This window comes from Fluviicola sp. (assembly GCF_039596355.1).
In the GTDB taxonomy this organism is placed as follows: Bacteria; Bacteroidota; Bacteroidia; order Flavobacteriales_D; family Crocinitomicaceae; genus Fluviicola.
On record NZ_JBCNJW010000005.1, the window covers coordinates 173,015 to 230,685 of the forward strand.

Sequence of the window (57,671 nt, forward strand, 5' to 3'; positions counted from 1 at the left end):
TTAAATCGGAGGAAAAAATAGCTACCAACATCTTAGCCTCCAGGCTTGAAACGTTGGATGAAACGGGTATTATCAGCAAATCCGAACATCCGGATAGCAAATCGAAAGTGCTTTACAAACTCACTCAAAAAGGAATAGATCTGCTGCCTGTTTTAATGGAAATCTATCTTTGGGGTGAGAAATACTTCCAGCTTTCCGAGCAACATAAAGCCTTTTTGGAAGAAGTAAAAAAAGACAAAGAAGGGTTTATAAAAGCGACAAGGGCTAAATTGCTCAGTAGTATTTGAGGGATTCGCTTTGATTAATCCTTGTAACAGGTTGATTTTTAGGCTCGTCCCAATATTGGGAAATTGGGTTTTTGGGAATTCCCCAAGGCCGTAAAAACGAGTTTTGAATTAAAAGAAAATCTAAAGCGGAGGTTAAATTGTCCTCAAAACCCAATTTCCTCCAACACCCCCAGCAATTTTTCCGAACCGAATTCTTTTTCCAATTCTTCCAGGCGTGAATGAGTGTCTGCAGAAGCGATTTTTCCAATAGCATCCGCCAAAGGCAAAACAGGATTCCAAATGATGCAGTGTTTTTCAAACACCACATTTCCTAGCATTTCCTGCGTCGCAATACACGGCTTTCTGCTGAGCAATGCGCGGATTACTTTCAATTTGATACCTGAAGATTTGAAACCGATTAGTAAATGAACCGAACAACTGCGTAGCAAATCGTTCAACTCCGAATCGGTTGGATTTGCGATGCATTCCCATCCTTCCTTCCGGATTTTTTCCAGCACCAGTTTCCCCGGATTTTTCCCTGCAATCACCACCGGAATATCCAGTTTATTTCTGCGATTTTCGGAGATCAGGGCATCAATGGCTTCCAGGTTTTCGGCTACCGACAGATTTCCATGAAACAAGGCAAAACGCTTTCCTTCCTGTGGTTCCAGGATGAGGTCGGAATGAATGGTAACAGGCAGATTCAGCGCTGTGAATCCCCATTTTTCATAGTAGTTCCGGTCGTTTTCGGAAATGCACAGAACCGGGATGTTACGCAATGATCGTTCCTGTTTTTTGAGCTTTCGTGCTTCCAGGGTAAAAAACAAGCGTTCCGAACTGGTCTTTGCGCTTTTGGCTAAATCACGGTAATACTGCCATTCTACATTGTGCATCCGGATGGCAACCGGGCGTTTGTGTTTCGCCAGTTCGTTTGCCCAATAACTGGTATGTTGACCCTCGAGCAACACAGGGGCATCATCCGCAAGCAGTTTGTTCAACAGTTCTTCGGAACTTCGGCTTTTTACAATATAGGGCAATGTCGACAACAGCGATTTGATACCGGTTTTGCGATCGTAGTAATGAATCTCATCTGCAATTTCAGAGAAATCGTGCGTTCTGCCGCGACCGTATTCATAGCAATGGAGAACCACTGAATACCCGGCCTGCTTCAGTGCTTTTGCACGCAGGTAAACGTCCAGCACGCCGCCGTAATCCGGGGGAAACGGAACATCAAAAGAAACGATATGAATGCGTTTACTCATGCACTTTGGGGTAAAAAGATGCTAGCTGCCCGACTTCTGCTTCCCAGTTTTCCTTTTCGGCTGCAAGGGTGCAGTTTGCTTTCCATTCAGCAATCAGTGCCGGATTCTCCAACACTTGTTGAACCTGTTTAGCCAAAGCTAACGGATCAAAATCAGTAATGACTTCACCGATGCGGTATTTCCGCACCAGTTTTGAAACTTCCACCACATTCGAACACAAAATCGGGGTGGAGGTATGGATGTAATCAAACACTTTGTTGGGTAGCGAGAACAGGTAATTGGGGTTCGTAGGCTGGTCGAAACTCAGACCCAGATCTGCCTGTTGCGTAAACTGCAGCAGTTCCTGATACGGTCTTTTTCCGTAGAAGAACACCCGGTCGTCCCATTTCTCTGTGCTGACCAATGTCTTCATGTCCGGAATGATATCACCGTCACCGACAATAATCAGGGCACAATTTTGAAGATGCGGCATCATCCGGATAGCTTCTTCGACCCCGCGGTCTACGTTTAGTCCGGCTCCCTGCATGATCAGGATGTGCTTTCCTTCCGGAATTCCGAGTTCGGCTTTACTTTTCACCGTAGATGGTTTCCAAAGGGGGGAAACGTTCCGGATAACCTTCAGCGTGATTCCGTATTTCTCGAAATACTTTTGAGCAATGGAATCATTGACCGTACTCACGAACTGGAGTTTCGGGAAAACAAACCGTTCGATCCGTTCCCAAACCGCTTTCACTTTCGGCCGGCTGATGAGCTCGGGAACCTCGGTGAAATACTCATGAGAATCGTAAATCAACTTCCTGCGCCGAATGCGTGAAACCAGGTAATTGGGAAGCAACGTGTCGAGGTCGTTCGAAACAAGGATATCCGCTCTTCGGAACAGCAGGAACCAAAACAGGCGGAAATTGAACCAGGCATAAAAGAGCGGGCCTTTCTCGAAAAACATCCGGAAACGTTTGGTGCGGTAACTGCGCGCTTCCATTTTCTGACTGGATTTGAGCACACGCCCGATCAGGAACACCTCGTATCCCTGATTTTCGATAAACGTACAAATCTTGTGAACACGCTGATCCGTGTTCAAATCGTTGATAACGCTGACTATAACCCGCTGTTTCTTCAACCTACAACTTTACGATTCGCTCAACGCGCTGAACAACTCCATCTGTGATGCGGAGCTGGTAGCTTCCTTTCGCTAACCCTGTGAGGTTGAATGTTCCTTCCTGATCCATGATCTTGTTTTGAACCTGCAGTACTTTACCGGTCATATCCAGTAATTCAACAGAGATAGTACCGCTTTCCAATCCTGAAAGATCCACTTTCACCTGGTCTGTTGCCGGGTTCGGGTAGATAGCGATCGACTGCAGCACGTTTTGATCCAAGCCCAGTGAATTCATGATGAGGATGTTGTAGTCTTCGACCTCACCGTAATTGGTTGTTCCGCAAGGCTCAATCGGCCCTTCACCACCTTGTGCGGCATTAAACGCGATCCGAACACGCATTTTAACAGTTCCGATCACAGCTGATGACGGAACGGTGAAGTTAAACACTAACGAATTTCCTCCGGTGATGGAAACAAACGCAATTTGTTCTCCTGAATCGTCGAAATCAAAATCACCGTTGAAATCAATCCATGCAGCAATTTCGTCACCGGAATAAGCTGTTCCCGGACTCTGACCGTTGATCTGAGGAATAATGGTGATGTTGTATTGATTCCCTTTGGTCAGGGTAGCCGTCATGTTGTAATTGGTATAATTTGTACAACCGGTCTCGTTGCTGATTGATTCCAGCACCACTTTCTGGATGAATTCATCGCAGTAAGTCGATGTTGCCGCACACGGAGAAGTCACCGTTGTTACCACAATGTAGTTTGTTTTTAACTCGGTATCCGAACCGCTGGAATTAGACGCTGTTAATTGCACGCTGTAAGTTCCGGCAACGGTAAAAGTCACTTGTGGGTTCTGAGACGTAGCCGAAGTTCCCCCGGCGAATGACCAGCCGGTAGAAGGAGTGATCACCCAGCTCCAGCTCGTAGGACTTCCCGTGGATAAATCCGTAATTTGAGACGTTCCGCCCACAGTCACGGTCGTTGGATTGGCTACAAAATTTGCTACCGGAGGGGTAGATGTTACCGAACACGGAGCCGAAGTTCCCGCAAGAGAAGTCACCCCGGTGTTATTCGGATCCAGCCACGGCTTTAATTGTGCAGTAGTAGTTGTTCCATTCTGATCCCAGTCCGAATAGATTTTTCCGTACAAGTCGTTTTTGTCCGGACCTGTTCCCGATCCCGCTCCGTTTGCCGTACATGCAGATGCTCCTCCGGAAAGCTGTCCCACGATCAACCCGTTCGAATTGAAAATAGGAGAACCGGACGAACCGCCTTCTGTTACTCCGTGACCGTTTGTTGTAGTTGCCCAGAAAACTCTCCAGTGCGCATTGGATGCACCGCCGTTATAAGTTGCTCCGGCCAGCGCCTGCGTATAGGTTGAAATTTTCTTCGCACTTCCTGCCGGGTGATGAATTCCCACACCACTTGCCGAACCGTTATTTGTTCTGTCCCAACCCGCATAATAGACGTTGTAGGACGATGGCGGCTGTGCATTTAATTCCACGAGGTAAAAATCCGATCCCGCCACTTCATACTGTCCCGGAGGGTTGTTCAGTGTTCCGTTTCCAGCAGAAGCGCGTACCGTTCCACCGGTCATGGTTTTACTTCCTTTCGAAGGGTCGGAGGCATTTGCACTACCGGTTGCACAGCTTGTTTTCTGGTAATTCCAGTACCAAACCCAGGTAGAAATGGATTGTCCTGCAACGCGCTCGCCACAATGCCAGGCTGTCAGGATATAGGGTTTACAGTCATTTGCAGTGTTGTTGATCGTTGAAGCGGAACACACATAAGTTCCGGTTCCGTCATTGAACGTATAGTGAACAACCGATCGGATCTGGTTTGCCCAGTTGTTTCCTTCCGAACAAGCCACGTCTACTTCACAGCTGGAAGCTTTTTCCTGGGAAGCTGCATCTGCAAAAACAGACACGTGATCTTCCACGCCTCGGTAGAAATAAACCACTTCGTTGATATGGAAAACCGGAAGTTCCTGCACCCACGCCGGAGCACTGTATTCCAGGTACAACTGATCTCCCTGAACCATTTCCATGGCCTGGAAATCATCACTTGCAGAAGTATAAGCACCTAAAATCTGCCGACCGTTTGCGTTGTAGGCAAACAACGTTCCCCCTGCAGGAATCTGAACTTCTTCTGAAAAATACAGACCCAATGCACGTGCATCTTTACTGGAAATGATTAACCTCCAAACTTTGGTTCCGTCAGGAAGCAGCGTCCAGGAACCGGAATTTGACATATTTACCGAAACCGGAATATTCAGACCTACGCGGTAAGGTCCTTTGGAATCGTTTGCGAGGTCTTCGCTTTTCGCCGCCGCGATGTTGGGTTTTGCCAGTAGAAGCGATGTTGGTGCATATTGGAAAGGAGAGCTGCCCGAAACCGGGATTTTCTTTAAACCAAGGGGTCTTCCTCCTTCGCTGATCTGAGCATTTAATGCTTTGGAAAGAGACAAGAACATGCCCAGCATTAAAAGATATTTTAGCATGGTGCTTATTTTATTTGTAGTTTTCTCAAAATTACACTCTTTTAACAGAAGAATCCAAACTAGAAAACACATTTTTATAGAAGTTTGCCACATGAACAAGGTATTGGTTGTCGAAGACGAACAAAGTTTACTGGAGATTATCCAGTTTAACCTCGAGTTGGAAGGTTATTCGGTGACAACAGTCAGCAACGGAAGAGAAGCTCTGAAAATGAAAAATCAGCTGGATCAGTATAACCTGGTGATCCTGGATGTGATGTTGCCGGAGGTCAGCGGACTGGATATTTGCCGCGCCTACCGGGAAGAATCTGCTGTACCGATCATTTTTGTGTCGGCAAAGGGAAATACGATCGACCGCATTGCCGGATTGAAGCTCGGAGCGAATGATTATCTGCCCAAACCCTTCGACCTTGAAGAATTCATCCTGCGTTGTTCCGTTTTGGCTCAACCCATCAAGAAGCAAGTGGTCGTTCCTTCGGAAATCCGCATCGGGAACCACCGGGTGATGCCGGTATCTTTTGAAGTGGAGAACCTGATTTCGGGAGAAAAGCAAGAACTGAGCAAGCGTGAAATGGAGTTGATCCAATTGTTCTTCACCCGGAAAGATGAGGTGGTTTCGCGGGACGAGATTTTGAATACGCTGTGGACAAATGACCAGTTTCCGACCGGTCGCACGATCGATAATTACATTCTGAGCTTCCGGAAGATCTTCGAAGAGGATCCGAAGAATCCGCAGTTTTTTCATTCGATCAGAGGCGTTGGATATAAATTCACCTTACCTGATTAAATTTTATCTTTGCAGCATGTTTGCAGAACAAGAACAAGAAATTACGGAAGAAAAGCGATTGCGTTATGACAAGGCCTATTTGAGGATGGCTCAAACCTGGGCGGAGTTGTCGCATTGCGAACGAAAAAAAGTGGGAGCACTGATTGTGCGCGACGGAAGAATTATCTCCGACGGGTATAACGGAACGCCGGCCGGATTTTCGAATTGTTGTGAAAACGATCAGGGCGAAACGCATTGGTATGTCCTGCATGCCGAAGCAAATGCCATTCTGAAAGTGGCGCGCTCAACCAATGATTGCAGCGGTGCAACACTTTTTATTACACTATCACCCTGCAAAGATTGCAGTAAACTGGTTCTTCAGGCAGGAATCAGACGTGTTGTTTACATGATGGAATACAAAGACACCACCGGCGTTGATTTTTTGAAAAGCGCGGGTGTTGAAGTGGTTCACATCCCAGATCCAAATTAAATGAACAGAAAATACGCCTTTATTTATCCGACTTTGCTGATGGTTTTTTTGGCCATCGGGTTGTTGATCGGATCCAGGTTGAACCGGACCGGAACCGACCAGAAACAGCAGTCGGGAAATTATTCCAAAATGCAGGAAATCATCGACCTGCTGGATCGCGAGTATGTGGACACCATTGAAAGCAAGAAATTGTTTGAGAAGACGATTTCCGACATGCTCCACGAGCTGGATCCGCATTCGAATTACATTCCTTCTGAAGATTTACAGGCCGTGAATGAACAGATTGACGGAAAATTCGGGGGAGTTGGAATCCGTTTTGCTATTATCCGCGATACTTTGTGTGTTACGAACGTGGTTCCGAATTCACCTTCGGCACGAGTTGGTGTTCAGGCAGGAGATAAAATCCTGATGATCGACGGGAAAAGTGTTGCCAGCAAAAAAATCAAGAACGACGATGTACTGGGGAAACTGAAAGGCGATCCGAACACACAGGTAAACGTGCAGATTTACCGCAATTCCAAAAAAATCGATCAAACGATCACCCGCGGAATCATCCCGATTCCGTCTATCGTCTGTGCACAAATGCTGAATGAAAATACCGGCTACATCCGTTTGGAAAGTTTCTCCGTTTCCAGTGCGGAAGAGTTTCATTTTGCCGCGCAGCAACTGAAGAGCAAAGGAATGAAAAAACTCATTTTCGACCTGCGTGACAACGGTGGCGGTGTCTTGGAAGGGGCGGCAAAAATCGCCGATGAATTCTTACCAGCCGGACAAAAAATTGTGATCATCAAAGGGAAAAAATATGCGAGCACTACCCGTTACGCAAAAGGCGGCGGTTTGCTCGAAAATACTCCGCTGGTGGTTTTGATCAACGAAAATTCAGCTTCTGCGTCAGAGATTTTGGCAGGGGCTATCCAGGACAATGACCGCGGAACCATCATCGGGCGCCGTTCTTTCGGAAAAGGATTGGTGCAGCAGGATTTCTCCCTGTCTGACAAGAGTGATGTGCGTTTGACCATTGCACGTTATTACACACCATCCGGTCGTTGTATTCAAAAACCGTTCGGAGAGAGTTACGAAGATTACTACCACAGCAACGAGAAAAGAAGAGACAGCGGAGAATATTTCGCACCGGATTCTTCCGTTTTCAAAAATGCGCACCCTTTTAAAACACTGAAAGGAAGAACGGTTTATGACGGAGGAGGAATCATGCCGGATATCTTTGTTCCGCTCGATACATCCAACTCGACCTTGTATTATTTATCCTTGCGTTATTCCGGGGCATTCCAGCAGGCAGCTTTTGATTTTGTAGCAAACAAACGCACCTTGTGGCCGACGATCCAGCAGTTCAACAGTACGTTTACTCCGCCGGTAACATTGACCCAAGCCCTGATCAAAGACGGACAGAAACTGGGAGTTCCATATATGGCTGCAGATTACAAGCGAAGTGAAGAACTGATCAAACATGTACTGAAAGCAGAAATTGCCCGCCAGTTATTCATCGAAGAAGGCTATTTCTTCGTGATTGCTTCATACGACAAGGAAGTTCAAAAAGCGCTCCAGCAGCTGAAGCGCTGATTCGAAGTGTTTATCGAAATCAAAGAGTTGAAGAGTTCAAATGGAACTCTTCAACTCTTTGAACCATTTCCCGTTAGTTCTTAATAATCGGGTGTGAGCTTGCTGTGCCGTTGCAGATCATGGAAATAAAATATGTTCCTGGCCTTACTCCGGTGCCGGTATCGGATAATCCGTCCCATTCAAACCCGCCGAACGAACTTTGAATGAGTTGTTTCTCACAAATGGTGCGGACTAATCGTCCCTGGTAATCGTAAATACTCATCGAAACAACATCTCCGTTTTTCAACTGGTTGGGTTTGATGGAAACACTTTCGGAAAACGGAACAGGATATATTTTCCATTCGTCATCCGAAACCAATTCCTGCATTCCCAAAGTGAGCAATGATTCCAGGTCGATGAGTTCATCTCCGGGTTGATACTGCAGGAAGTGGAAATACACCAGGAACATTTCGTCCGTAGTACTTTCCCCGGCAGTCACCAAAACCGGTGGATTGCTCGGATTGTGTATGTTATTCACCGTATTGTCATACGTTGCTTCTCCTCGCATGACCGATCCGGTCGGAACTTTCTGAAGATTTTTGAAGAAATAGAAATCCTGCCAGTGAAAATCCCAGTGTGAAATATGGGCAAATTTGACGGTATCGCTGGTAGGTGTTACGGCATAAGCCCGGATGTCTTTTCCGAGCAGGTGCATGTGTGGGAAAACACTCAAAACACTGTAATTCGTAGGCACACCTCCGGATGAGGGATAATGTGCAGTAAAGGACGAAACCTGGTTGGGAGGAATCACCAGCGACCAGTTTTGAAGCACCGGAGCTGCATATACTTCCCGGATTCCGGTTTCACCCGGTGGATAAAAATGAATAATGACTTTCGTGCTGTCGTATTGCCCGTAACTTCCTTCCGGATAGTGCATAGCAAAGACCAGGTTGCTGTTTGCCGGAATAGACATGCCGAGTTTGAACCCGGTTGCGGAAGGAAAAATCAATGGGGAAGATCCGGGAGTGTAACCGCCGATTAATGTAGAAGTTTGCGGAGGTCCGCCACAATTTCCACCAACGGTATCGCCCTGGTAATTTCCGGTCGGGTCGATGTAAATCAATGCGTGATGGACAATGGCGCGGTTTCCGGGAACAATTTCCATCGCACGCACGAAGCGGTTTTGAGTCAGCCCGGTGGGAAGGCTGAAACACACATAATCGTCCTGTCCTCCCGTAGCCTTGCTCTGATACAAAGGAATCTGGAGCATTAAGTCGCCGTTCCCCAAAATGCTTCCGGTGTTGAAAACAGGCGGAGCAGGTGCATTTGCCGGGTTTCCTTCCGGTGTTCCGGTTGAAAGCCAGGATAGAAAAGTGGCTTTGTCGGAAGCGCTCAAAGCACGGGAATGGCTGTACTGCTGGTAGTTTTCATCGGGCGGCCAGGGCGGCATTTCGTTCTGTGCCACGGCGTCGTATACCAAACTGGCCATCGAACTGACTTCCGTGTAGTTCATCAGGGAAAAGGGTGCAATTCCTCCGGGATGGTGGCAGGAAGAACACTTGTTGTAGACAATGCTTGCCACATCATTACTCCATGTTTGTCCAAAAACAGAGTGGCTGATAAGGAATACGAGAAGAGCCAGTTGTTTCATAGTCATAGTTTTATGGTAAATCTAAGCGAATACTTCTTGATTTACAACTGTTTGTACAAGTTTCGAAAACGGCACCCGGCATTTCCGGATGGGATCCATAAAAAACGCGCAGGGCATTGCTCAAAAAGTAGTATTTTCAAGCCATCAATCACGTATCATGAAGTATCTCCGCTTAAGCACACTTAAAAAAGAACATCCGAATCTACATTTTCCGCTTTCGGAAGATCAGCGCTGGGCCTTTTCCGAGGGGTGCAATAAGTCGTTTCCGGGTGTTTCCGAACAGGAGAAAGCTGCTTTTTTTGACTGGTATTCCGATCCGAAAAAACTCATTTTCGCGTCCTGGACAGAAGAAAACCGGAGTCTGGATAAAACACTGCAGCAACGCGATTTTACGGAATTGTTCAACGATACTTCCCGGGTTCGGGAGCATGCGCTTTTTGAAGAATACAAAGGATTTATCGAGCCCTTTCTCTATTCGGTTTTCACGGAGAAATTCAACGCGGTTTCTGATCGGAATATTCATTTTTTTATGAGTTATTCCGTTTTGCTTCCGGCATACCAGCAGAACCTGGTTCAGGATTCCCTTTCGGAGTGGATTTTCCGTCAGAAGGATGAGCTGTCCCGGACATTGAAAAAAGTGAAGAAGGATACGGAGTTGCACAGACAAACGGAGAAATTCCTGACGGATAACCTGATCGCCGCATTGAATTTACTGAATGTGAATCATTACCGGGTGAAAACACAGCTACTGGAATTTTTCATGAGCCTGGCTTATCACCCAAAAAGTTCGTCCCGTTTTTTGATTTACTTGAGTGGTAAATTACTGCAGGTTAATTTTACGGAAGAACATAAGCGGCAGCTCAGTCAGTTCGGAACGGACGTGCGGAAGGGAAAAGTGGTGGTAGAATCAAAACGGATTTCCTGGCTGCGCCTGAGTGTTATTATCCTGTTGCTGCTTGTGTGCGCCGGCGGAATTGTTTCCCTGTTTTTCATCGAAGCGAATCCGGAAGAGGATCAGATGCAGGAACAAACAGCTTATATGTCTTTCAGCAAAGAGGAACGCGCAAAACTTGACTCGTTAATTACGGAAGCAAAAAGCGAATACCAGATGACGGAAGATGTGCCTTTGGATTCCGACATGCCTTTTGTGGGGGTTGATCTGACGCAGAAACGAAGTTGGGAGAATCAGCTTTTTCAAACATTGGTTCAGCATTGGGGAAACAATGATTCGGTTCCATTCACCAAATTTTTCTCCAAATCGGATCAGAATCCGCGGGTGAAAACCTATACCGGGACAAAGAACCTGGACCAGAAAAAGGGACAAATTGGGGTAGAATTCCACAATGAAACGGATCTTTCAGTGTTGGTTCTCGTTTTTCAAAACAGTAAAAATGAACCGGTTTACACCAAATACATCCCTTCAAAAACGTTGGGAGAGTGGAAAATCAATAATGGGGAATACCTGGTTGTTTTGCCGGGAGGCAAGATTCCGTCCAATCCGAAATTCGGGAATCTTCCTTTTAAGGAATTGGATCAGCATTTTTATGAGAACCTGGGCGTTTCCTACTTTGCAGATGAATTCAAGGGGAACCGGATGAAACTGGTTTGGGAGAACCTGGGGAACAATAATTCGTACCTGGTAGATTTGTCGAACGCTTTGACGAAGGTATAAAAAAAGAAGAGAGACTGGAAATAATGTCTCTCTTCACACGCTACCTAACTAAACCTAACTACTACTACTTATTTCTTCTTTAACGGGAAATTGTGTGTTTTGGTACGCAGTGAAGCGGGAATTAACGTCTTTTAACGAGCCGGGGGTGAGAGCAGCCAGGAAGATTGGCTGGTATAGCGGTCTGGAACACCAGTAAAACCGGACATTCTACATCCCGATAGCTATTGGGGTTATAAATTTATAAAATTGTTGTTGGGGAAATACAATAAGGGGATTTTTCAATTGACGGAGAGTAATCATCCAAAACAAAAGGTTCTAAAAACAACAAGAGAGAAGCGGGCGCTCCTCTCTTGTTCCAACCTAAACTACTACTACTTATGAAAACTAACCTCTAAATCATTAGCAAATAACGTACCAAAGTATTTTAAGTGCTTTTGATATTAGCGTATACAAAGATAACGGACACTTTTTGATTTTGTTTCATAACGAAGTTCTTTTTAACATTATTTGCGAAACAGGCGTTTTTATTGGAACAATAGGTGCCGGAATTTGGGTGATTTGAAGAGTTACCCGCTGTGAAACCGGCTCAAAGTGTTCAACAATTGAAAAGGTTCAACCGGCGAGTTGTTCACTGAAATCTATTTTGGACCCTCTAAACTTTTTTATCCTTTTGAACGTTCTCTATTCTTTTAATCAAAGCGGAAGTTTTCATCCGATTCGGAAAATATCCGGGATATTTTAGGAGAACACCTGCTGAAAAAGGCATGCAACATAAGATTTGGTGTTATCTTTGATTCCAATTTATAATATATCCTCTCTGAAGGCATGAAAGTTATCGATCATTTAAACACGGCGAAAGACACGCTATTTTCCTTTGAAATTCTACCTCCGCTGAAAGGAGCGAATATTCAATCTATTTACGACGGAATTGACCCACTGATGGAATTCAACCCGAAGTATATCAATGTCACCTACCACCGCGAAGAATTCATCTATAAGGAACGCGAAAAGGGATTACTCGAAAAAATCGCCATCCGCAAAAGACCCGGAACAGTAGGAATTTGTGCGGCGATTATGAACAAATACCATGTAGATGCAGTACCGCATTTGATCTGCGGGGGATTCTCCCGGGAAGAAACCGAAAATGCACTCATTGACTTGCAGTTCCTTGGAATTGACAATGTGCTTGCGTTGCGGGGTGATTCGATCAAAACAGAATCAACATTCAAACCGGATCCGGAAGGGCACAAATACGCAGTCGAATTGATTAATCAGATTACCGATATGAACCAGGGACGCTACCTGGTGGATGACATCAAACTGGCTCCGACAGATTTCTGCATCGGTGCGGCAGGTTACCCTGAAAAGCATTTCGAAGCAATGAACCTGAGTACAGACCTGCATTTCCTGAAAGCAAAAGTAGATGCCGGTGCTGAATACATTGTGACACAGATGTTCTTCAACAATCAGAAATATTTTGATTTTGTGGATGCCTGCAGAGCCATCGGGATCACCGTTCCGATTATTCCGGGATTGAAACCGATTACGACCCTGAACCATATTTCCTTCCTGCCGAAGGTCTTCCACATTGATTTTCCGGAAGAATTGAGCAAGGATTTGCTGAAATGCAAAAACAATAAAGACGTATTTGAAGTAGGTGTAGCATGGGGAATTCATCAGTCGCAGGAGCTGAAAAAAGCAAAAGTGCCCGGAATTCACTATTACACGATGTCTACTTCCGAAAGCGTAAAAACCATAGCTGAAAAAATATTTTAATTATGAAAAAATCACTGTTGAGTTTCCTGTTTTTGGGTATTTGTCTGATCGGTTTCGGACAAACGAAGTTTCCTCCGTTAAAGTTGAGAAATGCGCTGGTTGTGAGTCACCTGGATAAGCAAGCCGATCAGTTTTCGCTGGAAATTGCCGTTTCTGACGTGCTTTCCGGGGTGAAGATCAAAAACATGGTTTCGCTGAATGTGTTGAAAGCCGGTGGTGATCCGCAGGTTTTGATGACGGATTCGGTAGCACAAATACTTGCCGCTAAAGGAATCAACACAATGATGCTGGTTTCCGTACGCGGGTTCGACAACCGTTTCAAGCCGTCTTCCGGAAACATGACGCTGGCAGAAGACCTGGCGGCAGATAACCTGTTCCCGATCTATAAAGACGATATCGTTTCGGTAACTTTTGAGTTTCATTTCTACCGCGATGGAAAACTGGTTTACACGGATTTGCTGAAAATTGGAGGAATCAACTCACGGGATAAAGTGTTGAGAAAACTGCGCAAAAAACTGGCAAAGAAAGTCTTGAAGGACTGGGTTTAATGAATTGAAAAGTGAGAATTGAAAAGCACTTTTTAACTTTTCAATTCTCCATGATACATTTTCAATTAGTTAATTTTTGTTTTGCCAGGTTCATTGCTCCCTGGATCAGTTCATTTCCCGGATCGTGGATCAGGTAATAATCGAAATCTGCCAGGGCATTGGAGTATTGAGCCAGTTTCAGATAACACAAACCGCGCTTTTCATAAATCTCCATATCGTATTTGGAATAAGGTGCTGCCAGCGAAAACAAGCGGACAGCCTCTTCATATTTTTCCTGTTTGAAAGCCTCCAAAGCTTCTTTTTTCAAGCTTAGAAATTCGACTTCCCGGGCACTTTTTCCCGCTTTGATTCGTAAGAATTGGGCAATTTCCTTCAGTTGGGTCTCCGTAATTTCTTTTCTTCCGATCACCTCAAAATCGTGTTCTTCTTCCTCCAGTTCTGAGCAGGCACTTTTGATGTCGAACTGATGTAATTTTTCCATCGACGGAACATTCGTGCTCGACCAAAAGCGCTCGACCAATATCTGGTTCTCATTAACTTCCAGGAGCTGGAACAGGTAATAGAGGGAGTCGATGCGGAAGTAAAAATAACTTCCCGGAGGCACGAACGCTATTACTGATCTCATGATAGAAAGATACGAACTAATTGAAATAATTGAAAATGGAGAAGGTAAAATTGAAAAGGCATAAGCAGGATAGAAATACTTTTCAATTCTCCATTGTCAATTCTTAATTTTGCATGATTCGATCCAACGCATTGATAAACAGCTGTGCAGCTTTTGCCAGCAACTCATCTGTATGCGCATTGGAAATAAACCCGACCTCGTATCCGCTTGGTCCCATGTAAACACCTTCTTCGAGCAGTGCACGGTGCAGGTTCTTGAAATGGGTCATATCCGGGTTGATCTCTTCCGCCGCACGGATGTGTTTGGAATTGTCGAATGAAATCCAGAAAATAGAACCGATAGTTACCAGTTCGAATGCGTATTGTTTCGCTTTTGCGTGATTGTTAATGGTATCGGTGAATAATTTGGTTCTGCGTTCCTGGTCTTCGTAAAAACCGGGTTTACTCAGTTCGGTCAATTGTGCCAGTCCTGCCGCCATTGCCACCGGGTTTCCCGACAAAGTTCCTGCCTGGTAAACCGGCCCGTCGGGTGCAACGCAGCTCATGATTTCTTTTTTCGCACCGTAAGCTCCAACCGGCAAACCGCCTCCGATAATCTTTCCGTAGGTAACCAAATCCGGTGCGATTCCATACAATTCTGCAGCACCCGAAAATGCCACGCGGAATCCGGAGATTACTTCGTCGAAGAACAACAAAGCACCGTATTTTGTACACGTTTCACGCAATTCTTTCAGGAAGCTCAGTTCCTGGAGCAATAATCCGTTATTTGCCGGAATCGGCTCAATGATCACACAGGCAATTTCCTTTCCGAATTGCTCGAAACAACTTTGCAGTGCTTCAGAATCATTCAAGGGCAAAACCAATGTTTCGTTTGCAAAAGCTTCCGGAACACCGGCACTGGAAGTATTTCCGAATGTCACGAGTCCGGATCCCGCTTTTACCAGCAGCGAATCACTGTGGCCGTGGTAGCAGCCTTCAAACTTCACGATTTTGTTTCGGTTGGTATATCCGCGCGCCAGTCGGATTGCCGACATCACGGCTTCCGTGCCGGAGCTTGTGAAGCGGATTTTATCAATAAACGGATTTTTGGAAAGAATCAGCTCGGCCAATTCATTTTCCAGCCGGGTTGGAGCGCCGAAGCTTGCACCGTTTCCAAGCGCCGCTACGATTCCTTCGTATACTTTCGGGTGGTTGTGTCCCAAAATAAGCGGTCCCCAGCTTCCGCAGAAATCAATAAACTCATTGTCGTCTTCGTCCCAGATAAATGCCCCGTTCCCTTTTTTGATGAACAAGGGGGAACCCTCAACAGATTTGAATGCTCTTACCGGAGAATTTACTCCGCCGGGGAAATAGTTTTTCGCTGTTTCGTAAAGTGCTTCGGAAGTTGATCTTTTGAGTGTATTTGCTGCCATAGACGACGAATTTTGATTTGGTGCAAAAGTACGAATTCGAATTGCAGGGGCAATGGAAAGGCGGGTGGAATTTATGTCATCGGAGATCAGAACGTTCAATAAAAAGAAATTGTCCGGTTCAAATCCCTGTTTGCAAATTCGCCCATTTGCCAAATGGCGAATCAGAGAGAGAATGCTTGGAGTCTCAGGATTGGCCTATTTGTTTAAAATTTCACATCCATCACCTGAAAAAGAGTTGATGTAGCTACTGAATCCAACTATTTATCTGCCTTTTGAAAAGTGAAATTGCCATATCGCCATATGGCGATTGGCTATAACCGCTATTGAAATCCTAAATGTAATTCAAACGTGAAGATCATTGAATCGATCTAAAATTCACAAAATGGAAAAACCAAAAGCGACATACGAATAGTTGCTCGTTCTTGCTGCTGCACTAATTCGCGGCGGCGAATCGCAATTCAGTCTTTTCGCCGAGGCGAACTACGCTTTTCCCTCATTGCTTTCGCACTAACGTTTGTCGCAATTCAGTCTTCAAAAGCTACGCTTTTTCTTATATTTGATGCATAATTTTTAAGAGTTCCTCACAGAACAATCAATTTGTCAGATGAAATACGAATTTACCCCTGAGTTTGCGGCTCAAATGGATGCGGCAGACCCATTAAAATCATACCGAGACCGCTTTCTTTTTCCAACATTCACCAAAAATCCGGTGAGATATTTCACAGGAAACTCATTGGGCTTACAACCGAAAACGGTTCGGGAAAAAGTGAATCTGGAATTGGACGATTGGGCAAAATGGGGTGTAGAAGGGCACTTTCTGGGAACCAATCCGTGGTACAAATACCATGAGTTCCTGACAGATGCTTCCGCAAAAATTGTCGGTGCATTGCCAAAAGAAGTGGTGGTGACTCACTCATTGACGACAAACCTGCACTTATTGATGGTTTCATTTTACCAACCGAAAGGAACGAGAACCAAAATTTTGTGCGAAGCGAAAGCATTTCCAAGCGATTTGTATGCATTGGAATCACAGGTTCGTTTTCACGGACTGAACCCGGAAACGGATTTGGTAGGAATGAGTCCGCGCGAAGGAGAGCACACGTTAAGAGACGAAGATATTCTTGCGAAAATCCAGGAATTGGGAGATTCTCTTGCGTTGGTGATGTTTGGCGGAGTGAACTATTATACCGGGCAATTGCTCGATATGGAAGCAATCACAAAAGCGGGAAAAGAAGCCGGAGCGATGGTTGGTTTTGACCTGGCGCATGCTGCGGGGAATATCCCGGTAAAACTGCACGATTGGGGAGTGGATTTCGCAGCGTGGTGTTCATATAAATACCTGAACTCAAGTCCGGGTGGCGTGTCCGGAATGTTTGTGCACGAGAGACATGCAAAAAATGCATCACTGCCACGTTTTGCAGGATGGTGGGGCTACGATAAAAGCACGCGTTTCCAGATGGAGCCGGGATTCGTTCCGATGGAAGGGGCAGAAGGCTGGCAGTTGAGTAATGCACCTGTTTTGGGAATGGCTGCGCACTGGGCTTCACTGGAAATCTTCGATGAAGTTGGGATGGAGCGTCTGAAAGCAAAAAGCGACGTACTGACCGGATACCTGGAATTCATTTTGGACGGTCTTTCGGAAAAATACGCGGAGAAATGCCGCTTCGAGATCATCACACCGAAAGAACCGAAACGCAGAGGCGCTCAGTTGTCGATCCTGGTTCACGGAAAAGGAAAACAACTATTCGATACAATCTCTGAAAAAGGAGTCGTAGCCGACTGGAGAGAACCGAACGTGATCCGTGTAGCACCGGTTCCGTTATACAACTCATTCGAAGACGTGTATTTCCTCGGGAAGTATTTGGAGGAAGCAATTATAGAGAGTTAGAAAAATGATAATTTAACCGCAAAGGCACAAAGACGCGACGGGATAGTTTCCAGATGAAAGTGATTGATTTTCACTGGTAATATTTGATGTTTTTTCTTAAATTAAATAGAACTAACGTTAAATAACTATTCAAATGACTGAAAATGAAATTGCAGAAATTGTCTTTAAATGTGGGTTAAAAGTGCACCGATCACTTGGCCCAGGATTATTGGAATCGGCATACGAGGCCTGCTTGGTGTATGAACTGGAACAATATGATATAGATGTTGTGAGACAAAAATCACTACCATTATATTATGAAGGAGTTCAGCTGGATGTAGGTTATCGACTGGACATAATAATTAATAACAAAGTAGTTGTGGAAGTAAAGGCAGTTAATGAACTTGCCGGAGTTTTTAAAGCACAGGTACTGACATATTTAAAATTGACGGATTGCAAGTTAGGTTTATTGATTAACTTCAATTCAGAGCTGTTTAAGACCGGATTCAAAAGGGTTGCAAATGGAAGTCTGGAATGAATTCATCTTTGCGCCCTTGCGCCTTCGTGGTAAGACTAAAATAAGATGGAAAAAATTGCAGTAGTAGGAGCAGGTTTGGTGGGAAGTTTACAAGCCATTTTACTTGCACAAAAAGGATACAATGTTTCAGTGTTTGAACGCCGGCCCGATTTGCGGAAAGCAGCATTGGTAGGTGGAAAGTCGATTAACCTGGCACTTTCGGATCGTGGGTGGAAAGCCCTGGAGATTGCCGGAATTGCAGCGGATATCCGCAACATTGCCATCCCGATGTATAACCGTTGTATGCACGCATTGGACGGCACGCTGACTTATCAGCCGTATGGCGTAAATAACGAAGCAATTTATTCGGTTTCGCGGGGAGGATTGAACCAGAAATTGATGAACCTGGCGGATAATTACCCGAACATTGAGTACTTCTTCGACCGCAAATGTTTGGATGTAAATCTCGAAAGCAACACCCTTTCTTTTCAGAATGCGCAAACCAAACAAAAAGAAGAATTTCAGGCAGACCGCATTTTTGCGACAGACGGAGCCTATTCTGCAGTGCGCATGCGCATGCAAAAATCCATGACCTTTGATTATTCGCAGAAATACCTCGATCACGGCTACAAAGAATTGGTGATTCCTGCAAATGAAGACGGGTCTCACAAACTGGATAAAAACTGCTTGCATATCTGGCCTCGTGGTGAATTCATGATGATTGCGCTGGCAAACCTTGACGGAAGCTTTACCTGTACGTTATTCTTCCCGATGGAAGGAGAAACATCGTTTGCAACACTCAAAACACGGGAGCAGGTAGCAGCATTTTTCGATTTGACGTTCCCGGATGCCGTGCAGATGATGCCGACGTTGCTGGATGATTATTTCGCGAATCCGACCAGCTCCCTGATTATGGTGCGTTGTGAACCGTGGAACTACCAGGATAAAATTGTATTGCTCGGGGATGCCGCCCACGCCATCGTTCCGTTCTACGGACAGGGAATGAACTGCGGATTTGAAGATTGTACGGTGTTCAACGAAATGTATGATCAGAGCAATGGCAAATGGGATACCCTGTTGAAAGACTTCTCGGCGCAACGCGTTCCGGATGCAAATGCGATCCTGGATCTTGCACTGGATAACTACATTGAAATGCGCGATAAAACGGCTGATCCGGAATTTTTATTGCAGAAGAAAATCGAAGCGAAATTTTCCCGATTGCACCCTGATAAGTGGACACCGCTTTATTCCCAGGTTACGTTTAGCAACACGCGTTACAGCGATGCGTTGAAAAACGGGAAAAAACAAGATGCCCTGATGCAGGAAATTTTGAAGCTGGAAAACATCCATGAACAATGGGATGAACCATTCGTTATGGATAAAATGTTGGAATTGATTTCGTAACCAAACTGAAAACTTCGGATATTTATAAAAAACTACATATGAGATTTGTTATCTGTATTGTCCTGGTGCTGCTGACAGGGTTCTCTTTTGGGCAGAAATCGCGAAAGTTCAACGGGAAAAGCCGGAAGGATTTCTTCGGAGGTGCGCGTGATTATCGTCAACTGACCAAGGACGGGATACAAATTTCTTTCGGACCGAATGTAACCCTGACCAATCCGCATGTGACGGAATATTCCGGTGTGGATGCAAGCGGAAGACCGGTTACCACAACGATTGATCCGATCAGCAGACCCGGAGGATTCATTGAAATCGGAGCGGCACATTACCGTCTGAAATCTTCCAAATTGCTGGCGGCATGGTATAAAAGCCGTGGCGAAAAAGGAGAAGTGAAGTGGATTGGGTCGAACCTCTTCCACCGCCTTGATTGGGGATTGGGATTTAACTACATCGGCGGAAGTGAACACACTCGTTTTGAAATGGTTGATCCGTCAGGAGTTTCCTCTTTTGATGAAAGAACCGGTTCATTCTACAACGGATATTTGACTGCGCGGGTAACGGTTGATCGTTTTACCAAAATTGCGGAAGGCTGGCACCTGGAAACCGGATTTGGATTCAACTTCTTGTTCAATGCACTTCCTGCACCGAAAGTTCCGTATGTGGAAACGATTGCCCCGGTGAAATTTCAGCAGGATTTCATGGCTCAGTTCCACCTGCATTTAGGATTCACACGCACAATCCGCAGAGGGGATTACCTCACGTTCGGATTCCTCGTTCCGGCTTTCGGAATCTACGAACCGAATAAAGCGCGTCCGACCGTTCAATGGTTCTCCAGCAATTACTGGCCGATCCAATTACAAGTTCGCTGGATTCACCACTTTACCAAAAAATCCAACGGATGTAATACCGGAACGCCGGAAGACCGCAAGCGTAACGACGAATACATGCAAAACAGATAACGGTTATTTAAGCTGATTTTACGATGAGAAGATTTTACTACTTGAGTTCTTGTGACACCTGTCAGAAAATTATGAAGGCCCTGAACCTGCCATCCGATGTGGAAATGATCGACATCAAACAAACCAATATCGATGCGACAACACTCGATTGGGTGAAGGAAAAAGTAGGTTCCTACGAAGGATTGTTTTCAAAACGTGCCATGAAATTCCGCTCTATGGGATTGCATGAAATGAGTCTTACAGAAGCAGATTACCGCAAATACATGCTGGAAGAATACACCTTCCTAAAACGTCCGTTTGTGATCTATGACGATCATGTTTGGATTGGAAATGCCAAGAAGGAAGTAGAAGCTGCACAAGCGTTTTTCGCACAATTAAACTAAGGATTCCGGAAATTCCGGTTGTGCAACTGATAGTTATTGGTTTGAATTTAGTCGAATCAGGATTAAAGAGTTATTCATAAGTCGTAGGTATTTTTCTTATGAAGAAGAGTGTTTTAAAACTTTGCGCTCTCCGCTTCTTCGCGGTAAAAAAACTATTCTATTAACCGCAAAGGTGTGAAGTATTTCCAAATCTAAAAAAAGCGCAATCGGCTGCTTAAAGCAGATTTCCGGTAATCATCCAGTTTTTCATCAATGTTTCGCTGAATCAGTTTCCGCACAAATTTCTGTGTGCCTTTTCCCATTTTGAAATCCAGCTCGTCTCCGAAAATAGGAACGATGCTCAGGAAATACACGGTTTTATCCTGCATGCTTATCGGTGCAAGTTCCCGTTCAAGTAACATAGGATCCAGGAAGATGAAATACTCCTGCTGCATCAAATCGGAAATAGGAACTTCCGGGTTGGCGGTAGGAATGGTGTGTCCGGGGCCATACCAGGTATTCCGGTCTCTGACAAAACGCTCCAGCTTGTAAATCCAGGTGTAAATCCAGGAAAAATTCGGATTCTGCAAATCGTCAAAATCCCAGTAAGCAGGAAGACAGAAGAAGATTTCGTTAAACTCTCTCCCGACCCATTTTTCGAGAACAGGCATCCGGTAATCGGAAAGAGAAGCGGTCATGAGCACTGTCACGGGAACGTCCAGTTCGAGGAACAAAAGCAGGAGTGGCTGATCCGGGTGAAGCGGATTGGTAATTTCTTTCACACGATGTGACCCAAATCGCTGCTCAAATAGTTTCGTCAACTCCATCCCGCAAATATAAGAAAAAGCGTAGCTTTTGAAGACTGAATTGCGACAAACGTTAGTGCGAAAGCAATGAGGGAGAAAGCGTAGTTCGCTACGGCGAAAAGACTGAATTGCGACAAACGTTAGTGCGAAAGCAATGAGGGAGAAAGCGTAGTTCGCCGTGGCGAAAAGACCGAATTGCGATTCGCCTTGGCGAATTAGAGCAGAAACACGAATGAATCGGAGAAATCAGCGGGAGATGTAGAAAAGTACTCCCGCGAACGGCTTCTAACAATCCTTTGCGCTCAAATACATCCTAAAATAGGAAAGGGAGCCTAATGGCTCCCTTTACGGTTATTGGTTTATATGTTCATTTCGCCTTAAAGAAATAATCTATTTCAGAAATGCGCATCGTCATATCATTTCCTTCCACCTTGGAGATGTTGAAAATGATGGACTTCTTTTGGTTGGGGCCGTAGAATAAAAATAAATCAATCTTGTCGTCGTATTGGGTGCTTAGCCATTTTCCTTCGAGATCAATGAAATCCGTCATGTTGTTTTGGTCGTACCAACGCCCCTTAAATGTCTCGTCCTCTTTCAGGTCAAAATAAATGGTGTTGATGCCGAGTATTTTGTCTTTGTCAGGTCCGTATCCGTCCACTTTTACCAGAGTCCACTTTTTCACCAGCCGGCTGTCGGGGCCGGAGTTTGAACAAGCGGATAATGCCAGTAGCAGTACTCCTAATAATACGTAAGTGAACCGAATCTTCATAACACATCAAGCAGGTGCCTGGGTAAAACTAAGCTTTCTGGTAAGAGTACCAAATAGTTTTTTCTGAGATTGTATTCCGACAAATTTTGAGTGAGTATTTACCCCATTTGACTGTGCAATTTACTTATGCTTTCCTAGCAAGTTAGTTGAACTCACACAATTTCCCGCAAGGACTTCCAAAATTCTTCGCTTGAGAGAATCGCACCTTGTTCGATCAGTTGGTGAATTTCCTGTTCGCGCTCCTGGTTATAAGCACGTTTACTGGTGAAAATGGAAAGTTGGTTCAAGTGCTGAGCCAATGCATTATGAATTCCTTCCGTGCTGGAAAGATCCACTCCGGCGTCCGGATTTTTTTGAATAGCAATCAGTTCCTGTTCGTTTTCCATGAAATGAAAAACCAGGCAGGAAGCCGGAGTGCGGTGCTCCAGGTACTGCACTTTCTCATAGATCGTCTGAAATACCTGGTCGGAGAAAAGTTCTACGAGGGAAAGCGCTTTTTGCGGTTCTTCCCGGTTGAGTTTTTCCCATTCTTCGGCATGCACTCCGTTGATGATCAAAAACGCTTTCAGATCGCCTTCCAGGTGCTGTAATTCTTCGTCAGATAAGATGCGGTACTTCATACTGCAAATCTATGCAAAACGCTTATTTTTGTCAAATGCAGAAAAAAGGTGTTGCAATTCTCGGTTCTACCGGTTCGGTTGGGACTCAGGCGCTGGAAGTGATCCAGGCTTATCCGGAACAATTTGACTTACAAGTCATCACTGCGCAGTCAAATGCGAAGCTGCTGATCGAACAGGCAAAACTGTTTCAGCCGAATGCAGTGGTTATCGGAGACGAAGAAAAATACGAGGAAGTAAAAGACGCTCTTTTTTCTGAAGACATTCACGTATATGCCGGAGCGCAGGCACTTTGTCAGGTTGTTGAATTCCATGAAGTGCAGGTCGTTTTGACGGCTCTGGTTGGATATGCAGGTTTGAAACCTACGCTTGCGGCAATCGAAGCTGGAAAAGACATTGCCCTGGCGAATAAGGAAACGCTCGTGGTGGCCGGAGAATTGGTTACGGAAAGAGCACGTGCAAAAGGAGTCAATATCTACCCGGTAGATTCGGAACACTCTGCTATTTTTCAATGCCTGGTAGGAGAATTCCACAATCCGATTGAAAAGATTTACCTCACTGCATCCGGAGGACCGTTCAGAGGATGGAAAGCCGACGCGCTGGAAACCGTAACCCGCGCTCAGGCATTGAAACACCCGAATTGGTCGATGGGAGCCAAAATCACCATTGATTCGGCAACGATGATGAACAAAGGATTGGAAGTCATCGAAGCAAAATGGCTTTTTGGACTGAAAGCAGAGCAGATCGATGTGATCGTGCATCCGCAGTCTATCGTGCACTCACTGGTTCAGTTTGAAGACGGAAGCATGAAAGCCCAGATGGGACTTCCGGATATGAAATTGCCGATCCAGTTTGCATTGACGTATCCGGATCGCCTGAAAACAAACTTCCCGCGGTTCAATTTCCTGGATTATCCGCAACTCACCTTTGAACAGCCGGATAAAGAGGTATTTAGAAACCTGCAACTGGCATACGATGCCATGCATGCCGGAGGAACAAAAGCGTGCGCCCTGAATGCGGCAAACGAAGTGGCAGTTCAGTTATTTTTGGAAGAGAAGATCCGTTTTTCCGATATTGCACGTATCAATGAGCAGATTATGGAAGAAGCACCTTTTGTACCGAATCCGAATTTAGAGGATTATATCCATGTAGATGCACATTCCAGGAAGCTGGTAGGCCTGCTCAAAATTTAGATCTCATGAAAAAATCACTATTCTTCACTGTTTTACTATTCTTTTATTCGTTCCCCTTACATGCTCAAATCCAATTTGAGGAGCATGTGCCTTTTGCTGAAATCAAGCAGCGGGCAAAAAAGGAGAACAAACTGATTTTTATCGATTGCTACACCACCTGGTGTGTTCCCTGCAAGGATTTGGCGAAACGAATCTTCACGGACACTACGCTCGGAAACCGTTACAATGAGTTGTTTATCAATTTCAAACTGGACACAGAGAAGGGAGAAGGCCCCGAATTAGCCAAAGCATTTAAGATAAATGCATTCCCGACCTTGCTCTGGGTTGATTCTACCGGCGACATTGTGCATCGCACGGTGGGAACGAACACGGTTGAATTCTTTTTAAACACGATCGAACTGGTTCAGGATGAAAACAACCGTTATTTCTTGTTGGAAAAACGTTTCCAGGATGGAGACCGCGACCCGGCCTTACTCAAAAAACTGACCCGTTTTGCGGCGATAACCAAGGATTTAAAGGGAAGACCTTATATCGAAGCTTATTTCGAATCGATCCCGGAGTCGGAATGGCTCTCGGCAGAAAACCAGTCTTTTTTCTATGCCGGCTGCACGTCGTTTGATGCAAAACTGATGCGCTACGTGCTGGCGAATACGGATAAATTTGAACACGATACGATCGAAAATCTGAAAACCTCCTGTTTTGATATTGCAAACCGTTTTCTGATCCGTTCCAGGTCGGAAGAAGAACTGAAGAAGTTCCTGGCCCTGGTCGATACGTATGCCCCTGAACGCCAGGAATACAGAAAGGCATCGGAACTCGATTTTTATATGAATGTCGGAAACTGGGTGAAATTAAATGAATTGACGAGCCGCTATTTGAAAGACTGGAATGATGCGTACATCCTGAGTGTGTACTCCTGGGAGCGTTCGGTGAGAGAAAAAGACCCGGAATTATTGAAAGAAGCAATCGACTGGGCCAAACGAGCCATCAAACTGGAAGAAGACGATTGGAATTGCGATACACTTGGTCAGTTATATCTGAAAACCGGGAAGCCCAAAAAGGCGGAAAAATGGTTGAAACGTTCGAAAGAACTGGAAAATTTGTAGGTCAGGATAAGGAATCTATTTCAGGTACAAAAAACTCAGAACCACGATCAAGTAGCGCAAGAACTTCCCGGCAATCATCAACAGGAAGGTAGGAAGAATGCGTGACTGGTAAATCCCCAGTGCGATCATAATCGGGTCTCCGATAATCGGAAGCCAGGAGAACAGGGCTGCATTCGGGCCATATTTGGATGCAATGCGTTGTGCTTTCGGACTTGTTTTTTTAATCCACCGCTTTCGGACAAAGAGCCCGAGGAAATAATTCGTACTTCCGCCCAGGCAGTTGCCCACTGTTGCAACCAGGAGAATGATCCAGGGAGAATGATTCCCATTGTTCAGAATCAAAAGCAGGGCTGCTTCGGAAGGAAGAGGCAGAATCGTAGATGCCAGGAAACTGCTGATGAAAAGCCCGAATAATTCCATTCCGTATTACAAATAGGTAAAGCTACGATATGTATTCGAATTTAGGTCATTTCTTTTAAGCTTGCGTAGATACGAATGGCTATCGGTGGATACCACCACAACCCATGAATGAAACCGTAAAGGCGAAACGCTTACGCTATAGCTACAGCGAGGGGCGCAAGGACACAAAGATTCATTGTTTGAACCGCTATTAGAAAAGGATACTCTGCATCTGCGTTCTCTGCGGGAAATAAGTAAATAAACCACATAGAAATATAGAACACATAGCGATAAATGGAATCGCCAGGGTATAAAATTTATTCTGAAGGAGTATTGTGGTGATTTAGTATCGGTTTTGTGGAATCGTTCGACTTAGCTTACGCGGATACCTGTGACTATCGGTACTGCGTGCAAAAGAAACCACATAGGCACATAGAACAAATAGATTTTATGATTCCTCCGCGGAAATCTGCGGGCTCTTACATTTTGTAGATGACCTAAAACGAAAAATGGGGACCGAAGCCCCCATTTCCATATATCGGATCAAGAATTATTTCTTAATGATACGTTTTGTTGTAGTCTCGTTACCAACTTTCAACGTGTAGTTGTAAACTCCTGATTGGAAGTTAGAACCATCGATAGAAATTGATTGCTGACCAGCGTTCATTCTGGAAGCAGGTACTGTAGCTACTGTACGACCAGCAACGTCAGTAATTACTACTGAAACTTGAGCATCAGCTTTCAACGTGAACTTGATTTCAGTTGAACCAACAAATGGGTTAGGGAATACTGAAACGTCAGTTGCAGAAGTCAATTCAGACAATCCTGTGTAATCTGTAAAGTCCAAACGAACTACTGGAGCTTCAACTGTGTTACCATCAGAAGCCAGGCTTACAGGAGATGTTCCACCGTTGTAACCCATAGTGTTACCAGCAGCGATTTTACCAGCGAATGCGATTGGAACTTCAAATCCTTGGTAAGTACCAGCAGTAACCAGGTAAAGGTTTCCAGCTGTCAACTGTGGCAAGTTAGGGAAGTAACATTTAACCAGGTTAGCGAAGTCAGCAGCAACGATTTCGTGCTCTTCTGATCTGTCGATGTAGTCAAATGCCTGTGTGCTTGAGTTGTATTGGTAGATAGTAGCATATACCAAACGACCGATGTAAGTTGCTTGTTGAGAAGAACTTACGCTTCCGATACCAACCTGAACTGCACCAACAACATCTGTGCTGAAGATTTCGTACAATGTTCCGATTTGAGCATCACCTGTTTGAGAAGCCCATCCGTTGAAGCTTCCAGACAAAGAAGCAGAAGTTCCGTTGTAAGCATCAACAGCGAAGATGCTGTTTGTAACTGCGAACGGAGAAGTCAATGAATCGTCAGAAACGAAATCCAGAACACTGTCAGACAATGCTTCGTATTTGAAGTTGTAAGTTCCAACAGTTGTAGGGATTGTGTATCCGTTAGTGAAATCGATCGCCAAAGAATCTGTTACGAATGGAGCGATATCAGCCTGAGCACTTGTCTGGTTGTATGTACCAGCAGTTAATTTGAAGCTTGTAGGCTGGATTTCAGAACCAACGTTTTCGATTTCAGCTCCAAAAGAGATTTTTCCTGCACCAGCTGTTTGAGCCTGAGGAATTTTTGTTGCAGACAACGCCTGGTTTCCGTAAGCAGAATATACGTCTACCAATTTCAGGTTGTTTTTGTAACCTTCAACAACTTTGAAGTTGTCGATAGCCCAACCGTATCCACTACCGTAATCGTCATCAGCAGTCAAAGACTCCCAACGTACACGGATTTTCCCTTGAGTGACACCGTTTCCGATGAAGATATCAGTTGTCAATGTATTTTTCAAAGTTGGTCCGTTCCCTACAGCTGCAGTGTTTACTTGTTTTGAAATAGTCCAGGTAGCACCGTTATCTGTACTTACTTCTACATATAATGCATCGTGGTTGAAACGACGGTAAACTTGTGTAAAGCTTACAGAGATAATTCCTGAAGCAGACAAGTCGATTGTTGGAGTACACAAGTAAGCGTTCTGAACACCAACTGGTCCTGCCAACAAGTATTGGATACCGTCAAAGTACGCCATTGGTGTTGTCATACCTGTTGTTGCTGATCCAAGGTAGTTTGTGAAGTTGGACGGGTAAGCTCCGAATTTCCAGCTTCCCTGAACTCCTGCTCCTACGTTACCTCTTGTCCAGGTAGCACTGTCAGAGAAGTCAGACTGCCAGATAATGGCACCACCAGCCTTTTCTGTACCGTTGTCAGTTACAGCCGTTTTTGAGGCTGTCATTTTCATTGGTTTTTTGTTAACTTTTTCTAAGCTCTTACTTACCTGAGCTGAAGAAATCCCAGCAACAAACAAAGCAGAAGCTAAAAGCGTAATCTGTTTTTTCATGTTTCTTTAATTTACGAAGTTTTAAATATAAGTTAATTGACCGTATAAATGGCCAATTTATTTATTAAACGGTATTAATTATTCAATGAACGGTAGTTACTGTCCCTCAAAAACGGTAATTTCTCACGTAAATCCTTCATTTCAGAATAACTTATACTCACTGTATTGACGCTTTCAGAATCTGAAAGGTTGGAAACTTCTTCGCCCAAAAGCGTGATTAATTTGCTTTGACCGTTGTAATCCAACCCGAGGTAATCCGTACCGATCCGGTTCACTCCAGCAACATAACATTGGTTTTCGATGGCTCGCGCAGGAAGTAATGCCGACCAATGTGCAATTCTACGCTGTGGCCAGTTTGCAACATACAAGAGTAAGTCGTATGCGGGTTTACCGCCAATCTCGCCGTTGCGGATATTTTCCGGGAAACGCAGGTCGTAGCAGATTTGCAGGTTGATTCTCCACCCGAGGTATTCTACAATGGTTTCTTTGGTTCCCGGTGTGTAGTGGATGGATTCATCTGCCATCCCGAATAGTTTTCGCTTGTCGTAGATACTGATCTTTCCGTTTGGTTCTGCAAAAATACCGCGGTTATAGTACCTGCCGTTTTCTTCTATTATTAAGGAAGTATAAAAAGCGGCCTGCTTTTCTGCCGCTTGTTTTTTCAACCAGTCAATCCCCGGACTGTTTTCCGGTTTTTCAGCCAACGCCCCTACGTTCATAGAAAATCCGGTGTGGAACATTTCCGGAAGCAGGATCAGATCCGTTTCGGAAACACCGCTCAGCAAGCGTTCGTAATTTTCCAGGTTGGCTTCTTTGTCTTCCCAGACCTGGTACGTTTGAACAAGGGTTATTTTTAAATCCTGCATAATCTTTCAGCTGCTTGAATTAAGGTATCATCCGTTTTCGCAAAACAAAAGCGGATGGTGTGGTAATCACACAAATCGTCGTAAAAAACGGAAAGCGGAATGGCTGCCACTCCGATTTCTTTCACCAGCCATTCACAAAACTGAACATCCGGCAGGGTAGAAATGGCGTTGTAACGTACGGTCTGGAAATAGGTTCCTTCACTTGGCAGGAATTCGAATTTACTCCCTGTCATGAGTTCCCGAAACCGGTCGCGCTTGTCCTGGTAAAAGGTTCCCAGAGAGGTAACGTCCGTTGTGGAAATATAGTCGGCGAGGGTTTTTTGCGCCACGCTGTTTACGGAGAACACCAAAAACTGGTGTACTTTTTTGATTTCTTTCATAATGGCTTCCGGGGCAACCAGGTAGCCGACCTTCCATCCCGTAAGGTGGAAGGTTTTCCCGAAGGAGGAAACGATCACGCTTCGGTTTCGCAGCACGTCGTGGTGATGTGCTGAGAAGTGTTTTTTCTCAAAGGTGATGAATTCATAGACCTCATCCGAGATCAGGATCAGGTTCGGATGATCGATCATGACCTGTACCAATGCATCGAAATCGGCCTGATCCATCATTTTTCCCGAAGGATTGTGCGGGTTGTTGATGATCAAAACCCGTGTTTTCTGATTCACCGTTTGGCGTAGTTCCCGCCAGTCGATCGTGAAATCTTCCCGTAGAGGAATGTGAATCGCTATTCCGCCCGCCAGGTGTACCGCCGGATCGTAACAATCGTATGCCGGATCCAGGATCACCACTTCTTCTCCCGGGTGAACCAATGCCTGGAGCGCAGCAAAAATTCCCTGTGTAGCGCCTGCCGTTACCAAAATCTCCGAAGCCGGATGCAGCGAACGCTGATAAACCTGTTGAATCATCGCGGCAATGCCTTCCAGCAAAACAGGCAGTCCGGCCATCGGCGCATACTGATGCACGTTCTCCTTACTGTTTTTTGCCAGGAGTTCCTCCAATGCCGGGTCGATCGGAAAATTCGGAAAACCCTGAGAAAGATTAATGGCCTGATATTCATTTGCCATCTGGCTCATCGTTGTAAAGATGGTGGTGCCTACCTTTGGAAGTTTTGTCTGCATGGGTTACATTTGTTTCAATAACAAAGAAAAGCATTCCTTTATATATGCGGTCTTGTTACGGACATATTTAACAGGAATTCATAAAAATGAACGCATGAAATCAACACATTTCTTCTTTTTCGGTTTATTATCACTGGCTTTGTTCTCTTGCGGTGGTGAAGACACGATCTGCGACTGCATCCGGGTGAGCGATAAGCTGACAAATAAATACGAACAACTTCGACACAAGGGTCCGACTGCTGCTGATGAAAAAGAGGTCAAAGCACTGATCAAAGAAAAGAAGACAACCTGCAAGGAGTTTGAAAAAATGGGTGGTCCGGAAATGCTGAAAAGAAAGGCAACCTGCAAGTGATTCTCTCCTTTCCTGCGCCTTGAAATTCAGAGGAATATTCAGGTCTGATTCGATTCTTGAATTCTTAACGGAACCTTCTTTTCGGGCTTAACAAATATTCCCACTAAATCGAAATAACAAGCGATTAAAATTCGCTATCTTTGCAGCAGCTTACCGGTAGTGGTGAGTTTCAAAAAATTTAGGAGAATTTTATGAGTGCATTTTCATCCCGTCACATCGGACCTGATTCAGCTGAGAAATCTGAAATGCTGGCTGCAATCGGAGTTCAATCAATTCAAGAATTAGTAGATAAAACCATTCCTTCACACATCCGTTTATCCGGAGAGTTGAAGATTGACGCTGCTTTGAGTGAGCAGGAATATTTGCAACACATCACTGCGCTGGGTGCTCAGAATAAAGTTTACAAATCATTCATCGGATTGGGGTACAACGAGACAATCGTCCCTTCTGTGATTTTGCGTAACGTGTTGGAGAATCCGGGATGGTATACGGCTTACACGCCATACCAGGCGGAGATTTCACAAGGTCGTTTGGAAGCGTTATTGAATTTCCAGACCATGGTGATGGAACTGACGGGAATGGAGATTGCGAATGCATCTTTGCTGGATGAAGGAACAGCTGCTTCCGAAGCAATGATCATGTTCTGGAATTCGCGTTCACGCCAGGAAACAAAAGACGGGGTGAACAAGTTTTTCATTTCCAAAAATGCATTCCCTCAAACCAAAGAGGTGGTTTTGGGTCGTGCCCTGAACCTGGGAATCGAATTGGTTGAAGGAGACGAAACAACCTTCACGAATGACGGAACGTTCTTCGGAGCGATCATTCAATACCCGGATGCACACGGAAACATTACCGACGTTGCAGGATTCATTTCTCGCAATAACGGGTTGAAAACTGCGGTTGCAGCGGATATCCTTTCGTTGGTTCTGTTGAAATCTCCGGGATCTTTGGGAGCTGATGTGGTATTCGGTTCTTCCCAGCGCTTCGGTGTTCCGATGGGTTATGGTGGTCCTCACGCAGCATTCTTCGCTGCAAAAGACGAATACAAGCGTACGATGCCGGGACGTATCATCGGGGTTTCCAAGGATGCAGACGACAACCTGGCGTTGCGTATGGCATTGCAGACACGCGAGCAACACATTAAACGAGATAAAGCAACTTCCAATATTTGTACGGCTCAGGCTTTGCTGGCTGTTATGGCTTCCATGTATGCCGTTTACCACGGTCCTGCAGGAATGAAAGAAATTGCAGAACGCGTAAACGGATTGGCATCTGCAACAGCAGCAGGATTGAAAGCAGCAGGAATTCAATTGGGTTCTGAGTCTTTCTTCGACACCATTTGGGTGAAAGGAGTAGACACTGCAGCAATCAAAGCGGCAGCTGAAGCAAAAGGAATGAATTTCCGCATCATCAATGCTTCTGAACTGACAATCAGTTTCGGTGAGCCTCACACGAAAGAAGATGTTGCAACGATTTTGAGCATTTTCGGGGCTTCGGTAAACGACCAAAAAGCAGCAATTGCTGATGCGAATTTGAGAACGGATGCAGTATTTACACATCCGACGTTCAACAAGCACCATTCGGAATCCAAAATGATGCGCTACCTGAAGCGTTTGGAGAACAAAGACCTTTCATTGGTTCACTCCATGATTCCGCTGGGGTCTTGTACGATGAAACTGAATGCGGCTTCCGAGCTGATTCCGATTACGAATCCTCAGTTTGCGAATATGCACCCGTTTGCTCCGGTTGAGCAGGCAGCAGGTTACCACGCGATGTTCCGCCAGTTGGAAAAAGATTTGTGTGAATCTACCGGATTTGCAGCAATGTCTTTGCAACCAAACTCCGGAGCACAGGGAGAATATGCCGGTTTGATGGTAATCAAAGCATACCACGAAAGCCGCGGTGACAAGCAGCGTACCAAAATGATCATCCCTTCTTCTGCACACGGAACCAACCCGGCTTCTGCGGTTATGGCAGGAATGGAAGTGGTGGTTACCGGTTGTGATGAAAACGGAAACATCAACATCGACGAATTGAGAACGGTTGCCAACCAGATCGGAAACGAACTGGCAGGTTTGATGGTGACTTACCCGTCTACTCACGGAGTGTACGAAGAAGGAATCCGCGAAATTACGTCAATCATCCACGAAAACGGAGGACAAGTATACATGGACGGTGCAAACATGAACGCACAGGTCGGATTAACCAATCCGGGAAATATCGGTGCTGACGTTTGTCACTTGAACTTACACAAAACATTTGCAATTCCTCACGGAGGTGGAGGACCTGGAATGGGACCAATCGGAGTGGCTGCGCACTTAGCGCCATTCTTGCCGAGCAACCCGGTGGTGGCTGCTGGAGGTTCCACACCAATCCACGCGGTTTCAGCAGCACCTTACGGAAGTGCATTGATCTTGCTGATCTCTTACGGATACATCAAAATGCTGGGAGCTGAAGGACTGCGTAACTCTACGGAAGCAGCGATCCTGAATGCAAACTACATTGCAGCAAAACTGAAAGGTCACTACGACGTATTGTACACCGGTAAAAACGGAACTGTTGCGCACGAAATGATCCTGGATTGTCGTGATTTCAAGAAAACGGCAGATGTAGAGGTAGCGGATATGGCGAAGCGTTTGATCGACTTCGGATTCCACGCACCAACCGTTTCTTTCCCGGTTGCGGGAACCTTGATGGTGGAGCCTACCGAATCGGAAGACAAAGAAGAACTGGATCGTTTCATCGAAGCGATGATCAAAATCCGTTCGGAGATCAGAGAAATCGAAAACGGTCATGCCGACAGAGAAAACAACTTGTTGAAAAACGCTCCGCATACAGCAGACTGTATCATCAACAAAGACTGGAATTACCCTTACTCTCCGCAGGAAGCAGCTTACCCGGTTGCTTATCTGAAAGAGTGGAAATACTGGGTTCCGGTTCGTCGTGTAGACAACGCTTACGGAGACAGAAACCTGGTGTGTTCTTGTCCGAGCGTAGAAAGCTACATGCACGTAGAGGCATAATAGACGGAAAAATTAGTAAACAGCATAGCGAAATCCGCTGATCAATTGGTCAGCGGATTTTTTATTCCCGGTATATCCCGGCGATGCGGGCAGGGACATGCAATTCACCGCATTCAGTATGTGATAAAACCACAAGAAGTTAGTTTCAGATGAATAACTGTTAAAACCCTACCCTGAACTGAGAACTCTCGGTATTCAGGGGGGATTTTTGTACTTTTGTCGTCTCCATTTTACCTCCATTGATGAAAATCTTAATGATAGACGACGAAAAAATGGCGCGGGAGCATTGCCCGCTGGTATTCGCGCAGAGTCAGATCAATGACCTGTTGGTACGCAAAGCCGATCGCGTTCCGGGGGCTTTAAAAGAAATAGAAGATTTTCATTTGTACCCATCAGAGCTATTTGGTGCATCTGCGCTATGTGGCACAATTAGTAATTAAAACGTGAATGCATGAATTTTTTCGGAAAATCAACCCGCTTACAGATTACCGGTCGTTTGATGACAGTTGTTTTGTGCTGCCTGTTTGCCGGATTAGCTTATTCGCAACCGAAAGAACTGTTGGAACAACTCCGGCGGCACAAGAAAGAGGATACCGTGAAAGCGAAGTTGTATTACGAGATCGCCAGAAATAGTTTCGGTTTAGATACACGGTTGTATAAAGCATATACGGATAGTTCGTTTCGATTGGCTTCCAGGCTAAAGTTCAGCCAGCAAATAGCATTGACACATTCCGCTTATGGGTTCTATTATTCCTTGACGAACGAATGGGGCAAAACCATGTATCATCTGAAAAAATCAGATAGTATTTACAAAAGATTGGGAGATACATTCCGGATAATAAAAAATCAGAACTACTATACGAATTATTATAAATTCATCGGAGATTATGATAAAGCACTAAAGAACTGCCTGGAAATTCTAAGGTATTACGATAAACACCATATAAAACCTGAAAAAGCGGCATTACTTGGCGAAATCGGGGGATTGTTAGACGATCTCGGACGCGAAGAGGAAGCAGAAATATACTATAGAAGAGCCATTGATCTGTTTAAAGAATTAAAAAACGATATGGAGATTTCCCGGATCTTGCTCAATATAGGGGGCTTAATGGCGGGACAAAAACGGTATGCCGAAGCAGAATCGTATTTAAACAAGTCATTGGATATTCAAAAAAAATTGAAGGATGAAGAACGGATATTTGCCTGTAAATTGAACCTGGCATTTATTTATAGTGAAACAAACAGGCCCCAAAAAGCGGTGCAGCTGGTAATGGAATGTGATGCGTTTTATGAAAAATATGCAGATACAGTGAGATTGGTGATGACAGCAATGTATAAGTCGACGGCGTATAGAGGACTGAAACAATACGATAAGGCCATTGCAGCCTTGAGCTTGAGGTACCCGTTAATTAAAGGCAACCCGAGACATCTTGGCCTTGAATCAAATTTCCAGAGAGAATTTTATCAAGTTTACAAGACAATGGGCAATACGGATTTGGCACTGAAATACCTGGAAGGATCCAACGCGCTTTTTGCGGCCAATCAGGATGCAGAGATTCAACGTGCGATTTCTCGTGCGCGGGAAGAATACGAAACGGAAAAAAAACAGGAGGAAAACAAACGACTTAAAAAAGAGAACGAACTCAAGGACCTGCAAATCAGCCAGCGCAATTACCTGGTGTATGGATCGATTCTCTTACTGATTCTCATCAGCATCATTGCGGTCATTATCGTTCGAAACAACCGCCTGAAAGCACAAAAAGCAACCATGAAAATGGAACAACGCTTGCTGCAAAGCCAGATGAATCCGCATTTCACCTTCAATGTACTTAACGCAATTCATAACCACATGCTTAAAAGAGATACGGAAGAATCCGGGACGCTCCTCACATCATTTGCCCGTTTGGTGCGGTCTGTTCTGCAGCATTCCTCCAAAGACACTATTCCTCTGACAGAGGAGTTAAACTGGTTGAAAGATTACATCCGTTTACAGCAATCACGCTTTACCAATTCATTCAACTACGTGATTGAGATCGATGATGAGTTGTCGCCCGACAATGTACTTTTACCTCCAATGCTGATCCAGCCATTCATTGAAAATGCAATAGAACACGGTTTTACAGAATCGGATAAATCCGGAGAGTTGCGCATTTCATATAAGAAGACTGAAAAAGAACAACTGGAAATCCGAATCACGGATAACGGAAAAGGATTCTCTACCGAGAATGCGGTCAGTGAGAAAAAAGGACATGAATCAATGGCACTTCAAATTACCGAAAAACGGATTCATTTGCTCAATAAGCGCAGAAAAGGGGCCTTTAAATTTGAGATCGCTTCCAAACCTTCTGAGGGAACAACCGTGTTGTTTTCCATCCCGTATCGGACACTTTTTGATTAAAGACCGGCTGTTAATCCATCCGGGATTTTTTTAATTTTGTCAAAATCAATTTGACCAGATGAAAACAGCTAAAATTCTTTTGGTTTCCTTGCTAAACCTTTTTGCGTTTGGCTTACATGCACAAAGTTCAAATGTACAGGGAAACTGGTGGAAACCCAACGGTGCGGTTTATACGATTACGAAAGACACTGCAAACGGAATTGTATACATGGGCGGGGATTTTTCGTACATCGGCCCGAACCTGCCTTACGGGATTTTAACAGATACTTCCGGAAGCCAAATGCTATCCATCCGGCCGAACGCGCAGGTGGATGTTGCTATTCCTGACGGAAACGGAGGTTTTTATTTGGGTGGTAGTTTTACCAAAATAGGGAATGCTGTCCGTAAATACCTTGCACATATCGACGCATCGGGCCAGCTAACCAACTGGAATCCTTCTCCGAATAATTCCGTCAGAACAATGTGTAAATCAGGTTCAACGATTTATGTCGGTGGCTTCTTTGATTCCATTGCCGGGCAATCCCGATTTTGTTTAGCGGCCATTGATTCTGTTACCGGGCAGGCAACTTCCTGGAATCCGAACCCGAATGGGGTTGTACATGCCCTGGCTGCTTATGGTTCAAATATCTATGTTGGCGGTCCTTTTAACACAATAGGAGGTCAGCCGCGAAATTACCTGGCTGAAATCAATAAAACAACGGGTGTTGTAACATCGTGGAATCCCGCTCCTGATTCTCAGGTTGATAAACTGACGGTTACAGGAACATCGTTGTTTGTAGGAGGGTATTTTTCATTCATTGATAATCAGATTAGAAGCCGATTGGCAAATTTTGATCTGAGCAATCACATGCTCACAAGTTGGTCACCTCAGTTTAATGGGGATTTGTTTTCCATGTTGGTAACGGATTCGGTGGTTTATCTGGGAGGTCTGTTTACGGATATCGCGGGTCAATCCCGGAATAATTTAGGGGCTGTCAACAGAACAACCGGTGATGTTCTGCCCTGGAATCCAAATGCGAATAGCGCAGTTTATTCCATTTATCTTCAGGATACGACTCTTTATGTCGGTGGAGCATTTGATACGATCGGTGGAAAAGAAAGAAGTCATCTTGCAGCCATTGATAAGTTAACGGATTCGGTATTGTCCTGGAATATGGGGGCGGGTAATTATGTACAAGTTATTACCGGAAACGATTCCATTTTCTTTATCGGTGGCGCATTCAATTCAATCGGCGGAAAAGTTAGAAAGAATATAGCGGCCATTGATCTGAGTAATGGCTTGCCTACCGATTGGGGACCTAAAGTGGATAACAAAGTACGATCAATCTCATTGAACGGTTCGCTGGTATACATTGGCGGAGACTTTTTCTCAGTGAATGGTTCAAACAGGTTCTCCCTGGCTGCATTGGACAGGAACACCGGGAACCTGACTTCCTGGAATCCTTCGGCCTCAAGTACGGTTCATTCTGTTATTGCAAAAGGGCCGGTTATTTTTGCCGGTGGCGAATTTACTTCAGTAGGTCCGAATCAGGCATGGTATCTTGCAGCAATCGATTCTACGACCGGAAATGCACTACCCTGGAATCTGAGCGTTTCAGGAACTGTTCACACCATGGCATGGCAGGATTCATCATTATTTATCGGAGGAACTTTGGAAGGTGTTAACGGAGTTTTGCGAAATCATGCTGCAAAACTGAATGCTTATACCGGTGTTGTGAGTCCGTGGAATCCGGATGTGAATGAAAAAGTAACGAGTATTTTGGTTCGTGATACGGTGGTTTACCTGGGGGGAGAATTCACAATCGTGGGCCCGGACTTCAGAAACTATCTTGCAGCTGTAGACGGATCAACCGGTGCAGCAACATCCTGGAACCCGAATGTGAATGGAAGTGTATATCACCTGAATGAAATCAACGGTCAGTTATTTGCAGCGGGGGAATTTACTTCTGTAGGAAACCTTCAAAGAAAGTATGTTGCGGCAATTGATCAACACACTGCACTTGCCCGTTCCTGGAACCCTAATCCGGATATGGTGGTGCGATGCATTGAAGCAATCGACACATTGTTGTTTATGGGTGGGGATTTTACCACGATCGGGGATAAACCGAATAGTTATTGGTCTGTTTTTGGACCATGCAATGCAACTCAGTTGGGAATTTCAAGTAGTTATTCGATACCGTCGGATGTAAATAATTGCAATGGTGCAGCGCAGCTAACGGTGGAAGGAACAGATTCCTTTGTTTTAATAATCGATAACGACTCCCCAATGGATGTAGCAGCACACGCTATATTCATTGAAAACCTGTGTCCGGGGATTCATGATATTCAAATTTCCGGAGACTGCGGTCAGGATTTGACAACTCAAATCGTCATCCCGGTCGATTCGAACTACGTTTTCAACAACCCGTTCCTGGACTCTTTGGCGATCGACTCGCTAGGAGTAACGGTAACGAACTGCGACATTTACTACGCTGGAATCGATACGGCGTACATTGATTCCATCTGGGCGATTGGAAACACGGTGAACGTGGTTTGGAATATCATTGATTCCAACGGGTCGAATTTCGACACGACAAGCTACGTTCTAAATAACGGAAACGGTGTGTACTGGTTGCAGCTGAGTGTATTCTGTCCGAACAAATCAGTGGGAGAATATTTCTCGGTAACGGAAGCTATTTACTTCAGCAACGGCTCGGTTTCCACCGCCGGATTGACGGAATCCAAACAACAATTATTCGAAGTTTATCCGAATCCGACGACCAACCAGGTACGCATCAACTTCTCCGGATCGGATGCCGAACTGACGGTTTACGACCTGCAGGGAAAACAGGTGTTGAAAGACCGCATTCAAAACCAGGAAACGATTTCGCTTGAAGGCTTCGAACGCGGAGTGTACCTGTTTGATTTCAGAAATTCACAAGAACACAGCGTGCAGCGGGTCGTAAAACAATAGCGATTCCAATTTTATGATATTGAAAATCCGTTTTCCAGGCAACGATCAGGAAAACGGATTTCTTTTTTATATTCGGTTGTATGAAAAAACTGATCATTCTTCACGGAGCATTAGGCTCAAAAACCCAGTTCGAACAACTTGCCGGCCTGCTGGGAACATATTTTGAAGTGCACACCCCGGACTTCGACGGACACGGATCGAAATCCGCTTCCCCAAACGCTTATTCAATGGAATTGTTTGCACAGAACCTGGCGGATTATATGCAGGCAAACGGAATTAAAAAACCGCTGGTCTTCGGTTACAGTATGGGTGGTTTTGTGGCGCTGAAACTGGAAAGCATGCATCCGGGATCATTGGAAGAACTCGTCACTCTGGGAACCAAATTCGATTGGAGTCCCGAGAGTGCTGAAAAAGAGGTGAAGATGCTGAACGCGGAAAAAATCGAAGAAAAAGTGCCGGCTTTTGCTTCGTATCTGAAATCCCTTCATGGAGAACAGGAATGGAAAAGCGTGCTCGAACGAACTGCCCGGATGATGCTGCAAATGGGAAATGAAGCGGTACTGACTGCGGAAGACTTCTCAAAAATCCGGATTCCGGTTCAGTTGTTGAGAGGTACGAAAGATGTGATGGTATCAGAAGCAGAAACGACAAACGTACAGGATCAGCTCGCGCATTCGGTGTATCGTGAAATGGAAAACTGGCAGCATCCGATCAACCTGGTTTCCCCGGAGGAACTAGCACAACAATTGTTAAGTTTGTATTTACCAGGGTAAATTGATGTAATTTTGCAACATGAAAATTGAAATCTGGTCGGACATTATGTGTCCGTTTTGTTATATCGGGAAAAGACACCTGGAAGCTGCTTTGAAAGCATTTCCGGGAGAAGAAGTGAAAATCGAGTGGAAGAGTTTCCAACTGGATCCGGAAATCGTTCCGCAACCCAATAAAAATGTGTACGAATACCTGGCGGAGCGAAAAGGCATGACCGTTGAAGCATCGAAGCAGATGCACGAAGGAGTGGTGGCAAGAGCCGCTGAAGCAGGATTGGATTACCATTTTGAAAAAGCGGTGATCTCCAATTCATTTGACGCACACCGATTGATCCAGCTTGCAAAAACCAAAGGATTGGGTGATGCAATGGAAGAAACGTTCTTCAAAGCCTATTTCACAGACGGAAGAGATTTGAATAACAAGGAAACTTTGATGGAATTGTGCGTCGCTACGGGACTGAATGCCCTGGATGTAAAAGAAGTACTCGAAGACGAAGACATCTTTGCGCAGGCGGTAAAAAGTGACATCGTTGAAGCCCAGCAGATAGGAGTTCGCGGAGTTCCGTTTTTTGTCTTCGACCGCAAATATGCCATTTCGGGGGCGCAGCCGGTAGAACACTTTGAAGAAACGATCCGTACGGTATTGAATGCGTAAGAGACCATTTTGAAATAATGGGAGAAAGCCGGGATATGATGTCCCGGCTTTTGTTTTTTTAGAACGTGAATTCGCCATATCGCCATATTGCGAACCCCCTGATACGACTGGGGTACAGAGCTATTTTTTATGAATTCCCTAAAGATTTCTGGGGATGAGAGTCGGACCGGCAAGAGAAGATGGAGAGTCTCAACAGACTTTTTTAGAACGTAAATTTGCAAATTTGCCAAATGGCGAACCACTTGCTACGAGTGGCCTGCAGAGCTATTTTCTATGGATTTCCTAAAGATTTCCGGGTACAAAAGTCGAAACGGAAAGAGAAGAATCGAAATCTGCCTGCTGTTTTGAAGCGTCATTTTCCCATATCGCCATATTGCGAACCCCCTGATACGACTGGGATGTAGAGCGATATTCCGGGAAATGTGTTCTAAATCGGGTCTGATTTCTACCGAACGGAGTCGAAGACATCTTACCGCACAATCAGCTTGTACTTTTCACTGCCGGCGTTCAAACTGATCCAGTACATTCCCGATTCAAAAGACTGCGTATCCAATAAATAAGCAACTTCCGAATTCAGTGTGTTTTGGAACACTACTTTCCCCAAAGCGTCATACACCCGGATGCTGGTGATCGGTTCGTTGGAGATCAGCGTTACCATCCCTTTATCACTCGGATTCGGGTAAATCTTCACCTGCTTGCTTTTCAAGCCGTTGTTCACCGAACGGATTTCAGATAAATGGAACGAACCGTTTTGATCCACCTGTTTCAATTGGTAGTACGAGATTCCCAAAAGCGGATGCTCATCCAGAAACGAATAATCGATTGTCGACTGTGAATTTCCCTGAGCCTGAACAGTTCCCAGAGAAGACCAGTCTTCCCCGTTGTTCGATCTCAAAACCTCAAAGTAGGCGCTGTTGTGTTCACTTGCAGTTTGCCAGGTCACAGTAACCTCTCTGCTGTCGATTAAAGTTGCGTCGAAGGTTACCAGTTCAACCGGAAGAGGACTTACTGTGAAATCTTTTGTGGCGATCGTATAATACCCGTCCATGTTTAGCACCTGGTTAGTAAAAGTGATCGTATTTCCGGAAGCAGCACTTGCTGTTCCGACCTCCGTCCATGCGCCGGTTTGTCCCGCACGGTAAACTAATACGTAATTTGAAGCGGTTCCCAGGTTCACGCCAGACATTCCCGCATCATTGGTGTTGAACGTCAGGTTGGTAGTGATCACAGTTCCGGTATTGGTGACATCGATGTACCAGATGCGCTGCCAGCGGGAAACATTTGTTCCCGTAATTCCGGCAACATCCGTAGTGATTTCACTGTTTACCGGAGTGGTGTGTCCCGCCAGGATGTAATCACCGTCATCAAGTCCTGAAACGGAAAGGATGCCCAGCCCGGCACAGGTAGAAGGGGCAAACTGCGGGTTGGTAGCCCCGTTCGCGTCTCTGCCGATTCCGGCTACATTCCGGTCGTAATTTCCGTTTGCGGGATTGTCTCCCACGTACATGTCATTGGTCGTTAAGGGAATATCGTATTTAGCGGATAAATGATTGTTGATGATAATGCGTTGTGCATCGTTCACTTTCGTGCGGTACATGATGATTTCTGAAATGTATCCATTAAATGCACGCGGGTCGCCCAGGTGTGTTGCACCGACTAACAGAGGTGAGGTTTTATCCGGAACCAGCGCGCTGCTTTCCGTACCGGTAGCCTGGAGTAACTCCTGATCGAAAATGGTGGAACGCTGCGATGCAGTTAGCGTACCGTCGTAAAAAACATCGTAAATCTTATTGGTGTTTACCGTATTGACAACTGAATTTGCAAAACGGTTGTTGTCGTTGTCGATATCCACAAAGAGTCTGCTTCCGGTATAGAAGAAAATCATGAAGGCTTCTTCGTTTCCAACGTTGTTGCGCTTGCTGATAATTGATTGTGCATCCGAAAAACCCTTCATCCGGGTAACGGTGAAAAAGCTGTATCCGCTTGTATTGTCAAAAATGGGATTGTCGGGTGTTATGAAGAAATCATTCTGACCGGAAGAGCCGGCGTTGTCGAATTCAATTGCAGGAAAACCGTTCATGAGCGAACTCACGAACAACGGTTGTTGCGGAGCATTGGTCTGACTTAAAACCGTCCCGTTCCCGGATTGATCAGTCCAGGTGGAAACAGCCGCGCCGTTTGTTGAAGTGCTGGTTCCGGCATCTGCTTTCAACCACAATACATTCGATGCAGAAGTTCCTACACCTGCAGGACCGGTTTGCCCGAAAGAGAAAAGAGAATCCAAAACCAGTAATGGAAACAATGGAAATAAAGAAAGCGATCTGCTCATACTCTTACGCATTTTGTATCTGTTGCAGAATAGTGACCAGGCGGGGAGAGGTGAGTCAAAGTTAAGGTAAAATGTCGGTTTTCAAGCTCTTAAAAGACGTTAAATGAAGGATTTGCACGAATAATTTATTATGCATGCATTATGAACGAGTATTTAGAATCTTGTAATCCAAATTGTTAAAATTGGATTAAGAATGGAATAATTTTGATGATTACTGAGCCAGCCACAAAGTCGGGTTGATGCGCTGAACTGTCCCTTCAACAACCTGGTGGATTTCAAAATGCGCCGTTGAAAGGTTTCCTTCATCGTCAGCAAGCAGCGAACCGATGGATTGTTTTGAACTTACTTTATCGCCTACGGAAACATAAGCTTCCTGCAGGTTACTGTAAACCGTACGGTAAGCTCCGTGTTTGATGATGACCACTTTTCCGGCTCCCGGAATATTGAGTACACTCGTTACTTCTCCGTCGAAAACAGCTCTCACCTGGGAATTTTTCGGTGCACCGATATCAATCCCATTATTGTTCGTAAAGACATTCGGAAGTGTCGGATGGGCATTTTTACCATAATTCTCGGTGATGGATCCTTTGGCAACCGGCCAGGGAAGTTTCCCCCGGTTCGATTCAAAGTTTTTACCCAGGGCAATGTTCTCTTTGGTGTCGGTGAAGGTGACCTCTTTCGTTACGGCAGGGGTACTGCTCGTACTGGTTTTCGGCGAAGATGCGGTAGAAGCAGAACTTTTCGCAGCAAGTGCTGCTTTTTTCTCCGCTTCTTTCTTGGCTTTGGCTTCAGCATCAGCAATTTCTTTCTCAATTGCCAGCTTGATTCTGCGTTTCAGTTCGGATTTCTGGCGTTCCTGCTCTTTTAATTCCGCCATCAGGGAACTTTCATCCTTACGGAGTTTGTCCAAAGCCTGTTGTTTTGCAGACTTGTCTTTTTCAATCTGTTGTTTTTCAATGATTTTCTCTTGCAAAAGACCCTTTTTGTGCTCTTTTTCCGCACTGATATCTTTGATTTCCTTATGAATCGTTTTTTCGTTTTGCAGGATGACTTTGAACTGCTTTTGCTGAATTTCCGAAAGGCGTTTCAGGTAAGAAGTACGCTTCACCGCTTCAAAATAGTTTGAAGAGGAAAAGATAAACATCATTTTAGCAGATTTGTTCCGGTGCTTGTAAGCATAGATCAACAGCTTTTTATACTGTTCTTTTAGCCTTACGAGTCGCTTTTGAAGTTCTTTGATTTGTTCTCCTTTGGAAGAAATGGTGAGTTCGGCACTGCGGATCTGGTTGTCGAAGTTACGCACCAGTAATTCACGGTTCTTTACCTGGTTTTCGATCAGCTTCAGTTCATTCAGAGAAGTTTCTGTTCCTTTTTTTACTTTATCCAACAGGGATTTCGTAGTGGAAAGTTTCTTCTCCAGCTTGTTTTGTTCCGCCTGCAGCTGATCGCTTTTTTTCTGGGACCAGCTGATCCCGGCAACAGCCAGCAGGAAGACGAGCAAACTATTTTTTAGCACCGCAGTTGTCATAGTCTTCCGGTATTACAAAGTAAATTTCCTGAGGAGTATTGATTTCAGTCTTGTCATAATCCATCGTTAGAACGATGTGATTGCGAGCGGTTACAATATCAATTACCACTTCTTTCGGGAGCAGGTACGTATCTACAGTGTCGCGGCTGAGGTAATCAACAGAAATGTGGGTTGTATCTTCCGGGCTGTCGATTACCATGCGGCTGATGCTTTTCAGGGACGGATGAATGAAATAACGGATCATGACATTGTTGTCCTCTTCATCGTTATTGTCGTTGTTCCGGTCTCTCCGCGGATTATTGTTTTCCTTGTCGTGCTTATTCTTGTTTTCCTTTTTAATGACGCGTTTCCGGTGTGATGAAATGATGTAGTTATGCGGATCATTAATCTGGAAATACTTTTGAGTTGTGTCATATGCAACCGGGAGTCCGAGCAAAAGCTCTTCAATATTGCGGTAATCGAAATCAACACCGAAAGCTTCTTTGATATAACTCATATTGGTGCGGATGGCACACTTGTCTTTCCGGTTCGAAATGAACAGGGAATCACGACGGATCAACGAATTCACGATTGGAATTCCGGCATAGGTAATCATCGGGTTGATGATGCTGTCTTTGATCGAACGAATAGATGTTTTAAAGCTGATTCGTCGGTTGGTGTCTGAAAAATGACACTTGATCTTGGTATAAAACGAATTCGGACGGATGGTAGAAAGACTGTCCATAACGTGGATCAACTCGCTGGTTTTTCTCTTCTCCACCTTTACGGGTTTCTCAGCCATCGGCCTTCTCGCACACGAAGCAAGAAGCACCAACAGTGCAAGACTTAACCATTTAATATTCCGGATCGACATACGTTTTTGTTTGAATTTTTTTGCTTAATGACTTATTTTTTGAACCGAGTGAAAGTGCTTTTTTCCATAATTCCATCGCTTTGGAGGAATCTCCGAGTTTAAAGAAAGCATCGCCCATGTGTTCCACATAGTTTTTGTTTTCTTTTTCCAGCTCATCTGCAATGGTAAATTGTTCCAGTGATTGTTTGAATTTCCCCTGTTTGAAAAGGATCAATCCTTTGGTGTCGTGATACGGAGCCTGGTTTGGTTTCGTATCCAATACTTCGTTGATCAGTTTTTCAGCCTTGGTCAAATCCATATTGGCCAAAGCCAGGCGCATCGCATAATTGTTTTTGGTCAGCAGGTTATCCGGGAAAATAGCCAGTGCTCTGTCATAAGCTTCAGCACCTTCCTGGGATTTCTTCATCCCGAAAAGGGCATCCCCTTTTTGAGCATAAAACTCGGATTCCATTGCAGGGTCGTTCACCACCAGTTCTTTTCCGGTATCTGCCGCATCAACTGCTTCCTGGAAACGATCCAGTTGTACGCAGGCAATTGTATACAACAGCTGCACATTGGAAATAGTGGGGAACAAAGCACTGCATGCGCGTGCATCTTTGTACAGATCGTCGAATTTCAACAATTCATATTCCAGGATCAATACCTGGTTCCAGATGGGGAATTTGTTTTCCTCAAATTTCAACGCTTGTTTGTATGCATTCAGAGCACCTTCCTTGTCGCTGTTACGAAGCAGTAAATCTCCTTTGATGGAATAACTTTTGGCATTGTTCGGGTAGTTCTGGATCAACAAATCAGCCAATTCTACCAGTTCTTTGTCAACCACTACCTGCTTTTCGTACAGCTCCAAAATCAAAGACATTTTGGTGTCCAGATCGATATCTGTTCCCTGGAATGCCGCCTTGAAATAATTGTAAGCTTCCGGCTTGTTCATCTGGCGGTAGTACAAATCTCCCAAAGCGAGGTTTGCACGGGCATTCGTCGGATCGTTTTTCACCAATTCCACCAGCATGGACTGGGCCTTGGAGATTTCGCGTTTGGAGAAATAATAATCGACCAGCGTTCCGATCAGACTCAGGTCATCCGGGTACACTTCACGTGCTTTCTGAATTTCTGCAAGTCCTTTGTCGTCTTGCTTCATGGAAAGATACAACTCAAATTTCTGGATCGACAAATCGGGTAGAACACCCAACTGATCTTCCATTTTGGTGATCGAATTGATGGCATCGTTTTGGCGTCCAAGGCGTTTCAGAATTTCAGCATGCGCAAACAGCCAGTCCACATTGGAAGGCTGTGCTTTCACCATTTTGGCAAAGCATTTTTCCGATTCTGCAAACTTGCCCTGGTTGTAATACATGTAGGCGAGTTCCTGGGTATACCAAATATTGTTCGGATCGAGCCTGGTAGCCAGTTCCGTGTATTCCGAAGCCTTGCTTTTGTTGTCCAGTTGCAGGTAGCACTGACTCAGTCCGAAAGCAGCGGCATCATCTGCCGGACGCATGGTCAGACAGGAATCAAATGCCTGGATAGCATCGTTAAATTGTCCCTTTACTTTGTAACGGATCGCATTGTGAAACGCCTGAATATAAGCCATATCCTGTTTGGAATTGGTCTTTTCAGAAGTGGCTGCTTTCTTTGTTCCGCAGGAAGCGAAACAACATGCCAGAATACCGATGTAAAGGAAATGTCTCATTAGCTGATAATTGAGTAGTCACTTAAGCTCAAATCCCGGGCCAAACCTTTGTATTTTGAGTGAGATCCCAGCATGGAATTGTGCATGTTCGCATCCACGATGATGGAATAATTCTGTAAAATACTGTTTTTAATGATCGAATTGGTCACCACAGAACCTTTCCCGAGAGAAACGTGAGGTCCTACAACGGAATTTTCAATAATCACATCTTTCCCTACATAGCAGGGAGGGATAATTACCGAATTCAAAACCTTTGCAGAATCATCTACCATGTTTACACCTTTTTCCTGGTCGTATTCCAACACGCGCTGGTTGGTAATCACGGTGACTTCTTTGTTTCCGCAATCCAGCCATTCGTCTACTTCGCCCGGTTTGAAGCGCTTTCCTTTTTCAGTCAGTCTGCGCAACGCATCGGGAAGTTGGTATTCGCCGCTCTTTATGATGCCGTTTTCTACCAAAAAGTTTAATTCGTCTCGTAAAGCGACCCCGTCTTTGAAGTAATAAATCCCGATCATGGCCAGGTCGGAAACAAATTCTTTCGGTTTTTCAACGAAGTCGATGATCTCCCCTTTGTCGTTCATTTTCACGACCCCAAAAGCACTCGGGTCTTCGATCTGTTTCACCCACAGAATTCCGTCTGCGTTGGGATCAATGGTAAAGTTTGCACGGAACAGCGTATCGGCAAAAGCCACTACAACGGGCCCGTCCAGTAATTTCTCCGCACACAAAACGGCGTGTGCCGTACCCAGTGGTTTGTCCTGGTAGAAAATACTTCCTTTTGCTCCCAGTTTTTCAGCCACCTTGATCAGTTCGTTCTCGATTTCAACTCCGAAATCACCGATCACAAACCCGATTTCTTCAATTGGTTCGTTGCAGACTGCTGCAATGTCTTCCACCAGGCGGTGAACGATCGGTTTTCCTCCAACCGGTACAAGTGGTTTCGGAACGGTGAGTGTATGCGGTCTTAGTCGGCTGCCCCGCCCCGCCATTGGAACGATTACTTTCATAGTCTGTATTAATTTTTTCCAGTACTCCCGAAACCACCGGCTCCGCGGTTCGTTTCGGAAAGTTCATCCGTTAGTTTCAATGTTGCCTGCACAAAAGGAGCTACAACCATCTGTGCAATGCGTTCACCGTTTTCGATGAGTACGTTTTCTGCCGACAGGTTAATCAGTAACACACCGATTTCCCCGCGGTAATCCGCGTCAATGGTTCCCGGCGAATTCAGTACGGTCACTCCCTGCTTGAATGCAAATCCGCTTCGCGGGCGGATCTGAACTTCGTAACCGCTTGGAATCTCCAGGTACAATCCCGTAGGGATCAACCGGCGCTCCAGGGGTTTGAGGGTGACTGCTTCTTCCAGGAAAGCACGGATGTCGAGACCTGCAGAATCTGTTGTAGCATATTCCGGCAGTTCGTTTGTAGATTTATTGATGACCTTGATTTCCATGGGTTATTTCTGATTGGGATCTTTGATAACTGCGAAACTGATATCCATCACGTTGCGCGCGCTTTGTTCGGTAATTCCCTGCTCGAATGTGAAGGTGTAGTTTCCTTTCTGGGGGAATTTGCGGTGTCTGAAATAGACGGTGTTTTCCACGATCGTTCCGGAAGCTTCTCCACTCCAGGAACCGTCCGGGTTGGCAATCTTTATTTCCACCGGTTCACGCCCTGTTTGTCCTTTTGGTGTCTTCGAATGAATGAAAAACCACAGGTTATTGAAGGCATAATCCGTGGTGGTACGAATCGTGATCTGAATGGTATAAAACTGAGTGGTGTCCGGAACTGAAACCTGGAATACAGGCTTCACATTCTGTTCCCAGGAATTATTCTTGAACGAATAAGACTTGTTGTAGAGCGGTGCATCTCCGCAAGAGCAGAGAATCACGATCAGAACAACGATCCAGCTATTTTTCAGTACCTTCATTTCCTCCCTTATTTTTACGCGGCGGTCTGCGGCGATTGGTTCTCTTTTTATTCGGGTTTGCCTGAGCCTGAGGATTTGCTCCGCCTGCATTTTCAACGGCAGCTTTATTCTGAGTTTGCTGTTGCTGCGGTTTGTTTTGCTGTTTCGGCTTAGTCTCTTGTTTGGGCTTGTTTTCCTGTTTTGGTCTATTGTCCTGCTTCGGCTTACCCTGCTGCGGTTTGTCCTGTTTTTGAACCGGTTTCGGGTTTGCAGCAGCGCCTTGTGCCATGGCTGAAGCTGTTGGCGATATGCGATCTGCCTGTGCCCCTCCTTTCGATTTTTTCTTCTTGCGTTTTTTGTTTTTGCTGAAGGTATTGTCGAAACGGTTCAGGGAATCCTGACCAACCACGTTGTCGTAATCCGGCTCTTTGCGCAGGATGGGAGTAGCCACGTCGAAATCTTTCAAATCGGCCGGTTTTTTACCGGATTTATTGACTTTGATGATGTCCTGAACGCGTTCCGGTGAAAGTGCTACAAGACCCACGCCGATGGAAGCTTCTCCTTCGTACATGTACCACAACTGGCGTTTGAAAACATCCGTTTTGATGTGGAATGCGGTTCCCTTTTCGGTCTGCAGTTTCACATCCGTACTTGGAAACGATTTGATTGCTTCCAGGTACATATCCAGCTCGTAGTTCAGACAGCACTTCAGTTTTCCGCATTGTCCGGCTAATTTTTGCGGATTCAGTGACAATTGCTGGTAACGTGCCGCTGCTGTGGAAACAGAACGGAAATCCGTCAACCAGGTGGAACAGCACAATTCCCGTCCGCAGGAACCGATTCCGCCCAGTCTCTGAGCTTCTTGTCTGGAACCGATCTGGCGCATTTCGATGCGGATCTTGAATTGATCCGCCATGTCTTTGATCAGCTGACGGAAATCTACACGGCCTTCTGCAGTGTAATAAAACGTTGCTTTTGTGAGGTCTCCCTGGTATTCTACGTCGGAAATTTTCATTTCCAACCCGATATTGACAGCCAGGGTTCTGGCCTGGAACATCACTTCCGATTCAAGGGAGCGTGCACGTACCCATTTGTCAATATCTTCCTGATTTGCAACACGCAAAATCTTCTTGGTCTCCATTGGTTTCAAACCCGGAGCTTTCTTTTTGACCTGAATTCTGGCTAATTCACCTACTACGGAAACAACCCCGACATCGTATCCGGGACTTGCTTCTACAACTACCACATCGCCTACCTGAAGCGGGAAGTTTTTCGCGTTTCTGTAAAACGTCTTGCGACTGTTTTTGAAGCGAATTTCAAGTATATCGTAAGGAGCATGTCCGGCTGGAAGCTGCATGTTTGCCAGCCAATCAAATACCCCTAGTTTATTACAACCACCAGAACTACAGGTTCCATTATTCTTACAGCCCCGAGGCGTACCGCCTCCGCTGCTACACGAGGAACATCCCATAGTTTACTAATTTGACTGTAAAAATACTAAAATTAACAGTTGCTTTGAGCATTTTTGCGCCGACTTCACAACAGCCTTTTGTGAATAGTCCTGAAAGACTTGAATTTGCTTGTTTTTGGGAATTGCGTTGAAAAAATTACCTTTGGACATATTTTTACTCATTCAATTCAACCCGATGAATCGTAACATTCTTTTTTTACCAGCCCTGTTTTCCGGATTACTGATTGTTGCAGCTTGTAATAACGGAAACAACGACAAACGGAGATCATTCGCCGATGTAGTGGAATACAATGATTTTGTTGTGGATCAGGTGAACGGGCTGGATTCAGCCTACGTTCTTTCTGTCGATACGGAACAGGGAATAGACGTCTGTATGCGAAAATGTGATTCGCTGGTGGAGCTTTGTAACCATGCTACGGAAGAATTGATGGGAATCCAACCTTTTGAAGGAGACAGCTCGTTGACGATGCAGGCACTGAAATATGTTCAGTTCATGCGTAACAACGGAGAACATGAGGTGAAAAAACTGTTGAAAATGATCGAAGCATATCAGCAGATGGATTACGATGCTGATCCGGAAAAAGAGGAGCAAACGCTTGCTGATATCGATAAGGCGGCAGACCTGCTGGACGAACGCTACGAAAAGGAAATCAACCGGCTGGAGGCTGTTCAGACAAAATTATCTCAGAAACACGACTTCCGGGTTTTGAAATAGATGAGAAAAAGTTCAAAATAAGTTTATTGAACTTTTAAACACTCCTAGGCTCTGTGAATGAAGCGCATGACCTGGAAACACAATTGTGTGAAAAGCAGTTTTCCAAATGCATTCCGGTCGATGTGATAGTGGGCATCGTTGAAGATTTCCATGAAATCGATGATGTTGTTGTTCGAGATAAATCGCGCAAAATTGGCCAGAAAAGCCGCTTCTTCCTGTGAAACACGCGTAAGCATATCCTGGGTATAATTTTTCAGCATGCTTTGGCGAACCATATGGAGTGCGTACTGAACAAACTGTTTTTGCCCTTCGCGTGACAGTGTTGAAACCTGGTCTGTCCAGTCAAGCATCGCATTCACATCTTTCTTGAAACAAACCCGCATCAGCTGGATAAACAATTCCCGGAACAAGTTTGCCTCAGACTGGTCTCCCATGATCTGCTGCGCGTCGATGAGATTTCCGTTGCTTCGTGCCGCAATACTTTCAGCGAGTTGTCGTCCAACACCACTTCGTTCCACCACCTGTTGAATGGTGTCCATCGGGTAGGATGGAATACGCAGAATCTGTGTCCGGGAAAGAATCGTTGTGAGCAGTTTGTCCGGGTTGTCCGTAACGAGCAGGAACAAGGTTTTAGCCGGTGGTTCCTCCAGGATTTTCAGCAATTTATTGGCACAGGTGGCGTTCATTTCCTCCGCCATCCAGATGAGCATGACTTTGTAGCCTCCTTCATAGGACTTTAACGAGAGTTTTTTCACGATCTCCAGGCTTTCTTCGGTCCCGATGATCGGCTTGCGCTCTTTGTCGTCCATCCGTTTCGTCCAGTGGTACAAGTCGAAAATCGGCTGCTCCTGGATTTGTGTTCTCCATAGTGAAAGCAGTGGATTGGTTGTTTTCGAAATCGTTTGAACCGTTGGGAATGAGAAGTGCAGATCCGGATGTTGCAGATCGTTTACTTTTTTGCAGGAAGCACAACTTCCGCAGCTGTCATTTTCCTGTTTGTCCTCGCAAAAAATATACTGAACAAAAGCCAGTGCCAGCGGAAGGGTTGCGTGACCTGACTTTCCAGCAAAAAGCTGAGCATGACTGATTTTCCCGCCTTTAACCTCTTCGATCAAATGCGATTTTATCTCTGTTTGTCCCGGTATTGTCTGAAATTGCACCGCGTAAAGTTAAAGCTTCTTTTCGAACAACAGGATGTAAAAAAGACATAAAAAAGATGGAAAACCGAATCAAAGTTCCTACATTGTATAAGTTAAAAAATCACTATTATGAGAGTATTTGTTTTAATTATCGGGTTTTGTTGCTCTTTTTCTGCGGCATTATTGGGACAGGAAATTAAAATGACCGAAGAGTCGGTATCGTTTTCTGTCGGAGTCAAAAATGCCATTGTCGCAAGTATCCCTTTTGCGAAAAGAGCTGTTGTGGAGAAACAACTGAAATCCGAACTGAAGAGTTGGAAGGGAAAAGTGGTTTTATCGGGTGATGAGTACCAGGTTTTACAGGGAAAAAACAAAATTTTCGGGGAAAGCCACGTGAATGTGTATGCGAAGATCATCGAAACGGTCGATGAGATTAAAGTGGCCTTTGTAGTGGATAAAGGCGGCCGGTTTATGACCGCTGCAGAAGATCCGACGGAGTACAAGGCAACCTGGGAGAAGGTGAAGAAATTCGGTGCAGAAGCGGCTGCGGCTAGTATCAGCATGGATGTGGATTCGGATAAGAAAGCGCTGAAATCGATGGAGAAAGAAGAGAAAAAGATCAAAAAGGAGATCGAAAGTTCTAAAAAAGACATCGAGAATTACCAGAAGAAAATTGAACAGTCTCAGAAAAACATCGAGGCAAAACAATTGGAGCTGAACAATAAGCAGGAAGAGATCAAAACGCAGAATCAGCAGATTTCGGACCGTAAAAAAACAGCCAAGAAAATCCAATAAGTCAGTCCGTTGGGACGCGAGGCCGAGGAACAAAGCACTGTCTGCCACAGCAGAAAACGCGAAAGGACAGGAAAAGCTTTTGATCAGTAAACAACACATAACTATACGACATGAAACAATTAACGCTAATCGTTGCAACAATGCTGACTACCTGGGTAGTGGGTCAGGAAGTAAAAACATCCGGTGAGAAAGTGAGTTTTTCACATGGAACCTATGATGCCATTGTCGTAACGATCCCTTATGCCAACAAGGATGTGGTGGAGAAGGAGTTGAAGTCCGAAATGAAAGATTGGGGAGGGAAATACAACAGTTCGAAAGACGAGTATACGACCAAACAATCCAAACTGAAGGCAATGGGAGACAAGTATTTTGACGGATACGCAAAAATCATCGAAAGCAGCGGTTCCGATATCAAAGTGGCTTTCGCAGTTGATTTGGGAGGAGCTTATTTGAATTCCAGTGATCACCGCGATCAGTATAAAGTGATCGAAGACCGCGTGAAAAAGTTTGGTCAGAACGCATCCAAAGAAAGTGTCAATGGGATGATCGAACTGGAAACCAAAGCGCTTAAAAAACTGAACGGCGAGAAAGAAGATTTGCAAAAAAGCATCGAAAGTTCGAAAAAGGACATCGAAAGCTACAAGAAAAAGATCGCTGACGCCGAGCAAAAGATCAAGGACGATGAATCTGCAACTCAGAAAAAAGAAGGAGAGATTGCTGCTCAAGGCAAAAAACTGGAAGAAGTTCAGGGGCTTTTGAAGAAGATTAAATAACGGATTCTATAATTAAGCAGGAATCCTTGGGGTATGTGGGAATGTGGGTACGTGATGCATCGCGAACCCACATTCCCACATTCTTTTTTATACCTTTGGTGCATGAAAATCCTGGTTGTCCGTTTTAGTTCGATTGGAGATGTGGTACTCACAACACCCGTTGTGCGCTGCCTGAAAGAACAATTGAGCGGTTCGGAAATGCACTACATTACCAAAGAGTCCTTTAAGCCGGTGCTGGAAGAAAATCCATACATCGACCGGATAATTACGATCCGTAAATCGGTTGATGAGGTGATTGATCTGCTGAAACAGGAACACTATGATTATGTGGTTGACTTGCATCACAATGTGCGCACCCTGCGGTTGAAGCGGTCTCTCAAAGTAAAATCCAGCGCTTTTCCGAAGAAGAATTTCTCCAAACTGTTGCTAACGACTTTTAAAATCAACCGCATGCCGAAAGTTCATGTGGTGGATCGTTACTTTGAAGCGGTGCAAAAGCTGGGAGTCAAAAACGATCAAAAACCAGGTGATTTCTTCCTGACCGAAAACGATTCCGTTGACTTGCCGGCATATGAACTGCAAGAGAAATCATTCATTGCGGTGGCAATGGGCGCGCAGTTTGCTACGAAACAAATGCCCCTTTCTCTGATGGCAGGTGTGCTGGAAAAAGTAACGCAGCCAATCGTCTTGCTTGGCGGCCCTACCGACTCGGAGCGCGCCGTGGAATTGGTTCGAATGCTCGGAAATAAGCGGGTGATTGATTTATGCGGTCAGTTATCGCTTCGTCAATCTGCTTTCATGACCAAAACCTGTAGCAAGTTACTGACCGGAGATACCGGTTTGATGCACATTGCCAGTTGTTTCGAAACACCGATTGTGAGCGTTTGGGGAAATACCGTTCCCGATTTTGGAATGTATACCTATGCTCCGCAGAATCCGGGATTGTATTCCATACATGAAGTTGCGGGCTTGTCTTGCCGACCGTGCTCGAAGATTGGGTACAAAGAATGTCCGAAAAAGCATTTCAAGTGCATGAACCTGCAGGATGTGGGAGCGATACAGATGAGTTTAATTGAAAATGTAAAATGAATAATTGAGAAGGCTGGAATCGAAGAATTCGGGCTGATGATACATGTTACTTGCTAATTAACAAGTAAAAAATGGTCCACTTTTCAATTCTCCGTTTTCAATTAAAGCCTAATCGATAAACAACTTCTTCAACTCCGTTGCATCCTTCGGATTCATCTTCCTGGCCAAAATCAATGCCAGCTGTCTGCGTCTCAAAGCACCTTCATAACGTTCAATTTCTTCCTCCGTCTCAGGAATTAGCTCCGGAACCTGGATTGGTCCGCCATGCTGATCCACAGCCACAAACGTATAAATGGCTTCATTAGGCTTCGTACGCGTTCCGGAAATATTGTCTTCTACGAATACATCCACAAAGACCTCCATCGAAGAATTGAACGCGCGAGAAACCTTCGCTTCCAGTGTTACAATAGAAGCATGATTGATCGGGGAATTGAAACTGACATTGTTTACATTGGCGGTTACGACGACTCTTCGTGAGTGCCGGTGCGCAGAAACACTTGCAATTTCATCCATCCAGGCCAACAACTGACCACCGAATAAATTTCCAAGCGTATTGGTATCGTTCGGTAGAACTACTTTCGTTGTAATCGCTAATGTTTCCGATGCATATCGAGGCTTCATCTTCAATTTTTTAGTAAAAGTACACTAATTTATTTCCGGGTGAAGATTTTTAAAACTTCTTCAGTTGAAAAAGCCTTATTATATTTACAAACTTCAAAATGAACTATGGAAAAACTCATTCAGGAATTTTCGTCCAATATCAGTGAAGCTCTGGAAATTGCAGCTAAAGTAACCATTGTAAAACCAGGCCATGAAATCAAAAACATTGTGATTTGCGGCATGGGTGGTTCAGGTATCGGAGGGAAAATTGTTTCCCAATGGGTTCAAAACTACTGCCCGGTTCCGGTTTTGTCCGTTCAGGAATATACCTTGCCAGCATTCGTAGATAAACACACGTTGGTGATCGGATCGTCCTATTCCGGGAATACGGAGGAAACCCTTTTTGCGCTGGAAGATGCGAAAGACCGTGGAGCAGCCATTATCGGAATTTGTTCCGGAGGTGCTTTGGAGCAGTTTTGTAAAGCAAACAACTATCCGTATGTCATTGTTCCGGGAGGAAACCCGCCGAGAACAGCGCTGGCATTTTCATTGGTGCAGTTGTGTAATATCTTCCTGCAGCTGGGGTATGCACAGAAAAGCATCCTGAACGAGATTTCGAATGGAAAAGTATTGATCGATGCTGAGTTGATCCACATCAAATCCGAAGCGATGCGCGTGGCGAAAGCACTTCAGAAAAGAACCATTGCGGTATACGCCGGATCTGCTTATGAAGGAATCACCATTCGTGCAAAACAGCAGTTTAATGAGAACTCAAAAGAATTGTGCTGGCAGCACGTCATTCCGGAAATGAACCACAACGAACTAGTTGGATGGGGAGGCGGAGACAACCGCTATGCGTGTTTGTTTATCCAAACCGGAGACCTGACGATGCGTAACCAGAAACGTTTTGACATTTCCATTGAACGCACCAAATCAAAAACAGATAAGGTAGAGGTCATTGAAGCAAAAGGAGCTACGATCGTAGAAAAAAGCATCTACCTGATTCATCTGATCGACTGGATTTCGTTGTATCTGAGCGACCTGAAGCATGGAGACCCGATCGAAATCGAAATCATTGATTACCTGAAAGCAGAACTTGGTAAGATCAAATAAATTCAAAATGCAAAATTCAAAAAGAGTCATTCCTTTTGAATTTTGCATTCACAATTTTGCATTTAGTCTACGAATTTCCCGCCTGCATATACCTGGAATTCAAATCCACGGTCATCATGCACCTCAAAATTCACTTTGACTTTCGCGCCCAGGTATTTGTCCGGATCGCTGTACAAAATATTCACGAGTTGATCCCGGTAATCCAGTCGCAAAGCGGTTGTAAAACCGTTCGGATCATCCGGCCCCAAAATCAGGTAGCTGAAAATATCCTGGTGTACAAATCCCTGGAAAGTGGTACTGAATTCTTTCTCCGAGTTCAAAGCATCCATCGCGCGATCCATTTTGATCGGATGCAACGGAGCCGGTTTGTATTTTGACTTATTAATATCGTCCTGGAAGGAAGCCGTGCGCTCTTTCGTTTTGAGGATTTTCCCTTTTTCATCGTAATAAGAAATACGGTCGATGAAAACAGCCTCGTTTGTTCCGTCGATCTGGTCGATCAATTCCTGCGTCATGAAAGGCTTTCCGTCATTGAGGAAATAAAAACGTGTTCCGTTGGTTTTCCCGTTTCCGTCAGAAAATTGTTCTTCGAGAATCTGGATCACATTGGTCGAATCCAAATGACCGATTACTTCAATCATCGTTCCGTCGGCTTTTTCGTAGTGCAATGAATTGGCAATTAACCCGGATGCTTCCGTGATCTTTTTCAATTGCAGTACATGTGCATCCATTTCAGCTTCATTTTTGAAATGTTTTACAATGACCTTTTTCTCTTTAACTGCCGGTTGATCTGTTTGATCGGAACCACAGGAAACCAATCCGATGAGTAAAACGGGGAAAATATACTTTTTCATAGCTTTTGTTTCATTCAAAATGAAGTGACTTGTAAAAGTAACAGGTTTATAACAAATGGCAGTCTTTTTTTGGGCTAAATTAGGTTCGGAATTTAAAAAGAGCATATGGAAAAGATTCTGATTGCAGGAGGTTCGGGATTAATCGGAACAGGCCTGTCGGCACATTTAAGAAGTTTGGGTCATGAGGTTTGGATTCTGACGCGTAAACCATCCGATCCGGGTCATTTTTTTCTCCATTGGGATCCGTCTGCCAAGACAATCGATCCGTCAGCTATTGAACATACAAGCGTGCTTATTAACCTCTGTGGAGCGGAGCTGGCTGGTGGAAGATGGTCAAAAGCACGCGTGAAAGAACTCTACGATTCCCGCATTGAAACGACCAACTTGTTGTTTGAAGCGTTTAAACAATCTTCGGCGCTCAAACACTATGTATCGGCTTCCGGGGCGGTGGCTTATGGGTTTGAACATCCGGAAAAAACCTACACGGAAGCAGATCCGTTCGGGAACGACATGATTTCTGACATTACCCGGAAATGGGAAAAGGCAGCCGATCAGTTCGGTGAAAAATGTCTTGTTTCCAAAGTGCGGATTGCCGTTGTGCTGAGTAAAAACGGCGGAGCTTTGGCAAAACTAGCTGCCCCGGTGAAAAAAGGATTCG

Annotated in this window: 51 protein-coding genes (2 of these 51 running past the window's edge); 27 read left to right on the forward strand and 24 right to left on the reverse strand. The window is 44.9% G+C overall.

The genetic code is table 11. From position 1 onward, the window contains the following. Positions 1-287, forward strand: the 3' portion of a protein-coding gene (locus ABDV94_RS12040) for a helix-turn-helix domain-containing protein (RefSeq protein WP_343747434.1). Its footprint begins 127 nt before the window's first position; the window shows 287 of its 414 coding nt (coding positions 128-414); the start codon falls outside the window, past its left edge; its stop codon occupies positions 285-287. Positions 288-430: 143 nt separating this feature from the next. On the opposite strand, the gene ABDV94_RS12045 is transcribed toward ABDV94_RS12040, so the two are convergent. The 3 genes from ABDV94_RS12045 to ABDV94_RS12055 are packed head-to-tail and all read right to left on the reverse strand — an operon-like array spanning position 431 to position 5,130. Next, positions 431-1,528, reverse strand: a complete 1,098-nt coding sequence (locus ABDV94_RS12045; RefSeq protein WP_343747435.1) for a hypothetical protein — start codon at positions 1,526-1,528, stop codon at positions 431-433. Further along, positions 1,521-2,645 carry a glycosyltransferase gene (locus ABDV94_RS12050; protein ID WP_343747436.1) on the reverse strand — a complete coding sequence of 375 codons (1,125 nt, stop codon included), beginning with the start codon at positions 2,643-2,645 and terminating at the stop codon, positions 1,521-1,523. Before ABDV94_RS12050 ends, ABDV94_RS12045 begins: the two co-directional genes overlap by 8 nt. Before the next feature lies 1 nt (position 2,646). Continuing rightward, positions 2,647-5,130, reverse strand: coding sequence for a GEVED domain-containing protein (locus ABDV94_RS12055; protein ID WP_343747437.1), 2,484 nt, complete (start codon positions 5,128-5,130; stop codon positions 2,647-2,649). A 91-nt stretch (positions 5,131-5,221) separates the two neighbouring features. On the opposite strand from ABDV94_RS12055, the gene ABDV94_RS12060 reads away from it, so the two are divergent. From ABDV94_RS12060 to ABDV94_RS12070, 3 genes are read left to right on the forward strand one after another with little or no spacing between them, the layout of a single operon-like run. Then, complete coding sequence (locus ABDV94_RS12060) at positions 5,222-5,914, forward strand: response regulator transcription factor (RefSeq protein ID WP_343747438.1); 693 nt, start codon at positions 5,222-5,224, stop codon at positions 5,912-5,914. A 16-nt stretch (positions 5,915-5,930) separates the two neighbouring features. Next, on the forward strand, positions 5,931-6,383 hold the full coding sequence (locus ABDV94_RS12065) for a dCMP deaminase family protein (RefSeq protein WP_343747439.1): 453 nt from the start codon (positions 5,931-5,933) through the stop codon (positions 6,381-6,383). Beyond that, positions 6,384-7,961, forward strand: a complete 1,578-nt coding sequence (locus tag ABDV94_RS12070; RefSeq protein WP_343747440.1) for a S41 family peptidase — start codon at positions 6,384-6,386, stop codon at positions 7,959-7,961. 73 nt (positions 7,962-8,034) lie between these two features. Here ABDV94_RS12070 and ABDV94_RS12075 read toward each other — a convergent pair whose 3' ends face one another. Continuing rightward, entirely contained in the window at positions 8,035-9,591 is a 1,557-nt protein-coding gene (locus ABDV94_RS12075) for a hypothetical protein (protein WP_343747441.1), read from the reverse strand. A gap of 157 nt (positions 9,592-9,748) precedes the next feature. Here ABDV94_RS12075 and ABDV94_RS12080 point away from each other — a divergent pair, with 157 nt between their 5' ends. The 3 genes from ABDV94_RS12080 (at position 9,749) to ABDV94_RS12090 (ending at position 13,587) form a co-directional block, all read left to right on the forward strand. Further along, positions 9,749-11,263 carry a hypothetical protein gene (locus tag ABDV94_RS12080; RefSeq protein WP_343747442.1) on the forward strand — a complete coding sequence of 505 codons (1,515 nt, stop codon included), beginning with the start codon at positions 9,749-9,751 and terminating at the stop codon, positions 11,261-11,263. Positions 11,264-12,088: 825 nt separating this feature from the next. Then, positions 12,089-13,039: a methylenetetrahydrofolate reductase [NAD(P)H] gene (metF, locus tag ABDV94_RS12085; protein ID WP_343747443.1), complete on the forward strand. Its 951-nt coding sequence runs from the start codon at positions 12,089-12,091 to the stop codon at positions 13,037-13,039. 2 nt (positions 13,040-13,041) lie between these two features. Continuing rightward, positions 13,042-13,587 (forward strand): hypothetical protein, encoded by a 546-nt coding sequence (locus tag ABDV94_RS12090; RefSeq protein ID WP_343747444.1) that lies wholly within the window; start codon positions 13,042-13,044, stop codon positions 13,585-13,587. 61 nt (positions 13,588-13,648) lie between these two features. Here ABDV94_RS12090 and ABDV94_RS12095 read toward each other — a convergent pair whose 3' ends face one another. Together ABDV94_RS12095 and hemL are read right to left on the reverse strand one after the other, a co-directional pair. Continuing rightward, positions 13,649-14,212 (reverse strand): tetratricopeptide repeat protein, encoded by a 564-nt coding sequence (locus ABDV94_RS12095; RefSeq protein WP_343747445.1) that lies wholly within the window; start codon positions 14,210-14,212, stop codon positions 13,649-13,651. 103 nt (positions 14,213-14,315) lie between these two features. Continuing rightward, a complete protein-coding gene (hemL, locus tag ABDV94_RS12100; RefSeq protein WP_343747446.1) occupies positions 14,316-15,623 on the reverse strand; it encodes a glutamate-1-semialdehyde 2,1-aminomutase in 1,308 nt (435 codons plus the stop codon). Between the two features lie 604 nt (positions 15,624-16,227). On the opposite strand from hemL, the gene kynU reads away from it, so the two are divergent. The 5 genes from kynU (at position 16,228) to ABDV94_RS12125 (ending at position 20,750) form a co-directional block, all read left to right on the forward strand. Continuing rightward, positions 16,228-17,511: a kynureninase gene (gene kynU / locus ABDV94_RS12105; RefSeq protein WP_343747447.1), complete on the forward strand. Its 1,284-nt coding sequence runs from the start codon at positions 16,228-16,230 to the stop codon at positions 17,509-17,511. 133 nt (positions 17,512-17,644) lie between these two features. After that, complete coding sequence (locus tag ABDV94_RS12110) at positions 17,645-18,028, forward strand: GxxExxY protein (protein WP_343747448.1); 384 nt, start codon at positions 17,645-17,647, stop codon at positions 18,026-18,028. Between the two features lie 45 nt (positions 18,029-18,073). After that, the gene (locus ABDV94_RS12115) at positions 18,074-19,411 is read left to right on the forward strand and encodes an NAD(P)/FAD-dependent oxidoreductase (protein ID WP_343747449.1); all 1,338 of its coding nucleotides are present in this window, start codon (positions 18,074-18,076) and stop codon (positions 19,409-19,411) included. Between the two features lie 38 nt (positions 19,412-19,449). After that, positions 19,450-20,367 carry a hypothetical protein gene (locus ABDV94_RS12120; protein WP_343747450.1) on the forward strand — a complete coding sequence of 306 codons (918 nt, stop codon included), beginning with the start codon at positions 19,450-19,452 and terminating at the stop codon, positions 20,365-20,367. 23 nt (positions 20,368-20,390) lie between these two features. Further along, on the forward strand, positions 20,391-20,750 hold the full coding sequence (locus ABDV94_RS12125) for an ArsC/Spx/MgsR family protein (RefSeq protein ID WP_343747451.1): 360 nt from the start codon (positions 20,391-20,393) through the stop codon (positions 20,748-20,750). Positions 20,751-20,941: 191 nt separating this feature from the next. On the opposite strand, the gene ABDV94_RS12130 is transcribed toward ABDV94_RS12125, so the two are convergent. The 3 genes from ABDV94_RS12130 to ABDV94_RS12140 all read right to left on the reverse strand — a co-directional run bounded on the left by ABDV94_RS12130 (position 20,942) and on the right by ABDV94_RS12140 (position 22,924). Then, complete coding sequence (locus ABDV94_RS12130) at positions 20,942-21,556, reverse strand: suppressor of fused domain protein (RefSeq protein ID WP_343747452.1); 615 nt, start codon at positions 21,554-21,556, stop codon at positions 20,942-20,944. 346 nt (positions 21,557-21,902) lie between these two features. Next, complete coding sequence (locus ABDV94_RS12135; protein ID WP_343747453.1) at positions 21,903-22,304, reverse strand: hypothetical protein; 402 nt, start codon at positions 22,302-22,304, stop codon at positions 21,903-21,905. A gap of 152 nt (positions 22,305-22,456) precedes the next feature. Next, positions 22,457-22,924, reverse strand: coding sequence for a DUF6495 family protein (locus tag ABDV94_RS12140; RefSeq protein ID WP_343747454.1), 468 nt, complete (start codon positions 22,922-22,924; stop codon positions 22,457-22,459). 35 nt (positions 22,925-22,959) lie between these two features. Between ABDV94_RS12140 and ABDV94_RS12145 the strand changes: the two genes are divergently transcribed. Further along, positions 22,960-24,114, forward strand: a complete 1,155-nt coding sequence (locus tag ABDV94_RS12145) for a 1-deoxy-D-xylulose-5-phosphate reductoisomerase (RefSeq protein ID WP_343747455.1) — start codon at positions 22,960-22,962, stop codon at positions 24,112-24,114. Positions 24,115-24,119: 5 nt separating this feature from the next. Continuing rightward, positions 24,120-25,220, forward strand: coding sequence for a thioredoxin family protein (locus ABDV94_RS12150; RefSeq protein ID WP_343747456.1), 1,101 nt, complete (start codon positions 24,120-24,122; stop codon positions 25,218-25,220). Between the two features lie 15 nt (positions 25,221-25,235). On the opposite strand, the gene ABDV94_RS12155 is transcribed toward ABDV94_RS12150, so the two are convergent. The 4 genes from ABDV94_RS12155 to ABDV94_RS12170 form a co-directional block, all read right to left on the reverse strand. Next, positions 25,236-25,640, reverse strand: a complete 405-nt coding sequence (locus ABDV94_RS12155) for a YqaA family protein (protein ID WP_343747457.1) — start codon at positions 25,638-25,640, stop codon at positions 25,236-25,238. Positions 25,641-26,169: 529 nt separating this feature from the next. Beyond that, complete coding sequence (locus ABDV94_RS12160; protein ID WP_343747458.1) at positions 26,170-27,918, reverse strand: T9SS type A sorting domain-containing protein; 1,749 nt, start codon at positions 27,916-27,918, stop codon at positions 26,170-26,172. 179 nt (positions 27,919-28,097) lie between these two features. Beyond that, a complete protein-coding gene (locus tag ABDV94_RS12165) occupies positions 28,098-28,889 on the reverse strand; it encodes an amidohydrolase (protein WP_343747459.1) in 792 nt (263 codons plus the stop codon). Continuing rightward, on the reverse strand, positions 28,877-30,007 hold the full coding sequence (locus ABDV94_RS12170) for a methionine aminotransferase (RefSeq protein WP_343747460.1): 1,131 nt from the start codon (positions 30,005-30,007) through the stop codon (positions 28,877-28,879). The genes ABDV94_RS12165 and ABDV94_RS12170 overlap by 13 nt, the downstream gene beginning before the upstream one ends. A 94-nt stretch (positions 30,008-30,101) precedes the next feature. Between ABDV94_RS12170 and ABDV94_RS12175 the strand changes: the two genes are divergently transcribed. The 7 genes from ABDV94_RS12175 (at position 30,102) to ABDV94_RS12205 (ending at position 40,158) form a co-directional block, all read left to right on the forward strand. Beyond that, positions 30,102-30,359 carry a hypothetical protein gene (locus ABDV94_RS12175; protein ID WP_343747461.1) on the forward strand — a complete coding sequence of 86 codons (258 nt, stop codon included), beginning with the start codon at positions 30,102-30,104 and terminating at the stop codon, positions 30,357-30,359. Between the two features lie 191 nt (positions 30,360-30,550). Further along, on the forward strand, positions 30,551-33,382 hold the full coding sequence (gcvP, locus tag ABDV94_RS12180) for an aminomethyl-transferring glycine dehydrogenase (protein ID WP_343747462.1): 2,832 nt from the start codon (positions 30,551-30,553) through the stop codon (positions 33,380-33,382). A 254-nt stretch (positions 33,383-33,636) separates the two neighbouring features. Beyond that, a complete protein-coding gene (locus ABDV94_RS12185; RefSeq protein ID WP_343747463.1) occupies positions 33,637-33,822 on the forward strand; it encodes a hypothetical protein in 186 nt (61 codons plus the stop codon). An 11-nt stretch (positions 33,823-33,833) separates the two neighbouring features. Further along, positions 33,834-35,780, forward strand: coding sequence for a histidine kinase (locus ABDV94_RS12190; protein ID WP_343747464.1), 1,947 nt, complete (start codon positions 33,834-33,836; stop codon positions 35,778-35,780). Positions 35,781-35,838: 58 nt separating this feature from the next. Further along, positions 35,839-38,733 carry a T9SS type A sorting domain-containing protein gene (locus ABDV94_RS12195; protein ID WP_343747465.1) on the forward strand — a complete coding sequence of 965 codons (2,895 nt, stop codon included), beginning with the start codon at positions 35,839-35,841 and terminating at the stop codon, positions 38,731-38,733. Positions 38,734-38,813: 80 nt separating this feature from the next. Continuing rightward, entirely contained in the window at positions 38,814-39,506 is a 693-nt protein-coding gene (locus ABDV94_RS12200; RefSeq protein WP_343747466.1) for an alpha/beta hydrolase, read from the forward strand. Positions 39,507-39,525: 19 nt separating this feature from the next. After that, a complete protein-coding gene (locus ABDV94_RS12205) occupies positions 39,526-40,158 on the forward strand; it encodes a DsbA family oxidoreductase (RefSeq protein WP_343747467.1) in 633 nt (210 codons plus the stop codon). Between the two features lie 469 nt (positions 40,159-40,627). Here the strand turns inward: ABDV94_RS12205 and ABDV94_RS12210 are convergent, their stop codons facing one another. The 8 genes from ABDV94_RS12210 to ricT form a co-directional block, all read right to left on the reverse strand. After that, a complete protein-coding gene (locus tag ABDV94_RS12210) occupies positions 40,628-42,487 on the reverse strand; it encodes a T9SS type A sorting domain-containing protein (RefSeq protein ID WP_343747468.1) in 1,860 nt (619 codons plus the stop codon). A gap of 211 nt (positions 42,488-42,698) precedes the next feature. Then, positions 42,699-44,015 (reverse strand): peptidoglycan DD-metalloendopeptidase family protein, encoded by a 1,317-nt coding sequence (locus ABDV94_RS12215; RefSeq protein ID WP_343747469.1) that lies wholly within the window; start codon positions 44,013-44,015, stop codon positions 42,699-42,701. Then, positions 43,990-44,868, reverse strand: coding sequence for a DUF4292 domain-containing protein (locus ABDV94_RS12220; RefSeq protein WP_343747470.1), 879 nt, complete (start codon positions 44,866-44,868; stop codon positions 43,990-43,992). The genes ABDV94_RS12215 and ABDV94_RS12220 overlap by 26 nt, the downstream gene beginning before the upstream one ends. Next, positions 44,849-46,558 (reverse strand): tetratricopeptide repeat protein, encoded by a 1,710-nt coding sequence (locus ABDV94_RS12225; RefSeq protein WP_343747471.1) that lies wholly within the window; start codon positions 46,556-46,558, stop codon positions 44,849-44,851. Before ABDV94_RS12225 ends, ABDV94_RS12220 begins: the two co-directional genes overlap by 20 nt. Continuing rightward, positions 46,558-47,565, reverse strand: a complete 1,008-nt coding sequence (locus tag ABDV94_RS12230; RefSeq protein WP_343747472.1) for a sugar phosphate nucleotidyltransferase — start codon at positions 47,563-47,565, stop codon at positions 46,558-46,560. Before ABDV94_RS12230 ends, ABDV94_RS12225 begins: the two co-directional genes overlap by 1 nt. An 8-nt stretch (positions 47,566-47,573) precedes the next feature. Beyond that, on the reverse strand, positions 47,574-48,008 hold the full coding sequence (gene dut, locus ABDV94_RS12235; protein ID WP_343747473.1) for a dUTP diphosphatase: 435 nt from the start codon (positions 48,006-48,008) through the stop codon (positions 47,574-47,576). Positions 48,009-48,011: 3 nt separating this feature from the next. Next, complete coding sequence (locus tag ABDV94_RS12240; protein ID WP_343747474.1) at positions 48,012-48,485, reverse strand: gliding motility lipoprotein GldH; 474 nt, start codon at positions 48,483-48,485, stop codon at positions 48,012-48,014. Next, on the reverse strand, positions 48,466-49,935 hold the full coding sequence (gene ricT / locus ABDV94_RS12245; RefSeq protein ID WP_343747475.1) for a regulatory iron-sulfur-containing complex subunit RicT: 1,470 nt from the start codon (positions 49,933-49,935) through the stop codon (positions 48,466-48,468). Before ricT ends, ABDV94_RS12240 begins: the two co-directional genes overlap by 20 nt. A gap of 175 nt (positions 49,936-50,110) precedes the next feature. Here ricT and ABDV94_RS12250 point away from each other — a divergent pair, with 175 nt between their 5' ends. Next, a complete protein-coding gene (locus tag ABDV94_RS12250) occupies positions 50,111-50,650 on the forward strand; it encodes a hypothetical protein (protein WP_343747476.1) in 540 nt (179 codons plus the stop codon). A 44-nt stretch (positions 50,651-50,694) separates the two neighbouring features. Here the strand turns inward: ABDV94_RS12250 and ABDV94_RS12255 are convergent, their stop codons facing one another. Further along, entirely contained in the window at positions 50,695-51,810 is a 1,116-nt protein-coding gene (locus ABDV94_RS12255; protein WP_343747477.1) for a DNA polymerase III subunit, read from the reverse strand. Positions 51,811-51,918: 108 nt separating this feature from the next. Between ABDV94_RS12255 and ABDV94_RS12260 the strand changes: the two genes are divergently transcribed. From ABDV94_RS12260 to ABDV94_RS12270, 3 genes are all read left to right on the forward strand, one after another. Then, a complete protein-coding gene (locus ABDV94_RS12260; protein WP_343747478.1) occupies positions 51,919-52,584 on the forward strand; it encodes a hypothetical protein in 666 nt (221 codons plus the stop codon). Positions 52,585-52,694: 110 nt separating this feature from the next. Further along, positions 52,695-53,357, forward strand: coding sequence for a hypothetical protein (locus ABDV94_RS12265; RefSeq protein ID WP_343747479.1), 663 nt, complete (start codon positions 52,695-52,697; stop codon positions 53,355-53,357). 102 nt (positions 53,358-53,459) lie between these two features. Then, entirely contained in the window at positions 53,460-54,446 is a 987-nt protein-coding gene (locus ABDV94_RS12270) for a glycosyltransferase family 9 protein (protein ID WP_343747480.1), read from the forward strand. Positions 54,447-54,554: 108 nt separating this feature from the next. Here the strand turns inward: ABDV94_RS12270 and ABDV94_RS12275 are convergent, their stop codons facing one another. After that, a complete protein-coding gene (locus tag ABDV94_RS12275) occupies positions 54,555-55,067 on the reverse strand; it encodes an acyl-CoA thioesterase (RefSeq protein ID WP_343747481.1) in 513 nt (170 codons plus the stop codon). A gap of 105 nt (positions 55,068-55,172) precedes the next feature. Here ABDV94_RS12275 and ABDV94_RS12280 point away from each other — a divergent pair, with 105 nt between their 5' ends. Continuing rightward, entirely contained in the window at positions 55,173-56,159 is a 987-nt protein-coding gene (locus tag ABDV94_RS12280) for a bifunctional phosphoglucose/phosphomannose isomerase (protein ID WP_343747482.1), read from the forward strand. A gap of 62 nt (positions 56,160-56,221) precedes the next feature. Here ABDV94_RS12280 and ABDV94_RS12285 read toward each other — a convergent pair whose 3' ends face one another. Beyond that, a complete protein-coding gene (locus ABDV94_RS12285; protein WP_343747483.1) occupies positions 56,222-57,013 on the reverse strand; it encodes a hypothetical protein in 792 nt (263 codons plus the stop codon). A gap of 105 nt (positions 57,014-57,118) precedes the next feature. On the opposite strand from ABDV94_RS12285, the gene ABDV94_RS12290 reads away from it, so the two are divergent. Beyond that, positions 57,119-57,671: the 5' portion of a TIGR01777 family oxidoreductase gene (locus ABDV94_RS12290; RefSeq protein WP_343747484.1), read on the forward strand. Its footprint extends 335 nt past the window's final position; the window shows 553 of its 888 coding nt (coding positions 1-553); the start codon lies at positions 57,119-57,121; its stop codon lies beyond the right edge, outside the window.

What these genes read in the sequence shown, in the direction of transcription:
- ABDV94_RS12130 (WP_343747452.1), bottom strand. Translation starts at nt 21,556, where the DNA reads ATGGAGTTGACGAAACTATTTGAGCAGCGATTTGGGTCACATCGTGTG.
- ABDV94_RS12145 (WP_343747455.1), top strand. Translation starts at nt 22,960, where the DNA reads ATGCAGAAAAAAGGTGTTGCAATTCTCGGTTCTACCGGTTCGGTTGGG.
- ABDV94_RS12080 (WP_343747442.1), top strand. Translation starts at nt 9,749, where the DNA reads ATGAAGTATCTCCGCTTAAGCACACTTAAAAAAGAACATCCGAATCTA.
- ABDV94_RS12090 (WP_343747444.1), top strand. Translation starts at nt 13,042, where the DNA reads ATGAAAAAATCACTGTTGAGTTTCCTGTTTTTGGGTATTTGTCTGATC.
- ABDV94_RS12175 (WP_343747461.1), top strand. Translation starts at nt 30,102, where the DNA reads ATGAAATCAACACATTTCTTCTTTTTCGGTTTATTATCACTGGCTTTG.
- ABDV94_RS12195 (WP_343747465.1), top strand. Translation starts at nt 35,839, where the DNA reads ATGAAAACAGCTAAAATTCTTTTGGTTTCCTTGCTAAACCTTTTTGCG.
- ABDV94_RS12160 (WP_343747458.1), bottom strand. Translation starts at nt 27,918, where the DNA reads ATGACAGCCTCAAAAACGGCTGTAACTGACAACGGTACAGAAAAGGCT.
- ABDV94_RS12135 (WP_343747453.1), bottom strand. Translation starts at nt 22,304, where the DNA reads ATGAAGATTCGGTTCACTTACGTATTATTAGGAGTACTGCTACTGGCA.
- ABDV94_RS12165 (WP_343747459.1), bottom strand. Translation starts at nt 28,889, where the DNA reads ATGCAGGATTTAAAAATAACCCTTGTTCAAACGTACCAGGTCTGGGAA.
- kynU (WP_343747447.1), top strand. Translation starts at nt 16,228, where the DNA reads ATGAAATACGAATTTACCCCTGAGTTTGCGGCTCAAATGGATGCGGCA.
- ABDV94_RS12060 (WP_343747438.1), top strand. Translation starts at nt 5,222, where the DNA reads ATGAACAAGGTATTGGTTGTCGAAGACGAACAAAGTTTACTGGAGATT.
- ABDV94_RS12110 (WP_343747448.1), top strand. Translation starts at nt 17,645, where the DNA reads ATGACTGAAAATGAAATTGCAGAAATTGTCTTTAAATGTGGGTTAAAA.
- ABDV94_RS12240 (WP_343747474.1), bottom strand. Translation starts at nt 48,485, where the DNA reads ATGAAGGTACTGAAAAATAGCTGGATCGTTGTTCTGATCGTGATTCTC.
- ABDV94_RS12205 (WP_343747467.1), top strand. Translation starts at nt 39,526, where the DNA reads ATGAAAATTGAAATCTGGTCGGACATTATGTGTCCGTTTTGTTATATC.
- ABDV94_RS12225 (WP_343747471.1), bottom strand. Translation starts at nt 46,558, where the DNA reads ATGAGACATTTCCTTTACATCGGTATTCTGGCATGTTGTTTCGCTTCC.
- ABDV94_RS12285 (WP_343747483.1), bottom strand. Translation starts at nt 57,013, where the DNA reads ATGAAAAAGTATATTTTCCCCGTTTTACTCATCGGATTGGTTTCCTGT.
- ABDV94_RS12045 (WP_343747435.1), bottom strand. Translation starts at nt 1,528, where the DNA reads ATGAGTAAACGCATTCATATCGTTTCTTTTGATGTTCCGTTTCCCCCG.
- ABDV94_RS12120 (WP_343747450.1), top strand. Translation starts at nt 19,450, where the DNA reads ATGAGATTTGTTATCTGTATTGTCCTGGTGCTGCTGACAGGGTTCTCT.
- ABDV94_RS12125 (WP_343747451.1), top strand. Translation starts at nt 20,391, where the DNA reads ATGAGAAGATTTTACTACTTGAGTTCTTGTGACACCTGTCAGAAAATT.
- ABDV94_RS12170 (WP_343747460.1), bottom strand. Translation starts at nt 30,007, where the DNA reads ATGCAGACAAAACTTCCAAAGGTAGGCACCACCATCTTTACAACGATG.
- ABDV94_RS12275 (WP_343747481.1), bottom strand. Translation starts at nt 55,067, where the DNA reads ATGAAGCCTCGATATGCATCGGAAACATTAGCGATTACAACGAAAGTA.
- ABDV94_RS12140 (WP_343747454.1), bottom strand. Translation starts at nt 22,924, where the DNA reads ATGAAGTACCGCATCTTATCTGACGAAGAATTACAGCACCTGGAAGGC.
- ABDV94_RS12200 (WP_343747466.1), top strand. Translation starts at nt 38,814, where the DNA reads ATGAAAAAACTGATCATTCTTCACGGAGCATTAGGCTCAAAAACCCAG.
- hemL (WP_343747446.1), bottom strand. Translation starts at nt 15,623, where the DNA reads ATGGCAGCAAATACACTCAAAAGATCAACTTCCGAAGCACTTTACGAA.
- ABDV94_RS12190 (WP_343747464.1), top strand. Translation starts at nt 33,834, where the DNA reads ATGAATTTTTTCGGAAAATCAACCCGCTTACAGATTACCGGTCGTTTG.
- ABDV94_RS12260 (WP_343747478.1), top strand. Translation starts at nt 51,919, where the DNA reads ATGAGAGTATTTGTTTTAATTATCGGGTTTTGTTGCTCTTTTTCTGCG.
- ABDV94_RS12215 (WP_343747469.1), bottom strand. Translation starts at nt 44,015, where the DNA reads ATGACAACTGCGGTGCTAAAAAATAGTTTGCTCGTCTTCCTGCTGGCT.
- ABDV94_RS12065 (WP_343747439.1), top strand. Translation starts at nt 5,931, where the DNA reads ATGTTTGCAGAACAAGAACAAGAAATTACGGAAGAAAAGCGATTGCGT.
- ricT (WP_343747475.1), bottom strand. Translation starts at nt 49,935, where the DNA reads ATGGGATGTTCCTCGTGTAGCAGCGGAGGCGGTACGCCTCGGGGCTGT.
- ABDV94_RS12070 (WP_343747440.1), top strand. Translation starts at nt 6,384, where the DNA reads ATGAACAGAAAATACGCCTTTATTTATCCGACTTTGCTGATGGTTTTT.
- dut (WP_343747473.1), bottom strand. Translation starts at nt 48,008, where the DNA reads ATGGAAATCAAGGTCATCAATAAATCTACAAACGAACTGCCGGAATAT.
- ABDV94_RS12220 (WP_343747470.1), bottom strand. Translation starts at nt 44,868, where the DNA reads ATGTCGATCCGGAATATTAAATGGTTAAGTCTTGCACTGTTGGTGCTT.
- ABDV94_RS12230 (WP_343747472.1), bottom strand. Translation starts at nt 47,565, where the DNA reads ATGAAAGTAATCGTTCCAATGGCGGGGCGGGGCAGCCGACTAAGACCG.
- ABDV94_RS12150 (WP_343747456.1), top strand. Translation starts at nt 24,120, where the DNA reads ATGAAAAAATCACTATTCTTCACTGTTTTACTATTCTTTTATTCGTTC.
- ABDV94_RS12075 (WP_343747441.1), bottom strand. Translation starts at nt 9,591, where the DNA reads ATGAAACAACTGGCTCTTCTCGTATTCCTTATCAGCCACTCTGTTTTT.
- metF (WP_343747443.1), top strand. Translation starts at nt 12,089, where the DNA reads ATGAAAGTTATCGATCATTTAAACACGGCGAAAGACACGCTATTTTCC.
- ABDV94_RS12250 (WP_343747476.1), top strand. Translation starts at nt 50,111, where the DNA reads ATGAATCGTAACATTCTTTTTTTACCAGCCCTGTTTTCCGGATTACTG.
- ABDV94_RS12280 (WP_343747482.1), top strand. Translation starts at nt 55,173, where the DNA reads ATGGAAAAACTCATTCAGGAATTTTCGTCCAATATCAGTGAAGCTCTG.
- ABDV94_RS12115 (WP_343747449.1), top strand. Translation starts at nt 18,074, where the DNA reads ATGGAAAAAATTGCAGTAGTAGGAGCAGGTTTGGTGGGAAGTTTACAA.
- ABDV94_RS12185 (WP_343747463.1), top strand. Translation starts at nt 33,637, where the DNA reads ATGATAGACGACGAAAAAATGGCGCGGGAGCATTGCCCGCTGGTATTC.
- ABDV94_RS12270 (WP_343747480.1), top strand. Translation starts at nt 53,460, where the DNA reads ATGAAAATCCTGGTTGTCCGTTTTAGTTCGATTGGAGATGTGGTACTC.
- ABDV94_RS12095 (WP_343747445.1), bottom strand. Translation starts at nt 14,212, where the DNA reads ATGAGATCAGTAATAGCGTTCGTGCCTCCGGGAAGTTATTTTTACTTC.
- gcvP (WP_343747462.1), top strand. Translation starts at nt 30,551, where the DNA reads ATGAGTGCATTTTCATCCCGTCACATCGGACCTGATTCAGCTGAGAAA.
- ABDV94_RS12155 (WP_343747457.1), bottom strand. Translation starts at nt 25,640, where the DNA reads ATGGAATTATTCGGGCTTTTCATCAGCAGTTTCCTGGCATCTACGATT.
- ABDV94_RS12210 (WP_343747468.1), bottom strand. Translation starts at nt 42,487, where the DNA reads ATGAGCAGATCGCTTTCTTTATTTCCATTGTTTCCATTACTGGTTTTG.
- ABDV94_RS12055 (WP_343747437.1), bottom strand. Translation starts at nt 5,130, where the DNA reads ATGCTAAAATATCTTTTAATGCTGGGCATGTTCTTGTCTCTTTCCAAA.
- ABDV94_RS12265 (WP_343747479.1), top strand. Translation starts at nt 52,695, where the DNA reads ATGAAACAATTAACGCTAATCGTTGCAACAATGCTGACTACCTGGGTA.